We start from the raw sequence: 57,671 nt of genomic DNA, 5'->3' as shown, positions 1-57,671 counted from the left end.
ATGATTGCCGCATCTTTGAAGCCTAAAGAACTAACCTCTCTACTAGCTGGTGGAACAAACAAATTCTCAGCCCAATACCCGATTACGATCTTTCCGTTAAACCAACAAAGCCAGAAGCATAACTTCCAAACGGTACAACGTAAGCTTCTGCAACTGAGTGATATCAGCAGTCATGAGATAAAGCAGTATTTAATGGCGATCATTCACCGTCAAACAGTCGATGATAAGCTAGATATGCAAAGGCTATGGACAGAGGCTTTCAAGGACGTAGACATCCAAATCAGGGAATTAAAGGCCGTAAAGGCTAATCAGGAAGCTACTGAAAAGGCTCGCATAGAATACCAAAAGCTTAGGCAGCTAAGAGGCAAGGTATCGATGGTGGGTCAGGGTATTGATGATGCCTTGAGAAACTTTTCATCATGGCATCAAGGTGAAAAAGATCGCTTGCAGAAAGAGGAGCAGCACTACAGGGGCGAATCCAAGGAGTCATTGGCCAAGATCACTGATATAGGCAAACGTATATCGGGATTGGAATCTGAGCGTGACGAGTTAGATAAAAAAAAGGAAAAGCTTGCCAACTTGAAAACTGAATTTCAGTTAATCACATCTGAATCTCAGATGACGGCTGACGTAGATCAAAAGCGAGCACTCTACAAAGCGATGCTTCAGCTGGAGAAAAGGGATGTTCGACCAATCAGCGTTATTAGGTCTGACTTGAACCAAACGCGTAAAGAAATTGGGAAGATAACAAGACGAATAGAGAGCATTGGGCATAGCTTGTTAGATGCTTTGTATGAAGAATTACCAAAAGATGAAGCAGAGCAGCTTAGCAAGATTGCGAGCACAGAGATGTTAGCGCTTTCGACTAAACATGATGTGAAGATTACTGATCCTAGCCTGTTCTCAAACTTTTTGAGCGGTGAGATTGCTGATACAGGTATCTTTGACCGTAATGAGCTTAATCTCCCAGGTGTGAAGATTAGCCTTTCATCCTTACCTATTCACAAACCATCAGATGACCCTTTAGAGCTGCAGAAAGCCATAGAAGAATACGAAAGGAAAGCGATTGACTTGCAAGGCGAGCTAACCGCTGCTGAATCTAATGCTGACATAGAACAGAAACAGCGAAATGCAGAAGAAGCATTGAATCAGTCTAAGTTAGCATTGAGTAGATATAAAGACTATCAAATACTTTTAGCGAGTGAGGCTGAAGACAAAGAGAAATTCAGTTCAATCGAATCGAGCATCATTGAGCTGGAAAGTGACAAAACAAATCTATCCACATTAATTGCAAATTTTAATGAACAAATTATTAACATTGGGCAACAGTTATCAGGACTTGATCAGAAAAAAAGGCAATTAGATAAGCTAATTGGTAAAAGAATTGACCTAACTCTGCAGCATCTTAACCCTGATTATGCCGATGATGTTGAGCCTATCATTGTTACTCCTGAAAATTTGGTTGAGATACTCGATCAATATAACTCTGATTGCCAAGCTATCAAGTCAGGTTTCATTCAAATTGGCTCTAATTTGAGTAAGCTTCAGGAACAAGGCTTACATCGATTTGATCATGTAAATCCTTTAGAGGAACGCTTAGAAAAACTGATAGAGCTAACAAACAATCTCGACAACGAAGAGCGTATATTGAATAAATCCGTCGAAGCAGCTTTAGCTACCGTGGGTAGTGGCCTTAAAACGTTGTCAGATGATTTAGAAGCCTTTACTCGTGAGTTAAATGCCTTTAACAGACGTATCAATAAACGAAAAATAAGCGATCTCGAAAAGTTCAAAGTAGAGGTTGTCGAAAATACAGCAATCGTCCCTCAAATAAGAGCCGTACTAGAACAAGTTAATCAAGTGGAAGCCGGTGAAACCTTAGATCTTCTTGCTGATCGAAGTGAAAACCACAAAATGCTAGAAAAAGCCAAAGACACACTTTTTCAGCACTACACTCAGGCCGGTGGCATTCGTTTAGCTGATTTGTTTTCTCTTTGTTACGTAGTGAAAAAAACAGGCGAACAAGAACATCGCGTGACTGATATCAATAAAGCAGGATCTACTGGCACAAAGGCCACTATTCAGTTGATTCTAGGCATGAACCTGCTGTATCAGATGTATGGTGATTCTAAGACTACTTACCGCTCTATATTAGTTCTGGATGAAGCGGCTAGATTAGATGACCAAAACCAGAAATCATTGGTAAACATTGCAGAAAGCTATGGATTTAGTTTGGCTATGGCTTCTGTGGAAGCACAAACAACCTGTCATTACTCGATCCAGATCAGGTTGACTCCCAATGATCGTTGCATCATTACTCCAGATTCTTGGGATGTGATTAAACCTAGAAAGACGGAAATTATTGAAGGGACTGCTGCTTGATGGACATCGATCGCGATCAGTACCACATTCTTAAACAGATTTCTCAAGGCCCCGTTGCTATTAGCAAATGCAAAAAACGTCATAGAGAATGGTTAGATACGCTTTGTCTATCAACAGCTTTGCTGGAAAAGGTTAAAGCGGGTGCGGGAGCCCATTATAAGAAGGGGGAAGGCCTACAAACTTTCCTTCAGGGTATGAACGATCAGTTTGATTTGGAATATGAAGATTTGTCTGAGAAGGCCCAGAATCTGGCTGATGGCAAAGAGACTAAGAATCGTAGAACTGCCCAGCAAGTAATGTATCTCCATCTTAAAACCCTTAAGCCTGATATCTTTGCCATTCATCGAAGAAAACAAATAAATCTGTCGAACTTAACCGCTTTATGTGGTGTGGCTGGAATAGAAGTAACGCCTGATGATGATTGGAGATTTATTCGTCAAGGTGAAGCACCGGTATTGCTATTGGTCGAAAATAGGCAGCTGTTTATCGATTTAGATTGGATAGAAAAGGTTACTGAAACTGATGTAATTCTTCAGTATCCAGGTGTACTCTCTGGGCCTTTTAAGTCTTGGTTATCTCAACAACGATTTAAGAAGATCATTCATTTCCCTGATTATGATGGGATCGGTTTGAGGGAGCACCTTCGGCTACGGAACGCCTTGAATGGTAAGGGTGTAGAATTCCTATTATTGGATGAATTCAAAGATCTGATTACTAAATGGGGTACATCCAGTATCTTTTTGAAAGACAAAAATCATGAGGCTTTTATTAAAGCCGCAAAAACTATTGAAGAGAACGATAGCTTAATAGGCTTACGCCCTTTGACACACCTTATGCAAGAGCTAGGTAAAGCATTGGAGCAAGAAGGAGTTGAATTGCTAAATTGAATGATCTGACACAACGATACAAAGGTATTCTCTCAGAGATCACAGATGATCTTGAATGGACAGTAAAGGATCTTTTTTCAGGTGTATTTCTACCTGTCCCTTTTGAGGCTTATGCTGAAGCATCTCCTAAGGTTCTCTTCGTAGGCAGGGAAACGGCTGGTTGGAATACCAATAACCACCGTAATACGCTTGAGCGAATCGTAAAGGCCAATAAAGAAGGCAACCTTGATCAAATTATTGAAGAGGCAATTCATCGCTACAGTTGGCACTTGAAAACAGGCCCTGACGGTGAGATGAAACGCAAAATTAGCAGCCATCTAAAGAGATATTATCTAGAGGTCGCTGAAGGCTTAAATTTACCGCCTGAAGGCATGATTTACTCGAACATCTTCGCTTGGGACTATAACAAGAAAAGCCCTAATAAATTACCCAAGGGTATATGGATGCAAGCAATAAGAGCCCGATAACTGCCCAGCTAGAAAAGTTTTTTACAAACGAAGCAGCGAAAGCTAACGGCATTGATAAATTGCAAGGTAAGAGGGGATTGGCATTTATAACCAGCTAACGCTTGTCTAATCGTTCCCCTAAGCCCTCTATGATCAGGTCTACCGCAGTTTCGCATTGCACCTGGGAGAGGGTTACCGTTTCTGTATAGTCATTTACAGGAAGGCTCATCCCAATAGGATCAAAGTGGGTTGAGGAGCTAACAGCATCCAATACCTCCCCGATAATTCCCGTGCCGTTTGTGACGGCTTCTTTTATTTGCCGGGAGATGGGTAATTGGGAGAGCAGGCTGCGGATCGGGCGCTGGGTAAAGTCATCCAAATGAGAGATGAGACCGGCAAAGAAATACTGTTCAGGCTTTGCCAGCTTATGATCGATCGCTACCTGGCGAGATTGGTGTGCTTTCAGTAGAGCTTGTCGGGCGATCTCGGCTGGGCCAGTGCGTAATTGGCCGTGGGCAAACAAGGACATCATTACTCGAAGCTTATTTTTGCCAATGCCTTCCAGTAGTGAAGTGAGCTGGTCAGCAGGCATAACCTTGTGCGTGTTACCGATAAACCGCAGAAGTTTATAGACCAAGGCGGGATCTTCAGATAACAGGGCTGCGATCTCCTGATAGCTGCACTCCGGATTGTTCAGGCAATGTTGTACCCGGTAGACACTGTTCTGCACTGGCGACAACGCAAATCCAGTAATCAGATCAGGCTTAGAGAACAGGAACCCCTGAAAGTAATCAAATCCCATCTCCTGGCATTTCAGGAACTGTTCGTAGGTTTCGACCTTTTCTGCCACCAGCTTCACATAGGAGGGACCGTACTGCTTGATGGTCCGGACATGCTGCTCCAGCTCTAAGGGAGATAAGGCCAGCACATCCAGTTTTACGTAGGACACCAGCGGTATCAGTCGCCGGTTGTGCTTATTCATTGAGAAATCATCCAAAGCGAACCGGTAACCCATGCCGCGTTGCATCTTGATACGGTCCACCAGCCGATCGTCTACGATGATGTCTTCCAATATCTCGTAGATCACCATTTCAGGTGGTAGGCCGATTAGATGGAGGTTCATCAAATGCTCTTTGGTCATATTGATGAAGAGGGGTTTATTTAGGTTGCGTAGGGTGGGTAAATCCGCGTCTGTCATGCTGCTGGCGATGACCTGGGAAGTGGCTGCTTCACCTGATATGTCACGGGAGAGGCGATCAATAGGTCTGAACAGCAATTCAAAGCCGTAAGTTTCCATATTGCGGTCTATGATGGCCTGCCGTCCTATTTGAAATCGGTCGGTCGGCAAAGAATGCTGAAGCTCATCCAAACAAAGATCTGCAACGTGCATGATGGAACCCCCAAAAAAAAGGCCTCTCAGTGAGAGGCCGAACTTCCTATTCGCTCTTAGAACATTGAGCCCAACAAGGACAATACCCAATGAGTCTAAAATAGTATTGTAAAACGGTGGCATAAAAAAGAACCGTCTGGTAAATAATTTATACCGTTGTGCCCATCGCTGGGCACCCGACAATAGCTGGGGGTTGGGATCACAACGGCTTGGCGAAAGTGACTTCCTCAAAAACGGCCATAGCCATGGCAATGTTCTCGTCAGTAAGCTCTTCGTCAGCTGGAAGCCAAAAAACCTTTATTCCCATAATGCGTGCCCATTCAACGCCTTGTTTAAAATCTACTTTTTTCTGAGTCTTGGCCGCTGCGGTAAGGTATTGCCGAACCAGATTATGTTGCTCTCCCCCGGCGCGGTATTTAGCTAACTTAAATGCCTTGCGGTAGTAGGGCAGGGCATTGTCCCATTGTTCCCGGTGGTGGTGATAGGCTCCCCTGATCCATTGCTCCAGCCAGTTGAGCACGTTTTCTTGGCCATGCTCTGCCAGTGTGGCGGCATAGTCATCTATTTGCTTCCATTCGGTCTTGGCGGCCTTCTTGAGTTCCATACCAAGGCCGAGCATTTCTATAAATTCAGCTGGCGGGTGATAGCCCTGTTGGCGCTGGTTTAGATCGTGGAGAACACGCACCGCATAATCGCCCAGACGGTTAGCGAGCTTCGTCACTGCGTCCTCTGGTGGCAGTTGCCCGGTGGAGTTGCAGTGCGCGATGTACTCTTTGGCGGCATCCATTTGTTTCTTTTTTAGAAACCGGTGATGGTGCATGCAGGCATGTTGCCAGCGTGCCTGTTCCTCTCCAGGTACGGCGGTCACCACCGGGAGCACTTGGCGTAAAAATTCGTCGGTCTCTATTCTTCGCCAGTCAGCATAGGTTCGGAACTGCTGGCAGAGTTCCTGCAGGTACGCTGTGCCGAAGTGCTTGTTAATTTCCGTTGCCAGATAGGTCGTAACGCGAGCAATCACAACGACAGTGAAGATCGCCGTTATTTTTTGGGGGGGGACCGGCCTGCCGGCTTCGTCCATTTTTGTAAAAGAAAGTAATAGATTTTTTCTTAACGCTGGTAACGCGGGAAGGGCACGACCTTTTTTCCAGTTAATCGCATTTTCAAGGTTCTGTACCAGCTCGGGGGAGTCTGTTTGAGCTGATTTACCGGGGTAATGGAACTGGGTTTGCGATGTCTCACACAGTTGGTAAGCCCATTCCAGAGCTTTCCCTAATGGGTAGGTGATGGTTGTTCGGCCATCCTTGCCCTCTTCGAATGACGGCAGAAACCAGTAGGGATCGTCAGGCATGTCCAGATCCACTGCGACAAGGCTAAACCAGTGGAGATGAAAATAAAGCGAATCCACAGCTATTGGCACTGCTTTTATTGAGATAGCATAGCGTAACGACTGCTCTCTGTTCAGAAAGGTGCCTTCATTACTGACAAAATGAGCATACCCATCGAGCAGGTCGTTCAGCACCTCAATGATAGGTTCCATAATCGGAAGGGGGAAATAGCCGGCGAGGATATAGGCGAGTCTTTTATGGGCCCCGGCCAGGTTACCCTGAAGTTTACCTTCCTCTTTCGCCAATCGATTCAGTACCTGTTGGACCCTCTTTTTGGCGGTGTCATCCAGTCCGTCATCACCAAGGGCATTTTTTCTAGGGAGTACGCCAAAGGCTTTGTAAAGCATCTTGATGACTTCGCCGTGATTGGCAAATGCTAAATTCTTATCCATGTGCTCTCCGTGAAATATCCCCCGGCCGGTGGCCGGGGGCGGGCATCCTTACTTACTGATCCTTTTGCTGGTTCTGGGTGAGCTGCTTAGAGCGGTTACCATGAACCTGGGAGTTCACCTTATTGGAACCTGAGCTGCCAATGTGCTTGTTCAGCTGCTGGCTATGATGGTCTTTCTGAACCTGAGAAACAGTTTTCTTGTTGTTAGCCATGATAGGCCTCCTATGAGTAGATAGTAGTGAATCGTGCAATTGCATGCTATTCCGGAGAGGCGGTGTTGTAGCTATGAATTTTGGAGACGAATTTTTTTAGGGGCCAGATCGGGCGCTGAAAGCCTTTATTTATACCGTTACCCCCCCCCGTGTTCCATGACCCACCAGGCACCGCCGACCCGCGCCAAACCCACCCACCAAACCACCCTTAACTCTATATTTATACCGTTACCCCCTAATGCACAGCGCTCCCAAACGGCACTTCCCCCTGTCCAACCCCCGAAGGGGAACTCCCCGGCACCTTTATAGCCTGACCTCGGCGAATGGATGGGAACCGCTCCAATGGAAACCTATTATGATGGGGGCCTAATGTGATGGGAGCCCAAATAGAAAGGGGGCCTATTTATGATGGGTATCTATTCTATATAGGGGCCTATTATAAATGGGTGCCTGATCAGGCGCTGTAAGGTGCAGGGAGTTTCGTAACGCGGCGTTACGAAATTATCCGGTCCTGCAGGGGCAGAATAGAGGCCCAGATATTCAGGGTGCCCAGGTCGGTGTAGCAGGGAGTTTGAAAGGTTAATCAGAAGGGCCAGTGTCCGGGGCGGAGCCCTGTAGGGGATAACGGTATAAATAGAGTTATTTAGGCAAGTGTTGCTGCTATACTGCTGCTGGCCCCAATGTCTGGATGTGTGTAAATGGAATTTAAAGTTCGTACCTATTGGATTGTGTACCCCGTCAAGACATCAATCAAACATGCCTACGAATCAGGTTTAACTGCCTATGACTCCCAGCAAGTGATCGCGGGATCGTCCCCCTTGGGGGATCTGGGGGAGCTGTTCTACCAGATGCTCCATATGCGTACATCTCTGTATGAAGCCTTATGGATGTTTCCTGAACGTCATTTTGAAACGCAAGGCCATGCTGAAGCCTACTGCAAAATCCATCAACTCATTATTCGAGCACTTTATGGCTGTGCTGTTAGCGGTCCAGGGGTTTTGCTGGAAGATGCCAACGATCCCTGTAGAGCCCCTATCAGGCAGACACCGGGTATTCGTGTGCAGTCGCCGTCAAAGCGGCCTGCGTTTGAGTTGCCGGAGTTGTCTCGGGTGATGCGGTTGGCTGATCGACTGGCCGCGATGGATGCTGCTGATAGGGATCGCTTTCTCAGCGTTATCGATTACCTGGGGGATATCCGGGAATCGCCCGTATTTGTGGGTCAGCTGGCTTTGTGGTCATTCGTGGAGCATTACTGGAGGGGAGAGGATACCAAAACGTCTGATGACAGAAGCCTGAGCCACTTATTAAGTCTGGTCTGCGACACAGCCGAGCGTAGAGAGTTTAATATAAAGGTAAGGCAGATCGGCGGGAAACTGGGGAGTCCATGCAGTGAAAACAAGCTAAGGAACATTCTCGCCCATGGAAAACACCTGACCTTGCAGGCGAACTGGGACAACGATGACTGGACAAGTTTCTACGCTATACATGACCAGCTGTTCCAGATTGCTATACGCGGTGTAGAGGCCCAAATAACGCAAAACGATGCCTCTTAAGTGATGGTTTGCGCCAGTTAGATAGCAGATTATGACTGTGCATCAGTTTTTTTTAACAACAGGCATTTCAAATATGCCGCACAAGGATTGTCGATATGCTGACCCATGAAGAACATTTGAAAAAGGCCCAAAGCTTTGTATCTTTAAGCCGCAACACGAACGCGGCAAAGATGGCCCAGGCGCTGGCGAGTTTTTACTTCATTGAGGATTTTAAGGTCCATAATCAGATTCCGAAAGAGGCTATGGATACATTTAATATCCCCAATGCAGCCGTAGAACAGAATCAAGTTTGCTTAGAGACTTGGCATTATTCGTCCGATGGTCGTTATGTAGTAACGGCGTATAGTTTTGGGGATCTGGGGCTGACAGGGGTTTGGTTCGAGCTACTTCACAGTGCTGGTGGGCACGAAATTGACCCTCATTGGATGAAGAATGAAGCATTCATTGAATACCTGGAATCGATTCCTAATATCCTGAAACACACGCTCAGAAAGACCGACTTGCCTTGGTATGAAGAGCCAGCCGACGTTTTCGATATTTAGCGGTAAAGAACTGCTCCAGTGGATAGTGAGAAATTATGATAAAGAAAGGCCAAGTCGAACCCCAGCATGTCGATCTATTGCTGGAACAGGTAGCGAAGCGGGCAGGGGCAGAATCCGTTCGAGATGCAGCCAGGGAGTACCTGATTCATGGCGGGAATCAACCGGAGATCGCTGCCCGGCATGGTGTCACCCAAGAATCTCTCTCTCGCCTGGTGTCTAAGCTCAAAAAGCTCAATGACTGGGCGATAAAAGTCTCTGAATTCAACCGGTAAATCCCGGCGATCGGATAGGAGCCAAGATGCCTGTAGCATTGTTAGATAAATTCGAAGCCTTTATTCGAAAACAGGGCGTTGGCGATAATGATCAAGTCGCTGACTCTGTACGATCATATGTTGGCTACCTTAACGCCGTGAGCAAGCACCTGGCGATCGATATCAACCCGTCTACGCTCAATAGTGAGCAGCATATCGAGCGTTATCGCGCCGATCTCCAAGGCTTAGTCAGTGAAAAAACCATCGGAAATTACACCTCAGCCATGAGGCAATATGTAGCGCTGGTGGAGAGCGGTAAAAGCCTAGAACCAAAAATACCTAAGGCCGTTGATACCAACCCAGCACCAACTGAGCAGAGTTTGGATCTGGCAAAGACCAAGCACTTTCGACACTCATCATTCAGGGAAAAAATGCTAGAGCATCTGTTTATTTCGGAACTGCTGAAGCGTTCGTGGTTAGAGCATCATTGCGATCTGGAAATAGCGAAACCAGAAGTAGATAGTAAAGGTTACGATCTCATTGCAGAAAATAATGGTGTTGTCAGACATATTCAGCTCAAATCGACAAAGCACGGTGGCAATGCCAGTTCACAAACAATTCACACTGCGCTTGCTTCTAAGCCCAGCGGCTGTGTGGTATGGATGGAATTTAATGATGAAACGCTGGAGCTGGGGCCTTTCCTCTTCTTCGGTGGCTCGGCTGGTAAACCGCTTCCTTGCATTGATACTTTCCCTTTAGCGAAGCACACAAAAGGGAACGCCGAAGGCCGGAAGCTAGAGCGGCCGCAAATTAGAAAAGCTAGCAAAAACCAGTTTGAAAAAGTCGGCTCGATGGATGAGCTTTACGATAAATTATTTTCGCGCTAAAACAGGCTATGGGAATCCCTTGGAAAAAAGTTTTTCCGCGATGACCTATCTCTCTCATTAGAACAAGGACGGTTTATGTTGATAAAGACAATGTTTGCACTGGCCGGAGCTTTCCTGCTTGCTGCCTGCTCTGATAGTGATTCCAACTCACCCAGTCATACTAATCAGGAAATTAAAGGGCAGCTCATACCTAGAAGCATGGCTGAAAAGGCTGATTATTACCTGATCGCGCTTGAAGCCGATCGAGGCTATCTCAAGGCCACTCACAGCCGCATTAGTTCGATGAGCCATGGGTATTCGCACACATTGATCGACTGCCAGAATAGCCGATACCGAGCGATAGGGTATGGTGAAGGTAGCGTTGAAAATATAAAGCAATACCCGAACTCCCCCTGGACCGAACTAATTCAAGGTTCAAGCAAGGCAGATTTAGTTAAGTTTGTTTGTTCGCAGCGGTAGCAACCAGTTTCCCTCCTTTACTGGTTTGATTTGTGGCCCCGGCTTGAATCATTAAAGTACTACGGATATTCTGCCTGAATGCCGTGGTACTTTAATGATCTGTTTCAAGGGCGCTAAATGAACCTCACTGTCGGAATAACTCAAAATGGAGACTATATCGGGATCGAGGATTGTGATCGCGGTAAATCCGATCTTCAATGCCCCTTCTGTCAGGGCCTGCTTGTTGCAAAAAAGGGGAACATTAAAGAGCACCATTTTTCCCACCTTGAAGAAAGTTGTAACGGTGTGGCATCTCTCCGATCGCTACCGGGCTTTGATGACTTCACACTGTCGCTGTCACATGATGAGTTTGAAACCCTGCAAACACTGTGGAAGCAATCAGAACTAGGCAGCAAAGGGTTGGCCAGAGCCCCTGAATCCCTTGTCAAACTGGGTATGCTTCAAGAAAACATTTTTCGGAGTATGCCATTTGAATTTACTAAACGAGGAAAGATCCCCGTTGGTGGGTTGAGCCTCAACCTGTTTAGTCAGCTGCATCCAGAACTGTTATTAGATGCTCATCGCCGGTTGGTGGAGTTAGCAGACTATTATCAGTTAGAGACCGACAAAGTAGCTCTCAGTATTTATAGGGCGCAGCTGCGCCGGCTTGCTGGTCAGCACCTCTATTTCTTATCAATTACAGCGGATGATGAGGAGCTTTATAAAATCGGCCTGACCTCGCGCCCTCTTGCCGATCGCCTGCCTGAAATCAAGCGAGATCTGCAGCAATTCTATAGTTCGATCATTATTAAACCACTGGTGTTCAAAGAGCATAGAGGACACTGTGAGCGCTATTTCAAATACCGGTACTCAGCCAACAATGTCCCAGTTGGAACTTTGACAGAATACTTTTCCTTTGACGCGGCCGAGGCCAAAAAAATAATCAGTGATCTTAAGCGTATCCCCCAAAGGGTCTTCACTGCTACCGAGGAGAAGATCATGCGTGATTGGTGGAGAAAAGAAGAACGGCGCTTAGTCGCGGTTCGTCAGGGGGTAAAGAAAGCTAAGAAAATGGGAGCCGTTTTAGGTCGCCCGAAAGGGAGTGCAGAAAGCATAGACCGGTACTTATCGAAACCGACTAACCAGCTAATAGCTAAAGCGCTGGCAGATGGGCTCTCAATACGTGATACCGCTACCATGACAGGTGCATCTACGCGAACAGTGCAACGGGTTAAAAGGGTGCTTCTGGATCAACGGAGAGACCAAATAAATTAATGAGGGTTGTGGTGTAGTATCAAACAGTAAATACTCAACATCCCTCCAAGAGGCATAGCCTCTCTCAATATATAAAATATTATGCTTAAACAGCATATTAAAAACTGCTAGAATTATGCCCTATGAGGGCGAGTACGCTGTATCATGAGTCTCAGGTTTCGACCCATCCCAGCAAGATGGTGGAAACGTCCTCCGGGCTGGGGCTCATCATACAGCGTACTCAAGCGGTTAAAGCTGTGATCGGTATGATATTTACCCTGCGCCACCTGGCACACTTCCAAGCTCACCGCGCCCCTATTACTTCCAGTGATGTATAGGAGTGATCGATGATATCCGGTGACTTACTCTTAAGCTTAAAAGATCTGATTGCACAGCAGACCGAACTCGAACAGGCGCTATTGCATGAAACCCACTCGATTTGGATGCCGGGTATGAACCCAGATGAAGATGAGAAAAAGGGATGTTTCTACGCCGTAAATGATTACCCTGAATACCTGCAGCAAGCGATCAAGGCGATTACCGGGATCGAGTACCAGGTGGGCCAGCAAGGCAATGAAACCAAAAAACAGAAAGGTGTTTTGTTGGTGGGGCCATCCAGTCTGGCGAAAGCGCTCGAAATCAATGAAACCAAGGCCGTTCTTGCTGAACACTTTAAAGATTTACGCACGCGGCTCAGCAAGCACACCTCTCTAAGAGAGGTTTTAAATCAGCAGGAGCATATTCGCAGTCTGCTGCGCCATGCAGGTATTGGTCGGCTTTGTGTGAAGCAGGCAACACGTAAGATTCCAGTCGTTGAGAAGGCTCCACATCGTATTTCTTGGCTTGAAAAGCAAGGGAACAGTGTTCGCCGGATTACCATTGAGCAAGCAGCCAAAATGCTGGACAAACTCAGTTCTGAACAAGCTCACATTGATAGAGAGATTCTTTCTAAAATTCCAAGTAGTAATAACTTAGCTATCGTTCAGAAAGCACAGAGCCCAACCCTTAAAGCCACTCTTTTTCACCCGACTATTAAAGATGGTGTCAAAACCATGGATCGGCGGCAGGTGCATGCTCCAGTGCCAATTCTTTGCGCCACTGGCAACATCATGCCCGTGCTGAATAAAGGGGGAACCCGTACAAACACCCAGCGATCGGACCAGACCATTTCGCCTGAAGTGTTTCTTCCGTCTATCCGTGCTCACCAATACATAGCTTGAGACCTACCATGCCAGAAGAGAAGGTTATTGCCAGAGAACCTGAGCAAGTTGGAGGCCATACAGCCGTTTCCAAAGTTTCCGATGGTTATGATGATACGTGCGTCATTCTATCCGTGAACGGTGATTACATTACCAGTACGCCGGATTACCGAGTTGCCCGGCAGATTGCGGGGTATGCCATCACACCAAATGGCGGTTACGGGTCAGTCGTTATTGAGGAGCGCCCGGGCATTCGTCCAGACGCCCTGACTTTTGAAAGATGGTTATTCCGGATGTAGGAGGCTGATGACATGGCGATCGATGCAAAAGATCACGACACTCTCAGTTTACTTCCAAACCGAGTCGGAAGACCCCGGAAACATAAAGACAACGCCGCAAAACAGAAAGCCTACCGCGCCAGGCTGAAGCAGAAAAAGCGTCCCAAAGAGCAACAGGATCCTAAATCATGAAGTTCAGCCCTTATATACCAATCTGGAGAGCGGATCTGAACCAGCTACGACCGGTGAAGGTCACTGCGGATATTGAGAATCGGCAAGATTCTGAGGGCTGCTTGATCAGTGAATATTCCCACTGGAACTCAGAAGCAGAGGCTTGGCAAGCCATCAGTGATAGACTGGCGGCAAATTTTGCAGCCTCCCAAAGCCATCTCCATTATGTTGAGCAACGCCTAACTGCTGCGCATAAAGAGATCGCAGTCTATCGAGAGAAGTATTCTCGATTCTTGATGAATCGAGAGCATGCAAAACAGGAACAATAAACATCATGGAAGACATCAAATTGATATTTGCCTCCGCCGACTTTGCAATACTGGGCTTTTCAACGCTGGCATTAATAGCCCCGATTCTCTATGCAGCCTCAACTGAAGAGGCCGTTTTCTACTCAAAATTGAGCCCCTACTTCAGTTGGTGCCAACGCTTCTACAAGCACCTGACCATGTTCGGCAGTTTGATTTTGGCGATCGCTTTAGGTTTATTGCTGACAGGAGAAGACCTGCAGATTTGCTCATATACCGTCAGTACAGGTCTTCTGGTACTCGCATTCTCAGTAACCGGTATGTTCTTAAATGAAACAGATCCGGAGGCCGGGGAATTAATGACATATACCGGTGATCACCATTCCGGAGAACGTGGCCAATAGGGGCTTGCTGTCGCTTTGACATCCTCCCCGCGCTAAAGCACGGGGATTCCCTCTATAGGACGGCCATGCCCGACCGCAAGAATGTTCTTGGCCGCGTTCACATCGCGGTCGTGAGTGACACCACACTCACTGCAAGTCCATTCTCTTATTCCAAGTCCTGCGATACCTTTCGGCCTCGAATCGGGCAAACTACCACAGCTCGAACAGGCTTGGGAGGTGTACGACTCGTTAACCTCTTTAAAAACAATGCCTGCGCCATCGCATTTATATTCCAGCATTGTTTTTAGTATGGCCCAGCCAGCGTCTAGCACGGACTTTGCCATTTTGGTTTTGGCTAACGAGGATGATTTTACGTTGCCAACGTAGATTTCACCGGAACGGTTCACCAGTTGGCGGGAAAACTTATGTAAAGCGTCCTTGCGCCGGTTCGCTATCTTGGCGTGGATCGCTTTGACGCGTTTTTTCTTACCGGCCCGTTGAGCGACGGCAAGCTTCGGTTCCTGATCGCGGTAGAAGCGTCCGGCTTCGAGCTTCGTGCCATCGGAGCACGTAGCCGTGTCCTTCAGGCCCAGATCAATACCGATCTGATTCTGCCCGGCTGGAACTTCAGCTTCGACTTCAACAACAACATTGAAGTACCAGCGGCCACGCGCATCCTCCGAGAAAGAGGCGGTTCGGAATTTATACTGGTTGAGCCCGTAACTGTCCCAAACTTTGAAATAATGACCGTTGTGGTACACCTGCCCGTTTTTCCACTTCGCCATGCCGGTGTTGATCGGAATCCAGCCCAGTGAGCGCCGAACGCCAAGGGACTTACGCCAGTTCAGCTTGCTCTTCTTAAACTGCTTGCGGCGGGTAGCATACTCTTTACCAATACACTGTACGGTGTGACTGTGCAGTCCCAGCTCTTTATGAGCACCCTGCGTATATTTCTGTATATCATAGGCAGACAGAAATACGCCACGCTCTTTGATAGATCGGTGACTAAGTTCGTTGATGTAGTTCCAGCAGAAATTCACACTACAGGCCATGCGGTTAAGTAGGTTGCAGTGCTTGTCTCTGACGCGAACTTTCAAAGTCTTAGTAAGCTTCATATGTATAAATATACAGTACACTGCAAGTTATACAAGGAACGCTTTGCGTTCCGCGCTATCCTTCCCCGCACTAGAAGTACGGGGCTTGTCGCGCATCTCGGTCAGTAAACTCCTCTATATAAAGAAGCATCACGCCGGTTCCAGCTTCAGGCGTAGGGTCGATTAGCATCATCTGAAAGCCCTGCTCCTTACTTCCCCGGTCAACGACCATCGCAGCAGTATGCTTAAGATCATTTGAATTACCCAGAACCGTATCGCCGGTTATCCGCCCGGTGTTCCTGTTAATCCGAAGAGATTGGCCTTCCACGAAAGAGAACGCATGGTTTTCTATAAGATCAGCTGTATCAGATAGAAACCGAGCTTTATTGAGTGCGCAGTCCTAGTGATCGGCAGCCGCTGCAACCAGCTGCGGGGTGATAAGGCAGAGCGCCAGTACCGTATTCCGGAGCATTCCATTCAAGATCGTCATGACGAACCTCCTCATGCTGAAATCAGAGTACTTGAATAGCTTCCATATAAGGGTAGTTCCCTCTACCGGGGTAACAAGATACGAGCAGGCCCGGTGTGGCTATTTGAATAATTCAGAGTTGAAGATCGCAGCAAATTCTTTCTTGTCCAGGTGAGTCCCCAGCTCCTGTTTAATGAACTCCAACTTCTTCTCGTAATCATGTCGGAACATATTCTGAACCTGGGTGGCCGTTTTAGCCTGCTGTTCCAGCTGAGCATTCAAAATCTGAGACTTTTCTTTTTCCGTGGCTAGCTGTGTACTCAAGCTCTTTATCTCTAAAGCCTGCTCATTCATCTGTTGCTTGGCCTTAGTGAGCATTCCGGTCTGGGTCTCCAGTAAAGACTTGAGTTCCATTTCAGAGTGGCGGATCTCCTCTGCTTCAGCCAATGCATTCCTCGCCGTCTGTTCTGCATCGTTCAAAGAAGCTTCAAGGGCAACCGCTTCAGCGATAAAAGCCTTCTGATCTTTAGCTAACAACTCTCTATCGGATTCCAGTTGTTTATTGGCCACCTCTAATGCTTGGTGCCAAAGACTGTTAAGTGCAGTTAACAATGGCTCCGGCGTATCAGCCTCAGAATCATCGTTGATCCGGTTTTCTCTCCAGAGTCGGATATAGCGTTGAACGGTCGCGTCACTGCCTTTTTCGATGGCCAAGTGACTGCGCACTGAATTCACTGTAGGAGTAATGCCGGCCTCACTGAGCTTGGTGCAGGCTGCAGCGACAACGGCCTCATTCCAGTACTTCGACTTATTTCCACCTTGAGACATAAATGCACTCCTCATGCCAAATTTGGGCTCACTGCCCTACCCTCCCCCTATATTAACTGTATTAGTGTAATTACACCAATACAGTTGATATATTTTAACTGGCGAGATTAAATGATCTCGTTAGTATGCTACTCTTATGAGGTCACCAATAGGAACTTGAAAGCAGCTATGAACCAGGTCAGCAAACCAACCAGCCTTATCGCAGCAGAAGCTAAACAGGTCATGGCCAGTTTCGAACGCCCGGAACAGGCACTGGTTGCTGATGAAGGTGTGAATCCCATCAGATCCACGCCAACCGCAGCTGGTGAGTCCAACCCGGTGACCGTGTTCCTTATGCGTTATCACGGAACATCGCTTACTACCCATAAAAGACGGCTCCGACAAATTGCTGGCCATCTCGGCGCACCGGGCAGTAATCCGCATTACATCGAGTGGTCACTGATGACCGAAATCAGATTGCTCGCGTTTCTCAACGAATTAGCAAAGCCATACAACAAGCCCATTAAGAAAAAAGATGCAGACGGCACACTCATAGAAACCGTCGAAAAGGTGAAACGTAGCCCCAGCACACTGAATGGATATCTGGACACAATACGGGGTGTGCTGCGTCAAGCCTTCAAACTCAGCATCATTACGCCGCTGCAGTGGGAAGGCATCCAAGATATAAAGCCGATCAAAAACCAACGCCCATTAGCTGGAAGGATGGTGCAAGCTTCGGAAACCAATGCTTTTGAGAAGTACCTGAATGAACTGGCATTGCATCGACCGGTAAAGGCAGCAAGGGACCGGGCCATATTTCGGCTGGCCTTTTTAGCCGGTATCCGCCGACATGAATTCTGCAAGATTGAATTGGAAGATTTTGAACCGAACGGAACCCCAGGCTTTTTAAGGGTAAACGGCAAAGGCGATAAGATTGTGGTTTTGGAGATAAACGAACAAGTATCGGAAGCGATCAGGCTCTGGATCGAACACCGTGGTACAGATGCCGGGCCGTTGTTCTATCGGATTAATCGTCGGGGGGATCTGATCAAAGTAGGTATTTCCCAGAGCGGAATTGGATTTCTATTCAGCGATTATTGTGAACGCCTTGGTTTATCAAAACTTACCTGCCATGACGGTAGAAGAACCTACTGTTCCAATATCCTAGACCTACCAGGTATCGATCCAACAACAGCCATGGGTTTATTGCGTCACTCTTCATTTAATACAACAGCTAAATATGACCGTCGAGATGGACGTACACGCCGGGCAGCAGTCAATCAATTAACTATGAAGGAGCCAGATTATGATTAATTCTAATTGTGATGAATGTAAAGTTTTAAAGCACCAAATTCAGATTCAAACAGAAAACAACCGGCAATTAGCTGAAGAAGTAAAATACTTAACCGAGGAAAAAGAACACTTGGAATTAGAACTAGAAGTCACCAAATCAGAATTGAATAAATACAGATCCGAGTTTATTAAAAACATTTAAAGCATACCACCTTAAATACTAAGGAAGTACTCAAAGCACAGAACAAAGACCAATATTAATAACTTAGGGAATTTGCTGTGCATAATAATGCGAACAGCCAATCTTTGAGGCGTTAACCATAAAAGGGATAGTATGTCGAATCAACTAGAATATTATTTTTCAATTGAATCCGACTTGGAATATTGCGCTAGATATGTAGAGTTTTCTGAAACTAATTTTGATACATTCTCAATTGAGTTCGCAAGAATTATCATGGCTGCATCAGCTGAGATTGACACGCTTGCTAAAGAGTTGTGCAAACTGATTGACTCTGATTCAAAGGCAAATAACATATCAAAGTATGCAGAGTGCATTCAATCTAAGTACCCAAATATATGTGGTGTGAGTCTTGCTATTCCAAGGTATGGAATTAAAACACAGCCATGGAAAGATTGGTCGAAGAATCAGAGTCCTAACTGGTGGAAAAGTTATAACTCAATCAAGCACGACAGAGCAAATGAATTTCATAAAGCAAGTCTAAAAAATGCCATTGATACTTTAGCTGGCTTACTCTCCATTACCCTTTATTATCTTAAAGAAAAAAACGGAAAGTTACTTGATATAAGTGCATTTCATGCTCCAAGGTTACTGGTTTTTGAGGACAACACTGCTAACGGTGGCCTGGAAAATGGTCGTATCGATTGGCAGTATTGTCTGCCTTAAAGTGAACTTTATGGCTAACAAGTCGTTAAAAGGACAAAAATCAACAGGTGGTGTGATTTAATATACCGCCCAGGACAAAATCTATAATTTTAACAATTCCATAGCATCTATTTCCGTCCCGTTTTTATAAGAAAAACTTTCTTGTCATAAAGGTATTACAGCCACCTATCAGGATTAAAGACGGGAAACGTGATTTAGCAGATCTTCACCACTTTGAGTTACTTTAAACAGTTTTAATGCCCCCCCGGTAGTTTGGGGGCAAAAACCTACCGGTTCTATTAAACCGCGTTGTTGGGCTTTACGTGTGGCTGCGAAGTGGGTTTTAAAGTCGTGACCAGTCAACAATCCTAACTCTCGACTGCTGAAAAGATGTTTTTTTACAGCGAGAAGGCAAGGCAATGCTGATAGATACAAATACGGGAATGACTCTTTCACTGATTTGTATTGCTCTACACGCTCATTTTGATTTTGGTGAGGTTTTCCTTCTAATGAAGACCTGATCTCAGCCAAAAGGCTCCGACCAGGTACACCCAGTTTGAGGCGCGGGGTTTGCCTCTTTGTTTTTGGATCGGAGTAATATTCTAAACTGGGCTCCAATAAACCAGCTTTTCTCAGCTTAAAAAACTGTTTACGATAATCGTCATGATTGGATCTGATAAGATTCATGACTTCTTTTTCTGCAAGATGTTGTAACTCGAACAGTGACAGCAGGGCACACGTAGCCAACGATAACTGCCCATATCGATCATTTAGTGTAAAAAGAGATCGTAATTGTTCTTTATCACCGGGACAGAGCTGATTTACGCTAATCGGCGTAATATTCATAGTTTATTCCTTGCACTCTTCCCGTTCGTTAAAGCCTGATCCAGTCCACAATGTCTGCCACGTTAATTCTTAGCCGTTAAATGCAAAGCTGCATTATTAAGCAATAACACCGACAATAATTCCAGCCAAAGCAGGTAATACAATGCAGGCAAACAGAGCTTTGAGTTTACGCATCTGATGAGCAATCGATATAGCTTTGACTGTAAGAATCATCTGCCAAACCATCAGGATGGCGCTTAATATGGTCAAATAGACCAGCGATCGCAACCCCAAGCTTTGCTCGGTATCTGGAATACTGCCTCCATCGAAGAACCCCGGCCCAACAATGGAAAAGCGGATGCCCCAGATAATGAGTATCAGAAAAGAGGGTGCTGATGACCAGCCCCAGGCCACCAGCACCCGTTTGAAAGAACCAGTACCGCCAAGCAACCGACCTATCCATGTAATGCTCGCGCAGTTGATAGCAGCTAATATCATAGCGGCCAGCGCCCCGAATAGCGTAGTCATTACCAACGCACCCACTGACGGATCCATACCTGCAATAAATTGGTTCAGAGAGAATGAGATCCCCGCTACAACGATCAAGAGAAGTGGCCAGATGATCGGGTAGTCCAGTCGATAGATTGTGTTCAGCGTTTCTGTTGGCCGTCGTAACATCCCCCATATGGGGTTCAGCTGCACTTTTTCTCTATGTTCGCTAATTTCTTCCCACCCAGCCTGAGCATTGCTATCGAATTGATCTGGGCCGGCTTTTCGCTGGTGTACCTGCGGGATATCAGAATCAAAATTCATTAGGGTGTGTCCTGTTCCAGCTCTGCTCAAAGTTAACCAGGTGTGTGATCTTAAAATGGTACTCAGTGTCACCTGGCCCATAATCTACATCCATCTCCGTAGAGACCAGATCCAAACCCAACGCACGGACCTGCTCTGTAAACCTCTCCCGTGCGATATCCAATGATGGCGCTTTAATCTGGATAGTTGCGTTTACTTCTCTCGGTTTCATGCCATTTCCTCTCTGAGAGATTTCGTAAAGATTTCATGCCCCTGCTTAATTATCGAGTCACCAATAGACTGAATGATATCGGTGTTCTCGTTGATCTCATCCAACTCCATTAACCCAACATCATGATCGACAGATAAGCTCTGCACTCGGAAGTCGTATTCATCACCAATCGAGCCACTGGGGTACAAATGAGCCAACAGCGCCCGGCCGCGTTCATCGTTGAACTCTTTGTAAACCCTGCTCCGCACAATGGCATCTTTGTTTCGTGTAGATAGCCCCCAGAGCTTCTGTGGCCCCATACGGCAGTTGACCAGATGCGAATAGCTTTCCTCATCCGTATCGATCTGCAGGAGCAACCAAGCCCCCTCTTTAGAAGGCGGGCGTATCTTGCGCACAATCAGCTCTACTTCTGTATCGTTGAGTTTGAAATACTCTTTTACGTTCCCCACCGATTTAGCTTCGAATCCGCATATGAAACGAGCTGTGGAGAAACTAACCAGTCGTTTAGGCATCTCTATGACATCCTGTGAGGCAAGGATGACACCGATTTCCCATTTCCGACCTTCGTTAGCAATCTTGATGCAAAGCTGGTCAGACTGATCAATACCCGCAAAGCGTTGCAGCTCATCGATTTGAAGCGCGTTTGTGGTTTGACGTATGGAGCGAATACGCGGCTCATGATAGGTGTGATATTTTTCAGGGATATCAGTGAGCCGGTCTTCTTTCCAGAAGAAACGCGAAGTTAGTATTCGAGCAGCCGTTGCAAAGAATACCGCCCCTTTTTTCTTCAGCGAATAATCCCCTTCGGAAGCCCGCGGTACTACCTCTTCAAGATCAAGAGAGATAATACGTGAATCCCCCAGATCCAGCTGAGTGTGGCCTGAAAATATCGGGTACTCCTCCACCAGTTCCCCAATTCTGCGGGAGAAATAATCAACCAACGGTGTCCCACTATCATAGATACCTGGATACTCAGAACGAATCTCAGGCCGCGTAGCGATCGCCGCAAGCAATGGAAGTGTTGGAGCGACAAACCTCATAACCAATGAAGCTTCCCGGTAGAAGCCCTCCGCGTGCAGCGCATCAAAAATGCTCCACCATGTCATATCGGTATTCGGCTTTAAACCAATCTGTTCTAGCGCTTTTGAGATGATCGGCCAATGCTTATCATTCATGCGGTTCCGCTTGAAATATTCCGGATCCGCCTTTGACCCCTCATCGGATCTGACTCGATACGCCAATCTAACCACCGCCCTGATCAAGCCCGGCATATCCGTATGAAGTTCGCCAGTACGGTCATCACACATCATCAGCTCGATATGGTTAACGATCTCATCAAAGTGTTCTTTTAATGGAGATCTGAGGCCATAGTCCTGCTCAAGAAAGTTATAAGACTGTTCCTCCGTATTACGTAGCCGGTGATACATTGCATAGTGTTTCTTACCCTCAGGCAGAATGGATTGAGCCATTAGAATTGCGCCTAAGGAGGAAGTACCCACATCAGCAATACCAATGTAAGGAATATCGTTTGACGCACTTAACAAAGAAACCTGCAGGTTATTGATCAACGCACTTTTCCCGTAGCCGGGTTCACCAGCTACCAGATAAATATGGTGTCTAAGTACGTTGTAATCGAACGGTTGGAATGGCATCGGACGACCATCCTCACTTCGAAAGCACATCCCGCCAGTGTTAAAGGGCATGACAGGGCGAGTAATCGGCATGCAGTACAGGATGTCTTCCAAAGGCCCTACAGCTGCTGGGGCAACACTACCGTTCCGATATGCCGGAAGAGTTGAAACATAGCCCTCTTGAATATCATCTACGATGAAATAGGCACTGGCCTGGTTCCAACCATTAATGATCTGCAGTAGCTTGTCAGCTTTAAACTCCAGTTCCCTTATATTGTCTACATGATCCCAGGTAGTGAACGCCATTTGGATGGCAGAGTCCGTCTTCCGTTTTTCATCCAAGTATTTTTTCAGATGATCTGTCGTATCTCGTAGGTGTTTTGCACGGCTGGGGATGGGTAGCACGGTAGTTGCCGCAGCCACCATGGTTTTAAGGCCCAGCATGGCGCTACCCGCTGATTTCATCAATCCTGAGAACCTTAAGGAAATGCCAAGACTTGAGGCTTCTTTTAGAAGCTTCTCGAATGGAACAGGCCCGTTTGGCTGAACCTTCAACACAATCACTTTGTAGATACGGCTACCAACCTGAAGAACCTCAGGGTGCCCTTTTACTGTTCTGGGCTCACAAGGCCAGACCTGGCGACCGAGGCTTGGCGGCATTAAACCAGCGACCCCCTCTTTTACAACATCTTTGGGGTTATCCGGGAGATAAGCAAACGCAGATTTTTGGTTGCTGATCATCCGTGGCTCCCAATTCTGCCCAGTTTTACGCGCATCGATACAGTTGCGGATCGCACGAATGATATTAGCCGAGGTCAGTTTAACGACACTAAAATCACGTTCTTTGAGAACTGTCATAACGCCACCGACCATCGCCTCATGACTGCTGCCACGAGTGGCATGATGGGTGATACCGTTCATATCCATGTAGTTGGAGCTTCGAAATTCCGCAGCATTAGCAACAGGGACACGCTCCTCAGCTGGGACTTGTGTTCTGAGCTTCGTATTGGTCCAGATCACCATCCAGCATGTTTCAACGTGTGTTACTTTCGCCAGTACATCCTTTTCTTCTTTGAGTACTGAGTCAAACTTCAGACCAAGGGATCGAATCGCAGACTGTACCGGCGAGTAGATTTCATCCAGCTTCTTGCGAACAACATCCTCATCATTATCAAACTCATAGAAAAAGCCGATGTCGTGTTGTTGTGACTTGTAGTATGGAGTGAGCTTTTCCGCCAATGCTTCAACATTCTCTCTATGCTCCTTCAGGCCAACATAGCGGCGGCAACCACGTATCTCGATGACAGATAATAGACTGCCATCCTTACAAGTAATGACACCTGTATTCCCTATCGGCAGGTTAAGACTGCAGCTGCTACCGGGATTCTCAATATGATCGAGAGTATCCAGTAGACGTTCTAAGGCTGAAAAAAAGATGCTCATAACATTATCTCTAATCTTCTAAGATATAGTGGTTCAGCTGGCACAGGTTGTTGGTATCGCCTGCACAAGCAAAAGAGAAAAAGGTGCCAAATCCCGTTTGAGAACGGTCACCAAAATTCACACCAAAATCGATAGCGGGGGTCATTAACCCCTGTCGGTAAGCCAGTTCAAGAAGCTCACTGCGTTTATCTGTATCTGATTTCATTGGATGTTCTGTAAGGGCAATCCGGCCACCGCCGTATCCCTGTACGGCAAAACCAGACCTTTCCAGCATCTGAACAGCAGGTATCTGACTCACCCTGACCAAAGCAGACAGATAAGCCTCCGAGAATGACATCCGCTTTGCCCCAATTCCTAAGTGCGCAGCCAGCAACGCCTCAAAAACAAGAAATACGGAGTAAGACATCTCTTCTTGGAGCTTGATCTTTTTTGCCTGCTCACTGGATGTATTGGGTATACGATTAAGCGGATATTGCTCCGCTAATGAGGTGAAAGTTAACGCGGTTAGTACCTCGTCAATCTCTGGATAGTATCCAATCCATGACTCTAACTGCTGATATTCTGGGGCAGATAACCAAAGGGCAGATTCTTTCACCCGGCTTTCAACAGAGATAAAGCTGACTACTTTAATCTGGCCGATTACTTCAGGATCAGTGATCTTCACAAAGGCGACATTCGATTGATCGGTGCCAATTTGATCTGGGGACACCCCTGACGATGATTGCAGGCGATAATTACCAAAGGGAAACCGGTAATCTTTAATCTCTTGGTATACCGCGCTTGCCGGCTTGTAGAGCATGAACAAGTTAGCCGGGTTCATACCCACCAGCGTGCAGTATCGCTGAGAAGCTGATTCTAGGATCGGTTTCAAATGCTTTTGCCGGGTATCCGTTTTTGCGAAAAAAGCCACCCGCGCAGCCTCACGCGGAATGAGGCCGGCATATTCTCGGCTCATATCCAGTGCCCAACCCAGAATAACCTGCAGCACCTGTGCTTGTTCTTTTGGGTTTAACACTGACAGCCCTAAATCAGTAACGATCGTTCTCAATTTACGGCCAAAGAATGCATCTGATTTAAAGCGGCCCCTTCCTGCCAGGTTCACTTCTACATAGGCATCATCTTTGTCCGTGACCCACACACATGAATCGTTTAACTCTCTGGGAGACCGGAACTCAAAGACGTTTCCTGTACTATCCGCTGCGATACCATAATCCAGCAGTGCGATTCCTAAGCCAAACTTATTCATATCGTGTCCGGACTCTCTGCAGCAGGTTCATCAGTGGATTGGGCTGCCATTGCCAGCTTCTCAAGCGCCACCGCCCAATAGCGTATTGCGTCCTCGTAGGGATCCAAGTCAAACCTGAATCGAAGACTGTTAGCATAGGCACCACGGCTGAAAGGGTGGACCATCCGATCCATGACAAACTGAAGGCTTTCTACCTGACCAGCCCACTTAATCGAGGCCCATGCTTCAGGCGTAGAATCGATGGCATTCAGAAAAGCACTGGCGCTGCTTCCTACGGTCCCCCATTCGGCCTCTGGCCTCACTGATACGGCATAAGCCAACCGCAGCAGGTTGGTCAGCTGCCCCTGTGAGATCCAAGGAGCTTCGATAAAGCTCCCCTTCCCTTTCAGTTTGTCCAAACTGTTGAGATCAGAACAGATACAACACAGGGTTACCCAGTTCGCAGGCTCATTAGGTAATTGGCGATCGAGGCGGCATACATGGAAATGTCCAAGGGGCTCTTTAGCGCTTAACCGCGTTTGAGTACCGCAGAATTCGCATACACAGCCTTTCCTACTGATAAAGTCATGTAATACCTGAACCCCTCCTGCTTCTTCAGGCTGGATCGGATCGGACCAATTACCTATGAGCAACATAATTAAGCCTTAGCTGTCAGAGTTAGCGTTTCGAGCGATGCTAATTCCTGGCCGACTGGAGTCAGTCGATGTTCAATAGCGCTACCCTTCAACTTATCAAAGGCCGAAGTATCGGCCTCGGTGCCGGCTGCAGTGCCAATGAAGTAATAAACGGCACTGCCGAACACAATCATGAACATGCAAATCACCAAGCCAATCGCCAAGCCTCCCATACCCGCCTGTTCAAACTTTTGTGCCCCCGGTGAATTGGGGAACATCTTTATTGATGCCATTCCATAAAGGCAGACCAACCCCAGCACAAACCCTACAAAGGCAGCTCCCAGAGTTAGCACATTGAAAAGCAGCCCCATTTCTTTAACACCATGATCTGAAAGGTGTTGCCCAAATGACTTATCAGCATTTGCCAGCACAACATTTGAGGACATCAGCAAAATCCCCCCTGTTACCAGGCGGTTTGTAAGAGCAAAAGTTTTTGGAAAGTTCATTGTTTCACTTCCTTTAATTTTGAAAGTTGATTATCGAAAAAATACATCGCCCATACCTCCGAACAAGTTGCCGAAGTCTCGGGCACGAATAAGGATCACTCCCACTACTATCCGAACCAGCGCACCCCAGATCTTCGATCTTTCGCCTTCGGGCATCCGAGACATAAAGGCTTCAACCATGCCCCAGAGACCAAAGATAAATCCGAAAATACGGCACGTTTGCTCTGCGAACATGCCGAGCATTTTGATCGGGGTAAGCTCGCCAGTAATTGCCGCAGGAGGGAACAGTGAGCCGGCTCCGTGATCAAGAACCGACACCGATAGCATGTAGAGTGTTGAAGAAAAGGCGATAGTCGCAGAAGCAATAAGCATGGCCGGGATAGCTAAATCCCAGCCAAACTTTTCAGGTGGTAAGGTTCGGGTCACATGGACTTTGAATAAGCAACTCAGCACCCATAAACCAAACATGAACCCGAGGAATGCGGCCAGCATTACCACGAAATTGAAGATCAGTGGGTATTCAGCACTGATCGATATCATCAGGTTCTGGGTGTTAAGGTTCGGACCCATCGATCATTATCCCCCGCACACAATGCCATTAGTGAACTGGACGTACTGAGGATAGCCCTGCGCATTAAACAGCTGAGCACGCCCCAAACCTGGGATCGACGTATGCGGTTCCACAACGGTTTCAAATCCATCCGTACCCCGAACCAGCAATGCATTAGTGCCACTGATCAACTGTAGCTTCCAAGTGCGATCAGCATACGTACAAGGGTTAGCTGGTCGATTACTCGCTACGATCGCTGTATTAGCGACTGGTGCAGGGTTAGCCACGACACCAACAGTCGCTGGTACATCAGGATTACCACTGAATACCGCCGCGCCCTGTGGACTGGCAGCTTGTTGAGGAATTGACTGAATCGCCAGTGGCTGTGCTTTAGCCTTATGTTCTTTATTGAATTCTGAGCACTGTTTGGAGTATTTGGTTACCCCCAGCTGTGCTTCGAGAAGACAAAGGCGTTCACGGCTAAGCCACTTGATATTGCGATCGTTCTGCTGCGACTGGGCAACCAGCTTATCAACCGCTTTGGCGGATGATTCGACCTTCTCAAGGGTTTTTTCCAGATCCTTTGAATCCAGCCTTTCAATCTGTGATTTCAACTGCAGAATGTCTTTCTTAATGCCCAGTACGGCTGCGTTGGTGCGCTTCTGATCGACGGACAATACATTTAACTGATCGTTATGAGCCCGGTGCAGCGCTGTAGCAGCCAGATCAAAGCTTTTGAATCGCTGCTCATGCTCTTCCTGCCTTGCCAACATCACTCGCACTTCAGCGAGGACTGAGTTATGTAAATCATCCTCTGCATCATGCCCCAGGCTGAGATGACCATGTTCCTCTGAGTTATCAAGGGAGCCGGACTGAGATGCTGCTGCATAACGCTCCATCTCTGTCACCGGTTCAGGATCAGCTTTAACAAAGTCACTGCTTTGATCGAAGACCTTTGCAGTCTTAATAGGCTGAGCCGGTTCCATAGACTGAGGAGCGGAAAGCTTCGGCATTTCCAGCTTCGGTCTATCCACGGCACCTGTTGGTTTAAATACTGATTGCGCTGTCTCTACCTTAACGCTCGGTTCGGCACGTTCAGGCTGTGCCTGCTGGGTAGCAGGTACAAGCTCATTCGCTGTTGATTTAGGTTCTACCGGTTCCCAGCTATTCCGACTCGGACCCGAATTCTGCAGGTACATGATGTAACCGGCAAACGCGCTAATCGCCAGAATAAACACAACCCCGACGATAAGGATAACCTTCAAAAAGCTATTCATTTTCTTCTTGGGAGGGCTACTCAATGTCTCTTCATTTCCACCCTGTTGGGTTTCCTGTGAAGAGGAACCTGCTTCTTCCCCATAGTTCTCTACAGTGTCAGGAGCCTCATGGCCCCCAGTTTGATCAAGGCTGCTCATTAGAGGCTCCCTTTACGTTTCACAAAGATTGGTTCAAGTGTTAAAAGGCGCATGTCCTGGCCGACAAACACCCGTGAAGTGATTGGTCGCTGAAAGTTCTCTTTCAGCTGCTCAGCTATCCGTGATCCCCCTTCTGATAAGAAAAGGTTACGAAGTTCTTCACCTGACAATTCCGTAGTCGCTTGCACCACGGAGTCTGTAGCTTCTGGGTTGGAGATCGCAGCGGCCGCCAAGGCAGCAGCCTGCGCTGCTTCCAGTGCGGCACCACCTAATAAACCACCCCAACGGTAAAGGATGTGACGATCCACCTCACTAACGAAGGCTGGAAGATGATTACTGCTGTTGAAGGCGATCATATTGACCGGATAAACCTCACCCTCGAATTCCAAGGAAGTGAAGGTTAATGAGAGGTCTTCATAAAAATTACCAAGTCGCTGCCAACTTCCGATAACTCGCGCACCGTCTAGCTGCCCACCCATGATTTCAGCAACAATGGTATTCACAGGTACATCGGTATCAGCTCCTGTGACTGTCACTCCGTATGAGAAGTATCCAGCACGCTGCGCCTGAATCAGATCTGATTCGGAATTCGCTGTTGATCCGGTTACTCCGGAAGCCGATCCTGTTGCGCTGTCACCGCCCTCAGTGCGGTTTAGGGTAGTGGTTGGTTCAGGTGGTACAAAGTCCACCAGCGTTCCATTTAAAAAGTTTCCTGAAGGCTTCAACTCACCCATGCGGTCCCGAATTAGCTCAGCACGGGTTTTATCCAGCGTATTCTGATGCCGTGCTTGTTGAGCCCGTGGGGCACCTGTATTTTTGGCACTATCCAAACTGAGGTTGTTGGGCTTGAAAACTGGCGATACCGGCTTTGCCGGTTCAGGTTTAGCTGGTTCTGGCTCTGCTGCTGGTGGTTTTTTTATACCAGCCAATACTTCATCAATAGATTTCTTCCCGGTGTTCGGTCGAGTACCAGCAAATGTATCTCCCTCTTGTCTCGCAGTATCAGCAAGGGCGTGATCTCGCTCGATTTCCTCATCAGCAACAGCTTGCGGCACGGTTGCTTCTTTTTTGCCCCGGTCGGTATGCCCTTTCCCCGCGGCTTTTATTTCTTTCGTTTCATCTGAACCTGAAAAATAAAACGTAGCCAGGCCCACAAACACAGCCAAAATAAGCACCACTTTTGCAAACCCGCCATGAGGGGCACTGGCACCGAATACAGAGCCCACTTTTTGCCCTACGGTGAGCTTCTTCGGAGTATCAACGACTTCAGTGTGCTGTTCAGTCATTTTAATGTGGCTCCCTCTCCGAAACGTGCACCGATAAATGTTTGGGGTTTAACCGCTTCGACAAACACCGGTTGGCCGGCGCGATCGCGGAAAGAAAAGTATTCCCCTGAGTCGATGAAGTGATAGACACGGTAACCATCTGGTCCATGAGTCACGCCATTAGGCTCCGGTGCTGGAGCGCTGAGATAACGAGTCCGGATATAGAGCCCGTTGTCACAAGAGAAAACAGCCGGCTGGATACCCGGTAATGTCTGCCCCGTTAATGTCTTGGTAATAGCTAAGCGGCTGGCACAGTCGCCCGAGTTCTCCGGAGCCACAGGATTATCAAGAATGGCTCTGGCAATGGGATCATCCATAACTCGTCGCTCATCAAAGGATGGGTTGTATGTCACGCCATCAACTGCTGGAGCCATGCCCGGAAGCACAACTTTAAGCGTTTCGATGTAGGCCTGAGTGTTGATCGTGATTGGGAATGAGATAGAGGTATCTAACCCTGCGAATCGAACTTTAATATTGGTTCGCCCCGCATATTGACCTTCGCCTGCAGCAAGTACGATGCTATGAGGCATGACTTCATTCTTGGTAGCTTGCAGAATCGTCGTATTGCCAGTGGAGACATCGCCAATCTCCCAAGGCTTACCATTAAGATCAAAGAAAACAATCTCACTCTCATAACCAGACACGACTTGGACAGCGTACTTTTTGTCGGAATGCAGACGCACAGTGAAGGTATCAACGATGGAATCAACCTCCGGTGTAACCTGTCGAGCATGCTCATACATCTTGATGGCATTATCGGTCTGGGCGGATTCGTCAACCGTTCCCCCCATAACCTGCCTGACAGCATCTAATACCTCTCCCTGAGGAGCTATATCGAAATACTCAGGAACACCAATAGGCGCTTCGGGCGTTGCCATAGGCTTCTCAGTGTCTTGTGTCGCTCCAGCGAAAGTCATACCGGAGGCAAGAACGCCAAGAGCTGTGATGATAGAACGAGTTAACGACTTCACTTTTTGATTACCTCGTCATATCGCATCACCTTTAAGCCAGCCCAGCCTTCGTCGGGAGTGACTTCACGCACATCCAAAGTGATTTCCCAGGTCTTGGAATCGACACCCTCAATATCAATCGACTCATCCACTAATGTGAGCTTGACGCGATATATCCGATATTCGCCGTCATATTTAATCTGCTGGAGCACTTTAGGGGGGCGGGGGATCACAGCTTCAAAACGGCGGCGGTACTGTTCAGCAGCACCAAAAGTGTCTCTGGCAAGCAATGTATCGATATAGGTCTCCAACACACTCTCATCCCAGAAAGGACGCTCATCCTCGAACACCTGCAAGTAATTGGTATGTGTCCATGAATGGATATTCACTGCACGTTTTTGGGCAAAATCTTTAATGTCCTGCAGATCGTAATAAGGCTTTTCAGAGGTCGCAATTTCAGCCAAACGACCATCAATACGCTGCTGAGCCACTTTTACATCGGTACGCGGGAAAGCCAGGTAGGCCACCAGCGCAATCAGCAGCACATTCATAATCAATGAATAGCTCAAAGCTTTTGCCGCGATCGCTCTTGCGGTGAATCTTTCAACTGTTAGCAGATCAACAAAGGCGGAAACACCCCCAGTTGGATCCTCCCTCAACGACCTCTGAAGCCCTTTTAAAATCTCATCCGCTTTTTCGGTATGGTTATCTTTAGCCATGAGCACGGTCCCAGAAATCTGGTTTTGGATAGTAATTTTCTCGGTTCAGCTTGAATCCAGATAGAGATTCGAGACGGTCCCAGATATCCCGATCCATCGGTGGAATACCGTGAAACTTGGTATCTGGAGCAGCAAACCAGCGCCGAACATCTGTCACAGAGCGGTCAAACTCTACTGCCAGCTTTTCATAGGCCCGCATTACCCCTTTCACCTCCATCTTCGCTGGCAGTTCTTCTCGCAACATCTGCAGCGTGTAGTACTCCTCCGCCATCAAACCTCCCAATAAAAAAATAAATGATCAGGCTTTGATCATAATTTGTTTTGCAATAATATATTGAGTATCCGCGTTATTCAACAGGGCTAAATTGATGATTAATACAAGACTGAGCAAGAGAGCAAAACGAAATTTTCTGGCCGCATTCATTGCGCCACTGCTGCTAAGCACATCTATTGCTAGCCAAGCTGCTGAAAACGTCCCGTCCCATACCTATTTCCAGGCGAGAAAGATGGTCCAATCGACGTTTCCAGATGCACAGAATCTGGCAATTACCAGATACCAATCCGACTCGATTAATGGCGTTGTTGGGAAAGTGCTTAACGCAAGCACGGTGATCGACTTCGACACAAACGGAAAACGTGAAAGGGTAATTATGCTGCCTGATGGGGAGCATCTAATCTTAGGGAACATCATCAAGGCGGGAGACAAGCAGCCATTAGCCACTCCCACCCAACCTGCGAAGTTAGCCCAGCTGCAAGGTAAGCAAGCCAGAGAGGCATTGGATGAAATAGAGGAAAACCACAACAGCCCCTACACGGCCAAGTTGCCGCAGCTCCAGATAGACTACTCAAACGGGCTCGATACTCTTGTAAAAGAGCGGCGTATGAAAAGCAGCGACTTAACGCCGGTTTTCGAGGGCGCAGCCAAAACCCCAGAAGAATTCATGGCGACCGTTGAACAGCTTCCAAGCATTCAACTTGGTGATGGCAAGCATCACATCTATATCTTCGCTGACCCGAACTGTTCGAATTGTCGGCTTGAATACCAGTCTGCGAAGAAACACCAAGGTGATGCGGTTTTCCACTGGATACCAATTTATGCCCTTACCACCAGCCCTACTTATAAGCAGGTTGCACTGAGCCAACCAGATACTGCCGTCAATACACAGAATCTCGATCTGCTGATGGAAAACCCGAACATGAAGGACGGAATCGTTTTTGAAGCGAATGACGAGGCAGCTATGCGTCTTCATCAGACTCAAAAGGCGTTTTATAACCTGAGAGACCGTCGAACGCCGGTTACCCTGTATCGCAGTGCTGATGGTAGCCCGACTGTCATTCATGGCTACAATCCGAAGCTAATCGCCAGCATCATAAGGGACATGAAAAGTAAGGATTAATATTTAGCGGATTAAATAGTTTTCTGATATTCTTTTATCATAATATTTTAATAGTCTGCATAAATTATGATGAAGGAAATTAAAGCACTACTGGCCTCTTTGCCTCACTCGCAAAACTTAGACAAAGATACGGTCATTAACTGGCTTAAGAACGTACACACAACAGACCCCAATCGCCTGCTGTGGCATCTAAAACGTGCAGCGGGGGTTGGTGGCTCTGAAATAGGGACGCTCTTACTTGAGGCTCAAGGTCTAACCCCGCCATTCGGGAATACCGGCCAACTGATTGCGGCTGAAAAGTTACTGCAAATCCCTCCGTCCAGACCTCTACCTCACATGCTTCGCGGCATCATTCTTGAAGAACCACTGATCGAAGCCATTCTGGCGATCTATGGCGGAACCCGAGATGTGGCTGCTGAGAACACAATCAATGACTCTCACATACCCAATCGTACTGGTTCACCGGATTTGTATTGGAACCTGAATCAAAAGCGGATTTTGGTTGATACCAAGGTGCCTATTTCCGCAACGGAAGTCGAAAGCACGGGCTCGGAAAACGCCAAGATTTTCCAATACAAATCCCAATTGCATCACTATGACCTGATTGGCGAAGAAAAGGGAATCAAAGCTGACAAGCTAATCATTGCCGAACTTGACGTTCCTGTTGAGCTGGCCGATGCCTGGGTAAAAATGATCCGCAAAGATGGACAGGACGGGCACCATCAAGTCGTTAGCCAGATGACCTCCTTACTGGCCGCTGAGAATCCCGGCATGCGGATCAACTTTATCGAGGTTGAGCCTGATATCACTGTAAATCTCTACGGTAATGAGTGCTCAATCAGGGAAGCGATTCCTTTAGTAAGTGATTCATTCATGGACCACCTCATCAAAGGTGAAGCCGTTCCTCATTACATTCCTGAACAGGTAGAACTCAGTGACGCGGCAGCTGACGAGTTGAAAGCCATAGAAAAGCGTCTTGGTAATCTGCGTGCGATTTCAGAGTACTGCGAGCGGGAAACCTCTGGCACTCAAGACTACCTGCGTAGCTTTATTTCACAACAAAACATCGCCTTCGATTCTATAAAAGGAGAAATGTTTAACTTCTCTCAGAAACAAAGCATGGATCTTGATGCCGCTGAGCAAGTACTGAAGAAGTACCCGGTGGACCTAGATTCCCTGCGTAAACAACCAACTATCGAGAAGGCCCAAAAGAGCGATCTAGATACCACTAAAGCCTTCGAACTCCTAAAAGAACACGGATTACTGGAACAGTGCTTGAAAGAACCAAAGCTTGATCCCGAGCTGGTGGAAAGTGCTCTGACAGCATTAGGCGAAAACCCTGAAGCCTTCCAGAAAACCGAAGTCGGTGTTCGTAAAGCCACCTCTAAAGCAGCCAAAGCCTGTTTTGCAGAGTTAGCAGGTTTTACCACCGACATTGATGAATTCCTGTCACTGCGCCAACTCCAGGCACAGCACAGCGAACCTACAGAGGATGCCTTACAAGCCCCCTCTGATCCTCCTGCCATGAAGGTGGGATAACCCAAGAACCCTAATTTAAAGAACCCTATTTAAAGAACCCTAATTTAAAGAACCCTGAGGATTAAACCATGTCATTACTGGATCAGTTCAACACCAAACGGAATACCCAATCAAATCGTGTGAATGTTGCAATCACAGTCACCAATTACATTCAAAACCCTTCCGATTCGAGTGATGAACGTATTATCGGCCAACGGGTGGATACCGGTGAAGTAGTTGAAGTTTATGTGCCGAAAGCCAACAACCCGAACCAACCATCAGTAAGCAGTATTCGCAAGAATGCAGCCCCTGGCGGTGCAGTCATGCTGGCTGAAGCGTATGTTGATCAGAAAGCCTCACGGCGATCTCAGGATTCTAGTTATGTAATGGGCTGCCGCTGGCCCCGCCTGTTATCCCCTTCCGCACAAGAAGGACAGGCCCGTAAAGTAATGGCCCGGATCCAGTCACCTTTCTTCCATGAGAATGGCAATACGTCCATGAATGTTACGGTGATGCTCCCTGATGCGGTTGATGTTAACAATATGGAATCTTTTAATCGGGCATTTTTTGAGGCTTTGAACCCAGAAACAACGCCCATGAACGCCAACCCAATTGCCGGGATTCGCATCATTGAGTTTGATGACTCCGGTAACGCGCTGAACGCTGCACTGCGCCGCTTTCTCCCTGCATTTAATGATGATCACTCTCCTGCCAATATTCAAACCACGTTTAACCAGTACAACTCGGAAGGAACCGAATCGAATGCTTTACTTCGGGATATCCGCCCGATGCTGGAGCAAGCTTTTCAGGCACCGAATTATAAGGTTGAAGTCGTTAAACAGCTGGGGTTCACCGTAGGTACAGAGACCAAAAAGAGCGTTAAGAAAAAACACTTCGACAACTTGCCCATGAATACTTGGGAAGTGGTGCCAACGATGCTCAATAGCGGTAAAGAGGGCGAAGAAAATTACACCGGCTTTGCCGAGTGCATGATTGGTTTCCGAAAGGGACATTCTCAATCTGGCAGCTCTTTCTATATGATCTGTGGCGGTATGGCTACTGAACGCAACGGCCTTGTCACCCGTGCGGGCATCCCTACACTTGTGGATAAGCAAAATCACCAGAACTACCTGAATAAACTATCTGCTGAGCGCCAACAGCAGAAACAAAACCAGAACAACCCTACGGCAGGTCACAGCCCCCAACCAAATGCTTTGCCGGAAGCTCCAGCTTTCGAAAACCCTTTCCCCGAGCAACAATCACCATCAGCACATGCGATGAGCACTGACTTCCAGGCACCGCAGAAACAGATGAGCCAGCAGGCTCCGCAGATGGCACCGCAGCAACAGATGAGCCAGCAGGCCCCGCAGATGGCACCGCAGCAACAGATGAGCCAGCAGGCTCCGCAGATGACACCGCAGCAAGCAGCAGCTCAACCCTTCACAATTAACGATGTTCAGGGCGGAGAATTTATTTCTATTACACCACCAAACGGCAATCCCGATTTAGAAGAGTCACTTTTCACCAGCCTGAGCACTTTAAGTAGCAACCCAATTCAACAAAATGGCCGTTGGTACTTCCCTATTGCTGAGTATTCGCAGATTAAAGAACAACTTCAATCAGCACTTCAGGTTGTTTCTCAACAGCACCCCGAACTGTCAGGCGGCATCAACGATATGAGCACCGCTGCCCCCTCTCAGCCTGCAGCACCGACGAACCCAGTTAAAAACCAAAATCCCGAAAATAATCTGGATTTTAGCGAACTGGGGAATGAAATCGATCAGATGTTCTCAACTAATCCTAAAGCTGAAGTGGGCATGTAAGGGGTATCGGAATGAATTTACTTAGCTGGGTCAGCTTTGACCGCCATAACGATCGTACCGGTGAAACGCTTATCTCGCAGGTCCAAGTGATCAACGATAGGCCTGTTTTCATTCTTTATAACGCCGGTAATACAAACCCTTTCAGGAATATTGCCCTAGACAGCGCAGGCTTCAAATACTCACAACAAGGTGTATGGGTTTGCCCTGTAGAAAATATTGATCTGGCTGCTCTTAGGGCAGCCTTCCCTTTGATGGATTTTGAAGATGTTGCGACCCCTATTTCACAGGTGGTTGAAGCTGAAGAAAATAGTCCAAACAGCTTCCTCTCAACCATGTTCCGCAACGCCTTTTCAGAAGAATATGCACCAGGTATCAATGTAAAGCGCTACGAAGGTCAACTTCCACCTGCAGGCGAGAGCTTGGCGCATTGGTTAGAGCAGAACGGCATGCGCCGGTCAGCAAACACCTTCGAGGCGAAATATACTGAGGGCACTAATGTCACCGTTACTATCAACAAACGTAACCGTGAAGTTTCCGTTATCTTCCACGATGCTGATTTTCATAGCACATTAGAAAACCTATATCTGCGTGAACGAAATGAAGTGGACGCAGAGATCGGTCAACCATTCTCATTCCAGACCAAGATGTTTATCCGGCTGACCGATAACAGCTACGCTCCAGCAGTAGAGCGCTCTAACGGGGTGCTGGCATTTACTCAATTTGCCTGCCCTTCTCCTCAAGAAGTTCTCCGCAGGATCGATTTAGAGTCATTAACAAAAGTAATGACCGAGACTGAATGGAATGCTTACCAGAATCGCCTGGTGGAAGCAGCTGCCGAAGCTCTGGAGCCCATTGAGGCTGGACACGTTTCAGACATAGAGCAGCCGGCATCAGTCGAAGTTCCTGAACCAGCTGAAGCCCCTGAACCGGTTGAATCAGGAATCACGGATGACGAAACTCCGGCTTCTGAAGAACCGTTGGAGTTCTCTCCAGAAGCGCATATCAGGATTGTCGCTGATTCTATTGAGCAGCTTCGGGGGATAGATATTGAGCGGTTACTTGATCAGGCATCTGAAATCGGAGATCACGCTTTATATGCATCTTATATGTATGTTCGAGACAACAGAGAAGATCTTATTGATGACCTTAATTCTGTGTTCGATGATGCAGCTGGATTCCTCGTTGATTCTGAATTTGCAGAGCTTGCAGCACTGGCAGAAGAGCGCATGCGTTTCGTGTCTGGTGAGGAGCAACTGACACACCTAAAAGCCCAGATGCCGGGCAGTGTATTAGGTAAGGAGCTAAAACACGAATCTAAAGAGAGCTGGGGATTTGTAACCCCAGATCTGGAAGAAGTCGGTAAATTCCGTTACACCCTGTTCGATACCCGTGGTTTCTTCTCTCATCAGGTCCATAACACTGAAGAAGAAGCATTTAATGCTTTGGTTAAAGAACAGCGCTATACCCGCTGGGATCTGGGTGCCCTGAAAGCAATCGAGACAACTGAAGCCTTTCTGGATGGCATGCTGAATCAGGCGAAAGCGAAAGTAGAAGCAGAAACGTGGACAGCTCCAGAAGAACAGCCCGCCAACAACCTGCCACAGGTTCCTACGGCAGAAGAACGCGCTAACACTATCGTCACCTTGTTTAAGGCTCGGGCACGACTGGCTGAGACAGCCCTTTCACATGACGATTTCCGTACTGAAAAAGACGGCAAGTTTCATGCGGTCTATTTCAAAGACCATGCCGAACCAGTCACCTACATCGAAGGCCGACCATCAAAAGCAAAAGCAATAACAGGCATGGACTATCTGGCCGTAGATGCCGTAAAAGAAGTCGGAAAATCACTTTCACAAAAGTTCGCTGAGAATCTGCAAATACCGCCCGGCCATAGCTTCGAAGATTTTGATATTGAACGCGATATCCGATTTGTACGCACGGCGGGCTCTTCTCAGATATCATGTTTCATCCGTGCTAACCCTGACACTCCTTTGCACCGTCAGGTCAGAACCGAATTTAGGATAAACCTGCATCATGATCAACCATCCGCATTCCTGAGTATGGAATCCGGTGAGCGATATGCTTTCAAAGGCGTTGATCTACTGGCGGCATCAGAAAATCAGGTCAAATTTCCTAGAGCAACAACCTTTGAAGAGCTGGCAGATAAGGCGATCGCTACCTTCAATCAGGTTGCAGCGGAAGTAACTGCAGCGCCGGAACCAGTGACTGAAGTTCAAGAGGAAATCGAACGCTCTGATAGTTACTCAACTCATAAGCAGTGGATCATTGAAAATCCACGATCCGCAAGAATGTCTGGGCACATAGAACAACTACAGATCGATACCAGACTTGAAGACGGTGAATCAGAACTATTAGTGAATTTTATTGAGGAGCAAAGCGCCTCGATACCAGCACTAGAAGGGTACGCCGAAACAAAACAGGCTCTGACCTCTGCCCCAACTGAATCAGAAATACTGGCTATCAAATCTGAGATCGAAGTAGGTATCCAGAATGAAACTGTTATGCTCTCTCCATCGGAAAAAGCAGACCTTTTCAATACGATAAAAGAACGTCGCCAGGCACTACAGGGTTCCCCTGTCCCGATTCTTCAGAACGAGGCTGAACAGCAAAATGCTGCTGAAAATGCTCCTACGATCGTTGATGAGCAGAATGAACCTGACCCCCTTACCAACATATCCTCGCATTGGGCACTTGAATACGTTAACGAGGAAGCCGCTGTATCCATTGATCAGTTGGAAGAAGCTACACACCGCCGTGGGTATACTCTGCACTGGTACACCTTGCACCGCGAATTTGCTGGAACTCAGTTGATAGCTCGCGTTGAAGGAACCGAGCGGGATGTCATATTTAACAATGAAGGTCAGATCCCACAAGCCCTATCCCTGCTTGATTTGTATATCAAAACGAATCGCGCTGATCTCATTCGCAGCGTCAATGTACCTAAGCCTGAAGCTACTGAGGAATCGAACGCCAATCAGGAGCTAATTAGTTCAGAGGAGTCTGTTACAACAGAGGAACCGATTGAAGTAGAGGCTTCTGCAATCTCTGAGGAGCCAGTTGATGTTCCGCAACAGCAGCCAGAAAGCCCAGACCTGATTCCTCCTCATATAGCCGGTGAATTTGGCGAGTACACGCCTGACGGCCTATGGTACAACCCCGGCGAACAAGTCCCGGCACACGCGGTAAAACCAGAACGTCTGGTTGAAGCACCGAAGGGCCAAGAGCTGATCTATCCAAGGATCAAAAACTTTGTAACGCCTGACCCTGCTGGCGTTTACTTGATGCGTCGAGAACAGATCAAAGATTCGGAACTGGTTAACTACTTCAATTCCATTGAGCAGTTCAACGCTCTGGTGGATCGCTTTAATGCTGGCAACCTTTACTATGCGCCTGAATGGCTGAAGCTTAATTTCACATCTAATCCTGAGGTGGCCTCCACCTTACCTGCAGCACCAAAAGGCACACAGCCGGTCACACAAGACACACCTATTAATTTCTCCGCTGTCATCCGTGACAATCTCGGGACTCCGTATATGGTCCTGACGAAGCGCCATGGACGAATGCAAATCGCTGAGTTTGAGGACGGTAAACCAGTCGTTCATAGTGACTGCCAGGTAGTGGACATCGATGGTCAGACTTTCAATTTTGCGGGCGAGTGGTGGGAAAACGATCAAATCACCGTAGATTCCGAGTACGAATCTATCCACCAGCCAGAACAGGAAGCCGAACCTGAAGAAACAGCCATCGCAGAGCCGGAGATTCTTTCTCCGTCCACACAAACCGGTGAAGTAGTCCCCCTGTTTAAAGAAGACAGAACGCTTGCGAGTGATAAATTTGATCTTGAAACAGAAATGCCGGAGCTGGTGCAAAAGCTGAGACATGCTGACATTGAATTTTCCGATATCAGCTCATATCTCCGCAGCGTTTCCATGCTAGAACTGGCTGAACAAAGCCCTGATTCTCCTTCCCAGTTTGAAATAGCCCGCGCCAGAAAAGCTCTCGATAACACATGGGCTACTCTGTCCACGAAAGCTGCAGCCGGTGGCATCATTCTCGATCAGGGAATACTGCACCAGATCGCACAAGACATGTCGGACAGAATTGCCGATGCTACAGAACACGATGCCGAACCATGGAACATGCATCCAGATACGGTTAAAAGTCTGTTGTCTGATCAAGGCTTCATCGACATCGTTAACGGTATTGATAACGACAAACCATTACAAAAAGCCTTATTCATAGCCAAGCGCCTGGGAGAAGAAAGAAATATACGCATGGTCGAACGGGCTGTTGAAGAAAATATCCATGCTCATCCAGTAGCAGCCTTTATGCTTGAACAGTTCGAGGGATTTGCTCGTCGCACTGAGATCGAAACAGAGATAGAGCAGTTGACCGTTGGCAACGAAGATACTTTGTCCACTTACCAATGGGAGCGCTTACAGGCTCTGCAAGAAGAGTTGGCTGAATTGAGGTACGAGATTTCCGAAATGGAAATAACCTCAGAGATGATCGATATCTTTAAAAACACCCCGGACTACGACGAAACCTTTGCAAAGCTTAGCCAACTCACCGGGATGGACCGAGAAGGCGCTAAAGTTTTATCTGAACGCATCGCTGACAAAATCCATGCAGACAGAGTAGCTGAGATCCGAGGATCAGACCTCTTCAAGCTGGGTCAGGCCGTTGTTGCGCTATTGCCGGGTTTCACTGAAGCGGCAGGCACAGAAACAGAGACCGTGGGATCAATCATTATTGGCCCCCGCAGAGCCTCCGTAGCGCCTCCAAAGCTCGAAGGCGACGAATACCATCTCAGTATTTCCGTATACCCAATCGACCGCGACAACGAATACAGCACCTTTGAAACCATCAAGATTTCCAAAGAATCTGACAACCCGGCGCAGGCCTTTGCAACGCAGTTATCAGACTTCCTCAAGACCTATGAAACTGTTGTTCAGACTGCTGATCTTCCTCGGTACGGGGCCAAACTGTTCAGTGGTGAAAATGGCGAAAAGCTCTATAGCCTTACGGAAATCAACAAACGGATCCGCAGTGATATTAAAGAGCTTCAGAAAACCGGCGCGATTCCCGCCAGCGTAAAGGTGGGTGTTCGAAAATCTAATGGCTCTATTTACATTTCAATCAAGGAACTGCCAGACAGCATTCCGATGATCACCCATGAATATGCGCAGTGGAATCTGGAAAATCGTGAAGGCCATCACGCGGATGCCCCTGCTATGTGGACTGCAGATTATCGCGCCCTGAAGCACGCTCTTGAAGCGGTGGCAAATGCTTATAACTATGACAACTCCGATAGACAAACCGATTATTTTAATACGAACTTTTACCTACACGTAGAAGCAGAACACGAATTACGTGCTCTAGAAATCGAGCGTGCGATTGAAGCTTATAAAACTTCTCTGGTTACAGAAGAGGACACCGATGAAGAAATCACGGCCTCAATAGAGGAAGTGCAAGCATCCCAGCCCGTTGTGGAATCTGAGCCCACCAGCTCTGCTGTAACACGCGATCGCACATACGCGCTGCCATGGGAAGCCCAGAATAATACGGCCTCCCCAGACCTGGCAGAGATCAGCCAACCGCTGGTGGACCATATGGGGAACGACACGGGCTGGCATAGTGTTGATATTTCCAAAGACAATCTCGGCCTGACTTCAGGTGGGGGGACTCTGTTAATCAATCCGGAAAGCCTGGAATGCGTGGCATTTGAATCCGGGGACCGTCCAGCGCAGGAAGCTTATGTACATGCGGTCGCGTTTGCGATGGAGAACCCGGTTCAACCACACCCAGCAGCTGTTGAAACAACGGCTGTCATAAGCCCTAAGGATCAACCGAATCGGGCTGAAGAGAATGTGGCAAAACTACTGGCCCAACTCAACCTCGCTTCTGTCGATTTTTCAAACGATGACGATTGGCACTTTACGATTGAAAATGACCCGTTCATGGATCTGGTGATCGAACTCCACCCATCTTTGCATTCCGGAGAGCAACGGTCTCTTTACTTGACCCACTATACCGGCGATGAGGAGCGCTATATGGATGCTGAAATGGTGTTCGAAGTTAAGCGCAACGGCACTTTGGAGTTGAGCGAAACAGCAGTATTCAATCCCCTCAGTGGAGGTGAGCTAAGAGGTAATGACCGATCTTTTGCCAACCTGATGTCTAATAATTTACTGATTCAGGGATTTGGTGAAGGTCAGGTTATCAACAATAAAGCGGAAAGCTCCGCTCTCTTAACACCAGAAACTACCACTGAAAACATTGATCCCGTCGATCAGATTATTCAGGCGGAACAGCCCCAGACTGCGCCAAACGAAGGCACAAATTGGGAAACCGCGCCCCTGAAGGACTTTAAAGCCCATCTAGACCAGATCAAAGCCACTGATGATGATCCCAGCCAGGTTCATTACACCATGCTGCTGGGATACCGCTTTGGTTTTGGTAAGGCACTTTCCCGTGCCCAAGAAATTGACCTCAGAATAGAGAACGGTACAGCAACGACTGCTGACCGTGCTATGTTACAGAATCTGCAAAACGTCTGGAAAAAACATCTGGACGATGCATTAGACAAGGAAACAAACGATGAACCCACAAGCCGAAGCTCTCTCCCATCAGATTCGCAGTCAGATGTCAGAAGAACAGATAATGAACCTGCAGCGGAAGCAGCAGCTGGAAATGTTTCTAACAACGAACAGCGTCATGATCCAGAAGAAAGTGGAGTTACTGATGAACGAGTATCAGGAGAAAAACCCAGCTCCGCACAGTCAGGACTACACAGTGCAGGCAAGCTACCAGGCCGACCTGCAGATGTACCAGAAGGAAATGCTGAACAAGATGATCGCTCAGATTCTATAAAATTCCAGCGAGAAGTTACGTTCTTCCCTCGGGAAGAAATGTTGCGAATGGAAGGGGCTCAACCGGACACTGTTCGAGCCAACTTTACGCAGACCATATCCATTCTGAGAAAGATTCTCGAAGAAGACTACCAGCCTACCGAGCAAGAACGCCTCAGTATGGCTGCAACGAATGGCGCTGCACATTCAGCCATTACCGAAGCTTTCAAATCCAGTTCCTATACCACAGAGGCCGGCCGGGAACTTCAGAGTGAATTGAAATCCCTCTTCAAATACAACCGCGAACTTCATCAGTCGCTCAAAGCGTCTGTAACTGACGCATACTACACCCCTACCCCTATCACCAATTTCATGTGGAATGCCGTGACCAAAATGGGGGTGTCGAATGCCGATCACCCGCTGCATATTACTGAACCATCAATCGGCAGCGGGCGCTTTATTGGGCTGGCCCCAGAACAAATCAGGGCGGGTGCAGTCTTTACCGGGATTGAAAAAGACTCCTTCACTGCGCAACTGACGCAAGCAGTGTATCCCGAAGTCCAAATCATCAATGAAGGATTCGAAGATGTAGTACTGCCTAAGCACTCTCAGGATTTGATCATTGGTAATCCGCCATACGGTGAATACACCGTCTATGACAAACGAGAGGGCCGGCAACACCTTATCCATGATTACTTCTTGATGCGCTCCATTGAGCTTGCAAAACCCGGTGGCATTGTCGCGTTTGTGACCTCTTCAGGAACATTGGATAAAGCGAATAGTGCCACCCGCCATCGCATTGCAGCTTCAGCCGACCTGGTAACCGCTTACCGGTTACCCGCTTCTACATTTAAGAAAACAGGCGCTTCAGTTGTAACCGATGTTCTTTTTTTCCAGAAACGTCATCCAAACCAAGAGCAAGGCCCCCTTAATTGGCTTGAGGTTGCGCCGATCGACGTAGAACACCATGGTGAAGATTCAGGGTTTAGGGCAGGTAACATTAACCAATTTTATCTGGATAATCCCGACAATGTGCTGGGCAATATTGAGTGGTCTCACGGGAAGTTTGGCACCACCTTAACCGTAACCGGCGATCTCTCCTCTGAGCAGTTGGTGAAGGTGTTAGCGGATGACATCCCCTCCGATATCTTTTCTGCCACACAGCACACCAGTCATCGCAAACAAGACGCCGCTCGTATTATGGATGATCCTCGGTTTGCGGGTGCCAAAATTGGTAGCTATGTCTCAACTGATGACGGGATCTTTATCGTCAACTCTGAGGGTGTGGTGCCACACTCTTCATCTGGAAAACGTGCACAAAAGCTCGCGGCTGTTATTGGTATCCGCGATTTAACTTTGAGCCTGATCGATACAGAAAAAGAAGGCTTAACCGATGATGCCAATCAGATTAGAGAGTCGCTGAACACGGCATATGACGAATTCCAACGTCAGTATGGCTACTTAAACGCTCGCACAAATAAAAATCTTTTGGCACTGGATCCAGACCACTATCTGGTCTTGGCATTGGAAGCAAAAGACCCCAACTCTGACGATTTCCTTAAAGCTGATATCTTCTCGAACAGCTTCCAGGCACTCAGCTCTAAAACAGCATCTATCGAGTCCGTATCTGATGCGGTTATCTACCTGATGAATACTGAGGGGACTGTATCGCAGGAAGCGGTTGCTGAACTCTTGGAAGTTGAGAGCCATGATATTCAGGATCAGCTCACCGAGATTTGCTTTAAGAACCCAACAACCGATTTCTACGAACTCAAAGCCCTTTACTTGTCAGGGAACATCTATCAAAAACTAGAAAGTGCTAAGACAGCCGCTAAATACACGCCTGAATATCAGAGGAACGTCGATGCTCTCGAAGCCGTGTTGCCTGCACCTATTGAAATTGGCGATATCAATACGCGCTTGGGTGCCAGTTGGATACCTTTCAAATTGGTACAAGCGTTTATAGCCGAACAATTAGGTAGTCCGATTTTCGATGATCGAGTCAGACTGACCTTTGTTCCAGAGACACACACATGGGATCTACGCTTAACCCAAGCCGCTCGAAATGCCTTCTATCAGAAGAATGAAGTAGAGCTGGCAGCTGGTGGTTATAGATTTGAACAACTGATCACTAAAACCCTGAATCAGCAAGTGGCTAATGTTCGGGACCAAGACGGCAATCTGGATCCTGAGCTGACCACACTGGCAAAAGCAAAGCAGAAAGAAATCCTGCAGGAATTCAGGAGATTTATCCTCGCAGATGCAGAGCGTTGTGATCTAGTCAGCGAGGCATACAACAAAAAGTTCAATGCCTACAAAGAAGCTGAGTACGATGGTTCCTATATGACATTTCCGGGTATGTCGGGTGTCATTAATGGAAAACAGCTCAAACTACGGGAGCACCAACCTGCTGTCATCGAACGCATTCTACATTCCGACACGGGTGTTCTTATCGCGCATGAAGCCGGGGCAGGAAAAACGATTGAGCAAATCGCCGCGGCCATGCAGATGAAACGTCTTGGCCAAGCGTCTAAACCGCTTTTGGTTATCCCGAACCACATGCTGAAGCAAGCGACGAATGAAGCCCGCGACCTTTACCCAAATGCCAAGATCCTAACCGCCACACCGCAAGACTTTGAAGCGGGTGGCCGTGCTTTGTTTGCCAGCAAAGTGCAGTTAAACGATTGGGATCTAGTGATCTGTACTCATAGTATGTTTACGGCGATGGCTCCACCAGCCGACTTCGTTAAACACTTCATAATGGATGAAATCGATCAGTACGAAACCGCTATCAAAGCCGCTGATCATTCTGATCGCATCACGATCAAGGCACTGGAGAAGGCCAAGAAAAGTCTCGAATCCACCTTAAAGAAACGTACTGGTGAGCTTGAGAAACGTCAGGATGACATCTCCTTTGAGGAATGCGGGTTTGATGCTCTTTTCTATGATGAGGGACATTACCTTAAGAACTACGCTCCCCCTTCCACGCTAAAAAGTGTCGCGGGCGTAAATTCCCAAACCTCAAACAGAGCAATGGATGCCGTTATAAAGGCTGACTTCATCCGATATAAGCGCGGGGACGAAAAAGGGGTTAACCTCGCTTCGGGAACACCTATCACCAATTCCGTATCTGAAGCATGGGTAATGCTTCGTTTGGTAGCGCCCAGCCTACTGCGTGAAACCGGTCTCGATAGCTTTGATAACTTTGCGGCTACCTTCTGTGAAGTGGTTGAACATATCGAGTTAAAACCTGAAGGTGGTGGCTATCAAATGAAGTCTCGCCTTAGCCGATTCCACAATGTTCCAGAACTCATTCGTATTTTCCGGATGGTTGCTGATATCAAGATGGCAGAAGATCTGAACCTGCCAACTCCAGAAGCCACCGATATTAAGCATGTGGCTCCGCAATCTTCAGAAATGCGCCTGTTTATGGACTGGTTAACGCACCGGGCAATTAACGTCCGTCAAGGTGATGTGGAACCGTCCGAAGATAACATTCTTAGTATTGCTAATGATGGCCGGTCTGCCTCTCTCGACTTGCGTTTGATCCACGAATTACTGCCGGATGACCCCAACAGCAAGGTCAACATGTGCGTTAAAAATGTGCATGACAAATACATTCAGCATGCTGAAGACCGTCGTACCCAGATTGTCTTTTGTGACCGAGGCACCCCAAAGCCAGGCTTCAACCTGTATGACGATATGAAGCAAAAATGGGTGGCTATGGGTATCCCTGCGGAAGAAATTGCCTTCATACACGAAGCCAAAAACGATGAACAAAAAGAAGCCATATTTGCCAAGGTACGTGCCGGCGAGATTCGTATTCTTTTAGGAAGTACGGATAAATTGGGTGTAGGAACCAACGTACAAACTCGGGGTTCCGACTTGCATATGCTCGACATTCCATGGCGGCCAACGGACCTCAAGCAGCGCAGAAAGCGCTTTGAGAGACAAGGCAACCTATTTGAGGATGTGAACATTCATTTTTACACCACCGAAGATAGCTTCGATCTCTTTATGCTGGAAACAGCTGTGCGCAAATTGAAGTTCATCACACAGGCAATGAGTAGTCCTGAAAAAGCTGCCCGGCGCTTGGATGAGGACATTGATCCAACGCTGTCTGAGATTATGGCAATCACGACAGGTAACTCTTTAATCAAAGATAAAGTGGAAGTGGACAGCAAAGTAGATCAGTTACTGTTGCTGCGTAATGCCCATGATTCTGATTGTCGACGCTTCTTAGGAGAAGCAGCCTGGATCGAGGAGCAGCGTAAGCCCTCATATGAAGATGCCGTGAAGGGCATCACCAAATCGATCACAGCCATCGGCAGAGACAATCTCGAATCCGGCATTATTCCATTCTTCATCAATGGCAAAACCTTCATCAAGCCAAAAGAGATCGGCGTGCAGATTCATGATGCTCTGAAGCACAAGTTGGGGAGTGGTAACACGGTCGCGGAAATTGCCGGATATCCTTTGAAATCTAGAGTAGAAAAAGATCACTTCACTCTCGTCTGGGAAGGCCCAACTAAGCTTGAAGTTAATCTAACCAAAGATCCGGCGCGATTCGTCAATAATCTCATCAAAAAGATGATGGACATGGATCACCTCATTGCTCATTACCAGCAGACTCTGAATAAACTGGATGCCGATATTGAGTCTTATCGTGAGAGAGCCAACAAACCATTTGCCGATGCCGCAGAGCTGGAAGATCTTCTGGCCCGCCAGATAGAGATCAATACCGAAGTTTCGAAGATGGAACAGGATCTGGACCAAAAACTTCCAGAAGGGATACTTCATGATTTTGAAAACCTCCTATCTGAACTCAACGCCCGGCTTTCGTTGCTGAGTGATGATGAGATCGAGATGTATCAGCAAGCAGCAAATAACCCCAGCCTTCCTAAAACACTAAATGGACCAGGAGTTTAAGTTATGGGACGCACGGTATATCTCGCTGAAAAACCCAATATGGGCCAGCTGATAGCCGCTGCGCTTGCTAAAAGGGACCGTATTACGGTCCCTAAAGCACGCAACGGAAAGATAGAATCTCAGAACTGGTCTGTTTGCTGGTTAGCTGGACATGCTTATACCCTCCTTGATGCAAAGGACTATAAAGAAGAATGGGACCAGCCATGGGGCAGGCTGCCATTACCCTTAATTCCTGATGAGTTAACCTTCAAACCCATAGAAGGCGATTTCATAGAGGGATGCCGTAAAGCGGCCAAATCTGCGATCAGCCAAGCTGACACGGTGGTAATTGCAACGGATGCTGGGCAGGAAGGACAGATCATCGCAGAAATCTTTCTTGAACAGATAGGCTGGAAAGGAAATACATTACGCCTGTGGTCTTCTGTGGCAAACCTTACGGAGATTACTCGCGCACTGGATACTGTGAAGCCAAACAACGACATGAAGTACCAGGGACTGAAGCTATCCGGGCTGGCACGCATGAAAGGTGATTGGCTGATCGGTATCAATTTCACGGTAGCCTATACAAACATCGCACGAAAAGCCGGTTATGACTTCATTGCTAGCGCTGGCCGGGTACAAAGCGCCTGCCTGGCAATTTGTGTTGATCATGATGCAATGGTGGACCAGTTCAAAAGCTCCTCCTACTACGAAGTGGAAGCACTGCTGGCTACCGAGACCGGGGAGAGTGTAAAAGCCAAACTTGATATCCCCGAACACCTACTGCATGACGGGAAACACTGTATCGATGACGGAGCCCTGAATCAGATCATTCAAGCCTGCAACGGTCAGCCTGCTGAAGTGGTCGGCTGCTCACAATCAGAACAAAGCTATAAGCCGCCTACCCCTTTTAACCTGACTACGCTCTGTATGAGCCTAAGCAGAAACTTCAACATCACGGCAGGGGAAGTCATGTCCCTGTATCAAGAGATGTATGAGTCTGGTTGGCTGTCTTATACACGTACCGACGATACCTACTACGAAGACGATCAATACGACAAGATCAACGAGCTATTCCGAATGCTCAGGAATTTGGACCCTGAATTTACGCCCTTGGTTGATGGAGCTGATTTGAGCGTCAAGCCGGCAGTATTCGATTCTTCCAAAATTGCAGAGCACTCCGCGAACAGCCCTACCCTTTCTCGCCCTAAGTGGGAAACGATGGGTTCAAAGAGCAAAGACATCTATCGAACAGTAGCCAAGCAGATGATTGCTCAGTTCTATCCAAGCTACACCACCAGCACTCTACAGCTTCGAATAGCGATCGGCTCACACACCTTTTCAGCAAAGGGTATGACAGTAGTCTCCCCAGGATGGACGCAAGTCATTCCAAAAGCTGCTGATGACCCGGATGCCCCCCCTATCCCACTGCTCGAAAAGGGGAGTCAATTAACACTGGTTTCCATAGAGAAGTCCTCTAAAAAAACGCGAGCACCTGCACGAATGACCGAAGCTAAGATCCTCGGCATAATGGAAAACGCCAGTGAATATCTGGCAAGCGAACAAACACGAAAGCGCCTTGGTGCCAATGCTACTCTGGGTACGGCTGCGACCCGGCCAAATGTAGTCGAATTGCTGGTAGCCAAGCGCAAATACCTCAGTCGTGATGCTAAAGGGATCATTCAGCCTACTCAAATGGGTAAGCGAGTTCGCGCCCTCTTGCCACCCGAGCTTTCGACACCCGACTTGTCAGCTCTCTGGGAGATCAATTTTAAGTCAATCCGACAAGGGCGTGCTGATCCGGACGAATTCCTCCGAAAAATACAAAGCTGGGTTAACAACCAGGTACAGCTGGCGAAGACAAGGACCATTAAACCGAATCCCCTGTCTTATCCCTGCCCGACTTGCCAAAACCCGATGGCGAGAAAGACAAAAGAGAAGCGAGTTTATTGGGCCTGTATTGATACGGACTGTAAAACCTACTTGCCTGACTACCAAGGCAAGCCTCTGGATCCGCTTCCCAATGACGGCACCCTCTGTCCTGAATGCAACACACCGTTCAAGACCCGGTTACGCAACCTCGACAAACTCTCTCTGCAGGAAAGGCGGAAGGTCAAAGACGCTCGGTTCTTGGTATGTGAAGGTGGTCACTATCCGGTTTCAAACTCACAAAAAGGAAACTAGCCAGTACATTAGTTAAAATTTTATCTATCTAGCAGACATGTAATATAAAACATAAATTCAAACGCTCTTTTATATTAGACTTTTCTAAATACTTAAAATTATACTTAATTTACATAGACTTAGATCATGGCCATAAACCTTCCAAAACATGACTAAAAAAAGGTATGTTACCGGCCCTTAGAGATTTTTTGATTAATAATCAAATCTTGATACCAATCTGTTTTATGATAGTATTCTGAGATATTCAAACACTGGATTGTTGAAATGATGATGAACAACTTAATGGTTCCCCAATACATTCATGCCTGCCATTGCGGGGCTGAACTACGGAATAACCTACGTAACCAGTCCATGGAATGTAGCAAGTGCAGTAGTTCACTCACTCGGGAACACCGGCTAGAAGTAGAATTAGCCGCACGTACTTTTCTTGAAATAGCACTGGATGCAGATATCGAAGGGGTTCAACTCGGGCAAACCATTTTTGAGATCGATGAAGCAGCAATGCCAACCGGGCTACTGCCTTTCATTGTAGATCGGGCCGCACAGACATCTATGGTCCTCATGCCGGAAAAAGCCTTCTACTTCCGGGTAGGTGAATACGAGACCACGGATTTAGAAATCAGTAGTACTCATTTATATGCAGCGGTGAATCCAGACAGCGATATGTCAGTGAAAGAGGCACTACTGGTCATCAGCCATACCGTTAAACGTCTTATCCAAATGTCACGTATTTCTGACCCCACCAACGCCTATATCAATGACCTTCGAATGATGACGCTAACAGAACTTGCTGAAGGCTTTAGTCACGCAGCCCACTGATACAATGGAAAAGTCACTTTTAGAAGAGTTCAACAGCCAAGACAGGAGCCTTAACCTCCGACCAACCATGCACATGGTCAAGGTTTATGCACCGCTTATATCGGCTGTTAGTATTCGACTGTCACAAGGACTGCAGACTCAGGAGATCCAGGATTTAGTCTCGCAAATTGACGGTCTTATTAACTCGGTTCTAAGTGCAAACAAGCTCCCTATCCCCGGCCAAGAATGGCAACGGGCGAGTATCAGGAATGCGATACTTCCTCTGTGTCTGGAGGACATCAAATCCACTGGTAATATTCAGGCTGACAACTGGCTGCCTACGGTCTGCAAAATGACCCAAACGCTAAAAATCCAGGCAACTAGCGGAGCAACACCCGAATCCCAAGCAGCGCAAGTAAAACTGGCACTCTCTGACTCCGCCACCATGCTGCTAAGCGCCACTCAATCCTTCAGTTTCTTGCGACCGCAAGAGGCATTCGTAAAAGAACTATTAACAACAGTCTTCAACGATGCTCGAACGCTATGTGATTCATTAGGAAATCAGTTCTATGCCGACAAAGGCACTCTGATGACTAATTTCTTAAGAAATCACACCCGATTAATGATCAGTGCTCTCGAAATTGAAGCGGCCCGGATAGCGCCGGCTATGACCCGAGAAGTCGTGACTCAAAACCCTCAAGGCCTGCCTCTCGACGGCCTGCTGAGCATATACCACCGAAACAAAGAAACCCTTTCTAATCTGGTGCCAAATCTGGGGGAAGCTGAGATTGCAGCGCATTCTCCATCTACAAAGGTGCCATCTTTCATGCAGCCAGGTTAATTATGAGCACCCAACACAAAGAAGAGGCTCCGGAACAGGAAAAGCCGAAAAAAAGGTTTAAATCTGCGCGAATGGTGGGCTCTGAAGTCTCCGGTTTCACCTTTATCAAGCGCGGTATTGCTGCCCATGTTCGGGCAGGACAGCAAGGATATGCCGTCTTAAAAACTGGCGCAGCCAACGTCATTGCTCTTTCTAAAGAGCAACCAATGGCTGAAGTCTCTGATATCTCTCTTGTTGAACGCCAGATAAAGCAGGCCAACTCGCTTTATTCGACAATCGTGTGGTTCGGCGCGGTTTTTTTGTCATTGATCACAGTCTTCTTCACCTATGGCCCGATAGCTGCTGTACTCTCTACTTCGCTTGAAGATATGCCGACGATCAATATCTTCAGCATGAGTATCGGCTTTCTGGCTATCATTTATTTTCTCATGAATGGTTACCTTAGCCTGCGCGATTTTCGGCTGATATCTCGTATTACACCCGCGCCGTCAGGGCTGACGGCTCAGTACCGTGCCACTTACACCCCTATTGCAACAACAATTATCCTGATGAATGCCTGCGCCATCATCATGCAACTTGCACCAGGGCTAAGCTATGAACGTGCAGCTGCTGGGCTGTTCACTGTGCTCACAACCATCGGTGTCATTCAATCGGTTAAAAACAGTTACAACCCGACAAAACAAGCGACCAAGGGCTATAGCATTACAGCTATTATCACCAGAACACTGACTGGCCGTTCGATTACGCGCTACCCGGCTGTTGCAGGTGATCAGGCTACTCATCCAACTGTGGTCCTCATCACCACTGTAATTTTCACCGGGGTCAATCTTTGCACTAAAGAATCAAGTCTGCTTTCCCTATTTAACCTGTTTGGAGTGCTAATCGGCTTAGCCGCTTTAGTCGCCATGTCGATACACGCATGGGGGTTGGACCGTGATTGATCTCCCACCGGTTGAGGCACCAGTCAATACGGTAACCTTCGAGATGATAGAAGCAGTTGCCAAAATTACTAAAACCCCCGTACTCGGTTTGTATTTAGTACTGCAACAAGAAAAGGGAACGCTGGGGAAATGTAACGCTACAAATGACTGCGGGCCATTTCAGGTTAACCGTCAACATTATTCGGAACTACGCGCATATGGGCTTTCTGAAAAAGCGATCATCCACACCGCTTGGGGAAATGCGCTCGCCGCTGGGATTATTCTTCGCCAGAAACTGAATATCTGCAAAAAAAAAGGCTATGACTGGTTTGGTCAAGTGGCCTGCTACCACTCCTTTACACCGAAATATAGATTGACCTACCGCTATCACCTGATCCGACATGGAGAAAAGCTGAAACGACAAATTGAGGATCTGAAACGTGGCTAATCCTGAAAATCACCGCCAAGGTGACGGCGCAGTAGCAACCTTCCTAGTCCTCTTTGCCATGATCTCAGCCATGCTGGCCGCTGCATGGTTTTTGTTTTCTCCTTACATTGCTTGGGGCACTGTGCAGTTCACCCTCTTTGTGAAACCGCTACTGCACCCTTTCACCGTAATCATGAATGACGGCATGGCCGATTTCATTCTGAACATGAGAAGCTACCTGGAACAAAACATGAATTTCTCAACGGTCACTGTTGGGGAAGTTATGTTTCTACAGGGCATCGCTTTCCGGGCCATCAGCGTTATCCTGGTTCCCTTATTGATCTGGCGAGGGGTCTCCAACATCATCTTTTCTAAGAAGATGACCTTTAAAAGGAAAATTGGTCTCCATGAGCTGGCCGAAATACAAGCCTCTCGCTATCCACGTATGAAACCGGCTATTAAGGCTAAGCTGCTGGATCAGGATCAGCGTTTTGGTCCTTGGGCTACGCAACGAAATCCGTTGCAGTTACTCATCCACCACGGGCTGGTTACAGCAACTCATGACCCTGATAGGGAATTGGTTGAACTCAAACAATTTAATGACCTGACAGAACATGAACAGCTCAATGAGTTGAACTCCTTTCACGGCAAACTCGACATTGACAAAAAAGGTGTCGAAAAAATGCTCGTTAAGCAGCTCGGCCCTCGCTGCCAGTACAACGAGCAACAGCTTATTGATATCCACCAGCTCCCAAAGATTGAAAGAACAATGGCTATTATTTTCTTAGCCACCCGGACACAATCCCGCGATATTCGGAAAAAGATTAATGCACTATTAGACCAATTCGGGGACAGTTTTGTTGAAGGCAAAGCAGCAACCTCTGACAGCCCGGCAATACCACACCAGATCGATCTATCCGGGGTCGATGAACTCTGGGAGGAAGTGAAAAATCACTCCCAAGTGAAACTAGCACTGGTACACATAAGCCGTACCCATGCGTACTGGTCCACGGCTTTCACCGCCATGTTCCAGTTTGTCTATACCCACTTTCGCAACCTGAAATCTCGGGACTTCATTTTTTTAAAACCCGTTAATCGGCAACTCTACCTTCTATGCAATCAAGTAGGGTTAGAACAGGCCCGCCCTGAAGTCTCCGGTATCAGGTGTCACTATCTAGCAGAAATCAAATTGGGAGCCCCGATTGTTCAGCCCACCATTGAAGATCAGGCTTATCAGTTAATTTTGAGCGTCCAAAATGAGGGCTGGTTACATGAAGACATTGTTCCGAACGATTACCAGCTTCAGCTGGATGAGTACAACACACAATATGCTAAGGATCTGGCTGAATTCAGTAACAACCCAATCGATATTCAGACAACTGAAACAAAAACAGAAGGTGTAACCCCATGACTAAAATCATTATGACGAAAGAAAGCGACCTTCTGCACATCACGTTTGGGTCATCTACGACAACAATCTCGCTGACACAGGGTTTTTCATTTCGGGATGGTTCTTTAAAGATCGGTGAAGATGAATTCAGTTGCACTGAGAAAGAATACAACCGGCTATGCAAGCTTTATCACAAAACGCTCAAACCTAAACGCTCAGCACATTTGATATGGGCCTCGGCAACAGTCGCGGGAACCTTCATCGTCACATTCTCGCTGTTAATCTTGGGGCTTTCCAACCAACCGTTACAGGAACCGGTCAGTGAAACCACTTCGATTCCCGAGGCAATTGCGCCTCTACAAGATCCAATAGCATTGACACTGCCAGAGCAGACAGCCCCCTCGTCTGATGGAGCTGAAGCACCATTTTTCCCTTTCGGTAACCAGTAAGTCGGGCGGATATGAAAAAGATCCCTAAGCATCGCATAGAAGTCGATCAGAGGACTTTATTCCAGGCCTTTACCGATGCGTGCGCTTCGCCGGCCGTGCGCGGCTTTTTTTATCTTGTAGCCGCTTTGATCATCTTGGTAGTCCCAATAGCAACACCATTGGTCCTTATCGCACTGTCTCCCGTTATCTTCTCCTCCAGAGTGCCGGCTGTACCTCTGCGGTTACCTGTCGAAGCCAACATTCCTGACCGTAATGACCCTAAACCCGGTGGCGAAGGCTATAACAAGGCCAGAGGTTCCGTGTTCCTCGGGAATGATCAATTCACAGGTGCTGAAGCCTGGGTGTCTTGGAATGACCAAAGACTGCATGATTATGCGATGGGCGCTACCGGCTCGGGTAAAACCGAGACAATTTTGGCAATAAATGCCAACTATGCCTTAGCTGGAAGCGGGTTCTTGATTGGGGATGGTAAAGGCACAATGATGTTCCCCAAACAGACCGCCACACTCGCCCGATTAGCGGGCGGGGATGATGATCATTTTGTTATCTCATTCCTTTCCGGGTACAAAGACCAATTTGATAGAAGCCACACAAAACGCTCCAATCTGATAAACCCCTTTGGTGAAGGGAACGCCGCTACCGTTAAAGAACTACTGACCTCTCTGATGTCTGACGGTGGCGGAGATAACGCCATCTTCGCTGATGGAGCTGCTTCTTTGGCCGATAGTCTCTCCCCGGCCTGGGTAGAAGGCCGTGATAAAGGTCTGTTTGAGTTCGATATCACTTATATCAGCCAATCATTGGCGTTAGCCAAGGTATATGAGCTAAGTCAGCTTAAAGAGCTATCAGAGCTGTCCAGAACACACATTAGGAATTATCTTGCGAATGCAGGGTATGATTTTGATAAGCCCCCCTCTGAACAACCCGAAAACTGTACTCGGATGCACGGCTATTACGTAAACTACTTCATGCGAGTAGTGACCAGTTTCGCCATTAGCTACAGACACATCTATCTATGTAAGCAGGGTGAAGTAAATCTGAGGGATGTTGTTCAATCGCACCGTTTCCTGACTTTTACCCTACCATCGCTGGAAAAGAGTGGGGATGAAGTCTCCAACCTGGGTAAAACATTACTGGTATCTGCCAAGGCAGCTTCTTCTTACGGCTTAGGTGAGTCCATGGAAGGAACACGGGAAGAAGCCGTTGATAACCTCCCAGCTAATTATCCGATCCCGTACAAATTCAACTTTGATGAATTCTCATTCTATGTGATGGAAGATTTCAGCCTCCTTCCAGCTCAGCTTCGTGGGATTAACATCTCTGTATTGCTTGGTGCTCAGGACTTTATCGGCACTACTCGCGCTGGTGAAATTGACGCAGGAAGTATTCTTGCCAACGCTCGTACCAAGTTCTTCGGAGCCCTAGAAGACTCCAGTACGTTTCAGAAACTCAGCGAGCTGGTGGGCGAAGTCGATATGTTGATCTACAGCCGCTTTGGCAACAAAGGCACCCTCGGCAACCGGATCGTTCCTGAAATGGAGGTTCAGCACACCCGACGAAGCCCGCTTGACCTGCAAGAGTTGCAGGGGCAGGTCGAAGGTCAGTTCCACGTTTTACAACGTGGTCGGCTTTCCCGAATTAAAACCTATTACCCAAACCTCAATGAAAATACGGTGCTTGATAACTTCCACCTGATTAGGCTCGTCCCTTCCTTCTCACCTTCAACATCACACCTGAGCCACCTCAAGTTACTTAAAGATTTTGTAGAGATCCTTTCTGCCCGTGATGCCGTATATAACAAACCCCAGTTGCTAAACGAGGTTGTCATAAACGGAGAGGGGTCAGCAGATCAAAATGCTATCGAAGGGCTACTGAACTACGCACATAAGTCCCGCTTCAATGTGAAAGCGCACCTGGAGGCAAAATCGAAAGAAGAAAGTTCAGAGACCGGTGAAAGCTCCACGCCTGAAAACAATGCCTCTGAAGGCTCTGAAAATGTGCAGGAGGCTCCGAATGAGACTGAAGACCTCCCAGCCTATGAAAACCAAGGAAGCCTTCAGAAGGACGTTGAAGCCGCTGTTGATGAATGGGGTAGCAGTGAATTTTTTGAAGATGAAACCGGTCCTGAGAATGAGGGAACGGACGAACCACCTACTGACCGCTGCGATGATGATCTATACCGCCAAACACAAGAAGCAGCTAATGCATACTTCGAGGATTCATCTCCTGAAAGTGAAGAGGGAGTTTATGCACTTACGACAGAAGAGTGTAAAGCAATTGAAAAGCGTTATGAGATGCTTGGGCGGCTGCTTGGTGAACCAGAAGAAACAGCGAAGAGCAGTGCTGCTTCTATTGTAAATAATATAAGAAAAAAGGTGTTTTATTTGATTCCGCCAAAACCAAGTTCTGCACCAGATATTAAACTGAAAATTAAATCACTCATGGAGCAACAAGATTTGTTTGGATAACGCATATTTCGGGGCATGTAGTATTATTTATAATGTTATTCATAAAAATTTTCTATTCCTTACTTACTGTGTCAGATTCCACCTCATGGTAAACTTACACTAATAGTATAAATGACGGCTCTGAGAGGAATTGTGGAAGTATCACCGAAGCCACTTACAGATCACACGACACGTATTTCAGGTAAGCATCTGACATACCTCAGTTCAATTTTCAGTGGACATGAAATCCAGCTCATTACTGGCCTATATCATGGTGACATGAGCCGTATCACAAGCCAGGATCTGACAATTGATGATCCGTGTGTTTGCTTCATTATCCGAACTCTTATTGAAAAACCAGAATGGGCACCTCTACCCAAACTGAACTGTCATGCCGACCTTCTGAAAAAGATGGAAACCGTATCGAGTGACTTTCCCCTCAATACATCTCCAACTTATTCGGGCGTTTTTATAGGCAAGAGTGCTGCAACGGCCTTTAACCTTTCGAAAGGTTCTCCAGAGATGCTGGCCGTATCTGTCTGGATCACT

48 protein-coding genes (2 of these 48 cut by a window edge) are annotated in these 57,671 nt (G+C 47.4%); 30 read left to right on the top strand and 18 right to left on the bottom strand.

All coding sequences use genetic code 11. The features are described 5' to 3' along the window. The 3 genes in view from QUD59_RS18915 to QUD59_RS18905 are tightly spaced (each overlapping or abutting the next) and all read left to right on the top strand, a layout consistent with a single transcriptional unit that may run on beyond the window. Positions 1–2,382, top strand: the 3' portion of a protein-coding gene (locus QUD59_RS18915) for a hypothetical protein (protein ID WP_286241137.1). 408 nt of this gene lie to the left of the window's left edge; 2,382 of the gene's 2,790 nt are visible here — the last part of the coding sequence; its start codon lies beyond the left edge, outside the window; the stop codon is at positions 2,380–2,382. Next, a complete protein-coding gene (locus QUD59_RS18910; protein WP_286241136.1) occupies positions 2,382–3,269 on the top strand; it encodes a hypothetical protein in 888 nt (295 codons plus the stop codon). Before QUD59_RS18915 ends, QUD59_RS18910 begins: the two co-directional genes overlap by 1 nt. Beyond that, entirely contained in the window at positions 3,266–3,736 is a 471-nt protein-coding gene (locus QUD59_RS18905) for a hypothetical protein (RefSeq protein ID WP_286241135.1), read from the top strand. Before QUD59_RS18910 ends, QUD59_RS18905 begins: the two co-directional genes overlap by 4 nt. A 94-nt stretch (positions 3,737–3,830) precedes the next feature. On the opposite strand, the gene QUD59_RS18900 is transcribed toward QUD59_RS18905, so the two are convergent. The 3 genes from QUD59_RS18900 to QUD59_RS18890 form a co-directional block, all read right to left on the bottom strand. Further along, positions 3,831–5,105, bottom strand: a complete 1,275-nt coding sequence (locus tag QUD59_RS18900) for an EAL and HDOD domain-containing protein (RefSeq protein ID WP_286241134.1) — start codon at positions 5,103–5,105, stop codon at positions 3,831–3,833. Positions 5,106–5,304: 199 nt separating this feature from the next. Continuing rightward, positions 5,305–6,882 (bottom strand): hypothetical protein, encoded by a 1,578-nt coding sequence (locus QUD59_RS18895; protein ID WP_286241133.1) that lies wholly within the window; start codon positions 6,880–6,882, stop codon positions 5,305–5,307. Between the two features lie 52 nt (positions 6,883–6,934). Further along, positions 6,935–7,093 carry a hypothetical protein gene (locus tag QUD59_RS18890; RefSeq protein ID WP_286241132.1) on the bottom strand — a complete coding sequence of 53 codons (159 nt, stop codon included), beginning with the start codon at positions 7,091–7,093 and terminating at the stop codon, positions 6,935–6,937. A 698-nt stretch (positions 7,094–7,791) separates the two neighbouring features. Here QUD59_RS18890 and QUD59_RS18885 point away from each other — a divergent pair. The 11 genes from QUD59_RS18885 to QUD59_RS18835 all read left to right on the top strand — a co-directional run bounded on the left by QUD59_RS18885 (position 7,792) and on the right by QUD59_RS18835 (position 14,375). Further along, a complete protein-coding gene (locus tag QUD59_RS18885; protein ID WP_286241130.1) occupies positions 7,792–8,646 on the top strand; it encodes a hypothetical protein in 855 nt (284 codons plus the stop codon). A gap of 95 nt (positions 8,647–8,741) precedes the next feature. Continuing rightward, the gene (locus tag QUD59_RS18880) at positions 8,742–9,188 is read left to right on the top strand and encodes a hypothetical protein (protein WP_286241128.1); all 447 of its coding nucleotides are present in this window, start codon (positions 8,742–8,744) and stop codon (positions 9,186–9,188) included. Positions 9,189–9,223: 35 nt separating this feature from the next. Continuing rightward, positions 9,224–9,460 carry a hypothetical protein gene (locus QUD59_RS18875; protein WP_286241126.1) on the top strand — a complete coding sequence of 79 codons (237 nt, stop codon included), beginning with the start codon at positions 9,224–9,226 and terminating at the stop codon, positions 9,458–9,460. A 26-nt stretch (positions 9,461–9,486) separates the two neighbouring features. Then, positions 9,487–10,326, top strand: coding sequence for a hypothetical protein (locus tag QUD59_RS18870; protein ID WP_286241125.1), 840 nt, complete (start codon positions 9,487–9,489; stop codon positions 10,324–10,326). 75 nt (positions 10,327–10,401) lie between these two features. Continuing rightward, positions 10,402–10,785: a hypothetical protein gene (locus QUD59_RS18865; protein WP_286241122.1), complete on the top strand. Its 384-nt coding sequence runs from the start codon at positions 10,402–10,404 to the stop codon at positions 10,783–10,785. Positions 10,786–10,902: 117 nt separating this feature from the next. After that, entirely contained in the window at positions 10,903–12,039 is a 1,137-nt protein-coding gene (locus QUD59_RS18860) for a GIY-YIG nuclease family protein (RefSeq protein ID WP_286241121.1), read from the top strand. A 326-nt stretch (positions 12,040–12,365) separates the two neighbouring features. Next, on the top strand, positions 12,366–13,238 hold the full coding sequence (locus QUD59_RS18855; protein ID WP_286241119.1) for a hypothetical protein: 873 nt from the start codon (positions 12,366–12,368) through the stop codon (positions 13,236–13,238). Between the two features lie 8 nt (positions 13,239–13,246). Continuing rightward, the gene (locus QUD59_RS18850) at positions 13,247–13,516 is read left to right on the top strand and encodes a hypothetical protein (RefSeq protein ID WP_286241118.1); all 270 of its coding nucleotides are present in this window, start codon (positions 13,247–13,249) and stop codon (positions 13,514–13,516) included. Between the two features lie 12 nt (positions 13,517–13,528). Next, positions 13,529–13,687 carry a hypothetical protein gene (locus QUD59_RS18845; RefSeq protein WP_286241117.1) on the top strand — a complete coding sequence of 53 codons (159 nt, stop codon included), beginning with the start codon at positions 13,529–13,531 and terminating at the stop codon, positions 13,685–13,687. Next, positions 13,684–13,995, top strand: a complete 312-nt coding sequence (locus tag QUD59_RS18840) for a hypothetical protein (RefSeq protein ID WP_286241115.1) — start codon at positions 13,684–13,686, stop codon at positions 13,993–13,995. The genes QUD59_RS18845 and QUD59_RS18840 overlap by 4 nt, the downstream gene beginning before the upstream one ends. 5 nt (positions 13,996–14,000) lie before the next feature. Continuing rightward, positions 14,001–14,375 carry a hypothetical protein gene (locus tag QUD59_RS18835; protein ID WP_286241114.1) on the top strand — a complete coding sequence of 125 codons (375 nt, stop codon included), beginning with the start codon at positions 14,001–14,003 and terminating at the stop codon, positions 14,373–14,375. Between the two features lie 32 nt (positions 14,376–14,407). On the opposite strand, the gene QUD59_RS18830 is transcribed toward QUD59_RS18835, so the two are convergent. Beyond that, positions 14,408–15,469 carry an RNA-guided endonuclease InsQ/TnpB family protein gene (locus tag QUD59_RS18830; RefSeq protein WP_286241113.1) on the bottom strand — a complete coding sequence of 354 codons (1,062 nt, stop codon included), beginning with the start codon at positions 15,467–15,469 and terminating at the stop codon, positions 14,408–14,410. Between the two features lie 568 nt (positions 15,470–16,037). Continuing rightward, a complete protein-coding gene (locus QUD59_RS18825; RefSeq protein WP_286241112.1) occupies positions 16,038–16,745 on the bottom strand; it encodes a DNA-binding protein in 708 nt (235 codons plus the stop codon). Between the two features lie 168 nt (positions 16,746–16,913). Between QUD59_RS18825 and QUD59_RS18820 the strand changes: the two genes are divergently transcribed. The 3 genes from QUD59_RS18820 (at position 16,914) to QUD59_RS18810 (ending at position 18,921) form a co-directional block, all read left to right on the top strand. Continuing rightward, entirely contained in the window at positions 16,914–18,038 is a 1,125-nt protein-coding gene (locus tag QUD59_RS18820; protein ID WP_286241110.1) for a tyrosine-type recombinase/integrase, read from the top strand. Beyond that, positions 18,031–18,219 (top strand): hypothetical protein, encoded by a 189-nt coding sequence (locus QUD59_RS18815; protein WP_286241108.1) that lies wholly within the window; start codon positions 18,031–18,033, stop codon positions 18,217–18,219. Before QUD59_RS18820 ends, QUD59_RS18815 begins: the two co-directional genes overlap by 8 nt. Before the next feature lie 132 nt (positions 18,220–18,351). Next, a complete protein-coding gene (locus QUD59_RS18810; protein ID WP_286241106.1) occupies positions 18,352–18,921 on the top strand; it encodes a hypothetical protein in 570 nt (189 codons plus the stop codon). A gap of 174 nt (positions 18,922–19,095) precedes the next feature. On the opposite strand, the gene QUD59_RS18805 is transcribed toward QUD59_RS18810, so the two are convergent. The 13 genes from QUD59_RS18805 to QUD59_RS18745 form a co-directional block, all read right to left on the bottom strand. Then, a complete protein-coding gene (locus tag QUD59_RS18805) occupies positions 19,096–19,746 on the bottom strand; it encodes a P-loop NTPase family protein (protein ID WP_286241104.1) in 651 nt (216 codons plus the stop codon). Positions 19,747–19,842: 96 nt separating this feature from the next. Next, complete coding sequence (locus QUD59_RS18800) at positions 19,843–20,538, bottom strand: Yip1 family protein (RefSeq protein ID WP_286241102.1); 696 nt, start codon at positions 20,536–20,538, stop codon at positions 19,843–19,845. Then, positions 20,528–20,749, bottom strand: coding sequence for a hypothetical protein (locus QUD59_RS18795; protein WP_286241100.1), 222 nt, complete (start codon positions 20,747–20,749; stop codon positions 20,528–20,530). Before QUD59_RS18795 ends, QUD59_RS18800 begins: the two co-directional genes overlap by 11 nt. Next, positions 20,746–23,823, bottom strand: coding sequence for a hypothetical protein (locus tag QUD59_RS18790; RefSeq protein ID WP_286241099.1), 3,078 nt, complete (start codon positions 23,821–23,823; stop codon positions 20,746–20,748). Before QUD59_RS18790 ends, QUD59_RS18795 begins: the two co-directional genes overlap by 4 nt. Positions 23,824–23,833: 10 nt before the next feature. Then, positions 23,834–25,069, bottom strand: coding sequence for a hypothetical protein (locus QUD59_RS18785; protein WP_286241098.1), 1,236 nt, complete (start codon positions 25,067–25,069; stop codon positions 23,834–23,836). Continuing rightward, a complete protein-coding gene (locus QUD59_RS18780) occupies positions 25,066–25,704 on the bottom strand; it encodes an HNH endonuclease signature motif containing protein (protein WP_286241096.1) in 639 nt (212 codons plus the stop codon). Before QUD59_RS18780 ends, QUD59_RS18785 begins: the two co-directional genes overlap by 4 nt. 2 nt (positions 25,705–25,706) lie before the next feature. Beyond that, complete coding sequence (locus tag QUD59_RS18775) at positions 25,707–26,189, bottom strand: hypothetical protein (protein WP_286241095.1); 483 nt, start codon at positions 26,187–26,189, stop codon at positions 25,707–25,709. Positions 26,190–26,219: 30 nt separating this feature from the next. Beyond that, on the bottom strand, positions 26,220–26,759 hold the full coding sequence (locus QUD59_RS18770; RefSeq protein WP_286241093.1) for a hypothetical protein: 540 nt from the start codon (positions 26,757–26,759) through the stop codon (positions 26,220–26,222). Between the two features lie 6 nt (positions 26,760–26,765). Beyond that, complete coding sequence (locus tag QUD59_RS18765; protein WP_286241091.1) at positions 26,766–28,154, bottom strand: hypothetical protein; 1,389 nt, start codon at positions 28,152–28,154, stop codon at positions 26,766–26,768. Further along, the gene (locus QUD59_RS18760) at positions 28,154–29,440 is read right to left on the bottom strand and encodes a DotG/IcmE/VirB10 family type IV secretion system protein (RefSeq protein ID WP_286241274.1); all 1,287 of its coding nucleotides are present in this window, start codon (positions 29,438–29,440) and stop codon (positions 28,154–28,156) included. Before QUD59_RS18760 ends, QUD59_RS18765 begins: the two co-directional genes overlap by 1 nt. After that, entirely contained in the window at positions 29,437–30,450 is a 1,014-nt protein-coding gene (locus tag QUD59_RS18755; protein ID WP_286241273.1) for a DotH/IcmK family type IV secretion protein, read from the bottom strand. Before QUD59_RS18755 ends, QUD59_RS18760 begins: the two co-directional genes overlap by 4 nt. Beyond that, positions 30,447–31,148 carry a DotI/IcmL/TraM family protein gene (locus QUD59_RS18750; protein WP_286241272.1) on the bottom strand — a complete coding sequence of 234 codons (702 nt, stop codon included), beginning with the start codon at positions 31,146–31,148 and terminating at the stop codon, positions 30,447–30,449. Before QUD59_RS18750 ends, QUD59_RS18755 begins: the two co-directional genes overlap by 4 nt. Beyond that, positions 31,141–31,419 (bottom strand): hypothetical protein, encoded by a 279-nt coding sequence (locus QUD59_RS18745; RefSeq protein ID WP_286241271.1) that lies wholly within the window; start codon positions 31,417–31,419, stop codon positions 31,141–31,143. Before QUD59_RS18745 ends, QUD59_RS18750 begins: the two co-directional genes overlap by 8 nt. A gap of 97 nt (positions 31,420–31,516) precedes the next feature. Between QUD59_RS18745 and QUD59_RS18740 the strand changes: the two genes are divergently transcribed. From QUD59_RS18740 to QUD59_RS18680, 13 genes are all read left to right on the top strand, one after another. Further along, positions 31,517–32,545 (top strand): thioredoxin domain-containing protein, encoded by a 1,029-nt coding sequence (locus QUD59_RS18740; RefSeq protein ID WP_286241270.1) that lies wholly within the window; start codon positions 31,517–31,519, stop codon positions 32,543–32,545. A 66-nt stretch (positions 32,546–32,611) separates the two neighbouring features. After that, positions 32,612–34,084 carry a hypothetical protein gene (locus QUD59_RS18735; RefSeq protein ID WP_286241269.1) on the top strand — a complete coding sequence of 491 codons (1,473 nt, stop codon included), beginning with the start codon at positions 32,612–32,614 and terminating at the stop codon, positions 34,082–34,084. 68 nt (positions 34,085–34,152) lie between these two features. Next, positions 34,153–35,886 (top strand): hypothetical protein, encoded by a 1,734-nt coding sequence (locus tag QUD59_RS18730; RefSeq protein WP_286241268.1) that lies wholly within the window; start codon positions 34,153–34,155, stop codon positions 35,884–35,886. 11 nt (positions 35,887–35,897) lie between these two features. Beyond that, entirely contained in the window at positions 35,898–47,687 is an 11,790-nt protein-coding gene (locus QUD59_RS18725; protein ID WP_286241267.1) for a helicase-like domain-containing protein, read from the top strand. Between the two features lie 3 nt (positions 47,688–47,690). Then, positions 47,691–49,850, top strand: coding sequence for a DNA topoisomerase (locus tag QUD59_RS18720; protein WP_286241266.1), 2,160 nt, complete (start codon positions 47,691–47,693; stop codon positions 49,848–49,850). A gap of 264 nt (positions 49,851–50,114) precedes the next feature. Then, complete coding sequence (locus QUD59_RS18715; protein WP_286241265.1) at positions 50,115–50,669, top strand: hypothetical protein; 555 nt, start codon at positions 50,115–50,117, stop codon at positions 50,667–50,669. Between the two features lie 4 nt (positions 50,670–50,673). Beyond that, positions 50,674–51,489 (top strand): hypothetical protein, encoded by an 816-nt coding sequence (locus QUD59_RS18710; RefSeq protein ID WP_286241264.1) that lies wholly within the window; start codon positions 50,674–50,676, stop codon positions 51,487–51,489. A gap of 2 nt (positions 51,490–51,491) precedes the next feature. Then, positions 51,492–52,430: a hypothetical protein gene (locus QUD59_RS18705; protein ID WP_286241263.1), complete on the top strand. Its 939-nt coding sequence runs from the start codon at positions 51,492–51,494 to the stop codon at positions 52,428–52,430. After that, complete coding sequence (locus QUD59_RS18700; protein WP_286241262.1) at positions 52,423–52,857, top strand: lysozyme family protein; 435 nt, start codon at positions 52,423–52,425, stop codon at positions 52,855–52,857. Before QUD59_RS18705 ends, QUD59_RS18700 begins: the two co-directional genes overlap by 8 nt. Then, positions 52,850–54,247 (top strand): secretion/conjugation apparatus DotM-related subunit, encoded by a 1,398-nt coding sequence (locus QUD59_RS18695; RefSeq protein WP_286241261.1) that lies wholly within the window; start codon positions 52,850–52,852, stop codon positions 54,245–54,247. The genes QUD59_RS18700 and QUD59_RS18695 overlap by 8 nt, the downstream gene beginning before the upstream one ends. After that, the gene (locus tag QUD59_RS18690; RefSeq protein WP_286241260.1) at positions 54,244–54,675 is read left to right on the top strand and encodes a hypothetical protein; all 432 of its coding nucleotides are present in this window, start codon (positions 54,244–54,246) and stop codon (positions 54,673–54,675) included. Before QUD59_RS18695 ends, QUD59_RS18690 begins: the two co-directional genes overlap by 4 nt. A gap of 11 nt (positions 54,676–54,686) precedes the next feature. Then, positions 54,687–57,143, top strand: a complete 2,457-nt coding sequence (locus tag QUD59_RS18685) for a TraM recognition domain-containing protein (RefSeq protein WP_286241259.1) — start codon at positions 54,687–54,689, stop codon at positions 57,141–57,143. 132 nt (positions 57,144–57,275) lie between these two features. Continuing rightward, positions 57,276–57,671: the start of a hypothetical protein gene (locus tag QUD59_RS18680; RefSeq protein ID WP_286241258.1), read on the top strand. It continues 735 nt past the right edge of the window; only the first 396 of its 1,131 coding nucleotides appear in the window; it begins with the start codon at positions 57,276–57,278; the stop codon falls past the right edge of the window.

Source organism: Neptuniibacter halophilus, from assembly GCF_030295765.1.
GTDB classification, from domain to species: domain Bacteria; phylum Pseudomonadota; class Gammaproteobacteria; order Pseudomonadales; family Balneatricaceae; genus Neptuniibacter; species Neptuniibacter halophilus.
This window is presented reverse-complemented; position numbering and strand designations above follow the sequence as displayed.

Bases quoted from the DNA above. Each gene is read 5' to 3' on its own strand.
- QUD59_RS18910 (WP_286241136.1), top strand. From the start codon at position 2,382: ATGGACATCGATCGCGATCAGTACCACATTCTTAAACAGATTTCTCAA.
- QUD59_RS18900 (WP_286241134.1), bottom strand. From the start codon at position 5,105: ATGCACGTTGCAGATCTTTGTTTGGATGAGCTTCAGCATTCTTTGCCG.
- QUD59_RS18895 (WP_286241133.1), bottom strand. From the start codon at position 6,882: ATGGATAAGAATTTAGCATTTGCCAATCACGGCGAAGTCATCAAGATG.
- QUD59_RS18890 (WP_286241132.1), bottom strand. From the start codon at position 7,093: ATGGCTAACAACAAGAAAACTGTTTCTCAGGTTCAGAAAGACCATCAT.
- QUD59_RS18885 (WP_286241130.1), top strand. From the start codon at position 7,792: ATGGAATTTAAAGTTCGTACCTATTGGATTGTGTACCCCGTCAAGACA.
- QUD59_RS18880 (WP_286241128.1), top strand. From the start codon at position 8,742: ATGCTGACCCATGAAGAACATTTGAAAAAGGCCCAAAGCTTTGTATCT.
- QUD59_RS18875 (WP_286241126.1), top strand. From the start codon at position 9,224: ATGATAAAGAAAGGCCAAGTCGAACCCCAGCATGTCGATCTATTGCTG.
- QUD59_RS18870 (WP_286241125.1), top strand. From the start codon at position 9,487: ATGCCTGTAGCATTGTTAGATAAATTCGAAGCCTTTATTCGAAAACAG.
- QUD59_RS18865 (WP_286241122.1), top strand. From the start codon at position 10,402: ATGTTGATAAAGACAATGTTTGCACTGGCCGGAGCTTTCCTGCTTGCT.
- QUD59_RS18860 (WP_286241121.1), top strand. From the start codon at position 10,903: ATGAACCTCACTGTCGGAATAACTCAAAATGGAGACTATATCGGGATC.
- QUD59_RS18855 (WP_286241119.1), top strand. From the start codon at position 12,366: ATGATATCCGGTGACTTACTCTTAAGCTTAAAAGATCTGATTGCACAG.
- QUD59_RS18850 (WP_286241118.1), top strand. From the start codon at position 13,247: ATGCCAGAAGAGAAGGTTATTGCCAGAGAACCTGAGCAAGTTGGAGGC.
- QUD59_RS18845 (WP_286241117.1), top strand. From the start codon at position 13,529: ATGGCGATCGATGCAAAAGATCACGACACTCTCAGTTTACTTCCAAAC.
- QUD59_RS18840 (WP_286241115.1), top strand. From the start codon at position 13,684: ATGAAGTTCAGCCCTTATATACCAATCTGGAGAGCGGATCTGAACCAG.
- QUD59_RS18835 (WP_286241114.1), top strand. From the start codon at position 14,001: ATGGAAGACATCAAATTGATATTTGCCTCCGCCGACTTTGCAATACTG.
- QUD59_RS18830 (WP_286241113.1), bottom strand. From the start codon at position 15,469: ATGAAGCTTACTAAGACTTTGAAAGTTCGCGTCAGAGACAAGCACTGC.
- QUD59_RS18825 (WP_286241112.1), bottom strand. From the start codon at position 16,745: ATGTCTCAAGGTGGAAATAAGTCGAAGTACTGGAATGAGGCCGTTGTC.
- QUD59_RS18820 (WP_286241110.1), top strand. From the start codon at position 16,914: ATGAACCAGGTCAGCAAACCAACCAGCCTTATCGCAGCAGAAGCTAAA.
- QUD59_RS18815 (WP_286241108.1), top strand. From the start codon at position 18,031: ATGATTAATTCTAATTGTGATGAATGTAAAGTTTTAAAGCACCAAATT.
- QUD59_RS18810 (WP_286241106.1), top strand. From the start codon at position 18,352: ATGTCGAATCAACTAGAATATTATTTTTCAATTGAATCCGACTTGGAA.
- QUD59_RS18805 (WP_286241104.1), bottom strand. From the start codon at position 19,746: ATGAATATTACGCCGATTAGCGTAAATCAGCTCTGTCCCGGTGATAAA.
- QUD59_RS18800 (WP_286241102.1), bottom strand. From the start codon at position 20,538: ATGAATTTTGATTCTGATATCCCGCAGGTACACCAGCGAAAAGCCGGC.
- QUD59_RS18795 (WP_286241100.1), bottom strand. From the start codon at position 20,749: ATGAAACCGAGAGAAGTAAACGCAACTATCCAGATTAAAGCGCCATCA.
- QUD59_RS18790 (WP_286241099.1), bottom strand. From the start codon at position 23,823: ATGAGCATCTTTTTTTCAGCCTTAGAACGTCTACTGGATACTCTCGAT.
- QUD59_RS18785 (WP_286241098.1), bottom strand. From the start codon at position 25,069: ATGAATAAGTTTGGCTTAGGAATCGCACTGCTGGATTATGGTATCGCA.
- QUD59_RS18780 (WP_286241096.1), bottom strand. From the start codon at position 25,704: ATGTTGCTCATAGGTAATTGGTCCGATCCGATCCAGCCTGAAGAAGCA.
- QUD59_RS18775 (WP_286241095.1), bottom strand. From the start codon at position 26,189: ATGAACTTTCCAAAAACTTTTGCTCTTACAAACCGCCTGGTAACAGGG.
- QUD59_RS18770 (WP_286241093.1), bottom strand. From the start codon at position 26,759: ATGGGTCCGAACCTTAACACCCAGAACCTGATGATATCGATCAGTGCT.
- QUD59_RS18765 (WP_286241091.1), bottom strand. From the start codon at position 28,154: ATGAGCAGCCTTGATCAAACTGGGGGCCATGAGGCTCCTGACACTGTA.
- QUD59_RS18760 (WP_286241274.1), bottom strand. From the start codon at position 29,440: ATGACTGAACAGCACACTGAAGTCGTTGATACTCCGAAGAAGCTCACC.
- QUD59_RS18750 (WP_286241272.1), bottom strand. From the start codon at position 31,148: ATGGCTAAAGATAACCATACCGAAAAAGCGGATGAGATTTTAAAAGGG.
- QUD59_RS18745 (WP_286241271.1), bottom strand. From the start codon at position 31,419: ATGGCGGAGGAGTACTACACGCTGCAGATGTTGCGAGAAGAACTGCCA.
- QUD59_RS18740 (WP_286241270.1), top strand. From the start codon at position 31,517: ATGATTAATACAAGACTGAGCAAGAGAGCAAAACGAAATTTTCTGGCC.
- QUD59_RS18735 (WP_286241269.1), top strand. From the start codon at position 32,612: ATGATGAAGGAAATTAAAGCACTACTGGCCTCTTTGCCTCACTCGCAA.
- QUD59_RS18730 (WP_286241268.1), top strand. From the start codon at position 34,153: ATGTCATTACTGGATCAGTTCAACACCAAACGGAATACCCAATCAAAT.
- QUD59_RS18725 (WP_286241267.1), top strand. From the start codon at position 35,898: ATGAATTTACTTAGCTGGGTCAGCTTTGACCGCCATAACGATCGTACC.
- QUD59_RS18720 (WP_286241266.1), top strand. From the start codon at position 47,691: ATGGGACGCACGGTATATCTCGCTGAAAAACCCAATATGGGCCAGCTG.
- QUD59_RS18715 (WP_286241265.1), top strand. From the start codon at position 50,115: ATGATGATGAACAACTTAATGGTTCCCCAATACATTCATGCCTGCCAT.
- QUD59_RS18710 (WP_286241264.1), top strand. From the start codon at position 50,674: ATGGAAAAGTCACTTTTAGAAGAGTTCAACAGCCAAGACAGGAGCCTT.
- QUD59_RS18705 (WP_286241263.1), top strand. From the start codon at position 51,492: ATGAGCACCCAACACAAAGAAGAGGCTCCGGAACAGGAAAAGCCGAAA.
- QUD59_RS18690 (WP_286241260.1), top strand. From the start codon at position 54,244: ATGACTAAAATCATTATGACGAAAGAAAGCGACCTTCTGCACATCACG.
- QUD59_RS18685 (WP_286241259.1), top strand. From the start codon at position 54,687: ATGAAAAAGATCCCTAAGCATCGCATAGAAGTCGATCAGAGGACTTTA.